The sequence below is a fragment of the Marivita sp. genome, assembly GCF_022763305.1.
In the GTDB taxonomy this organism is placed as follows: domain Bacteria; phylum Pseudomonadota; class Alphaproteobacteria; order Rhodobacterales; family Rhodobacteraceae; genus Marivita.
In genome coordinates this window covers 1-54,584 of record NZ_JALEGT010000035.1, presented here as the reverse complement: position 1 = coordinate 54,584, position 54,584 = coordinate 1, and the positions used below count along the sequence as shown (strand labels likewise).

Annotated in this window: 61 protein-coding genes and 1 tRNA gene (1 of these 62 running past the window's edge); 37 read left to right on the top strand and 25 right to left on the bottom strand. The window is 61.8% G+C overall.

The window, feature by feature from the left end; all coding sequences use genetic code 11:
• From dapD to MRY75_RS06265, 4 genes are all read right to left on the bottom strand, one after another.
• Positions 1–747, bottom strand: the 5' portion of a protein-coding gene (gene dapD / locus MRY75_RS06280; RefSeq protein WP_292306289.1) for a 2,3,4,5-tetrahydropyridine-2,6-dicarboxylate N-succinyltransferase. 81 nt of this gene lie to the left of the window's left edge; the window shows 747 of its 828 coding nt (coding positions 1–747); its start codon is at positions 745–747; the stop codon falls past the left edge of the window.
• Positions 748–824: 77 nt separating this feature from the next.
• Complete coding sequence (locus MRY75_RS06275; RefSeq protein ID WP_292306288.1) at positions 825–986, bottom strand: hypothetical protein; 162 nt, start codon at positions 984–986, stop codon at positions 825–827.
• Positions 987–1,037: 51 nt separating this feature from the next.
• Positions 1,038–1,244 carry a hypothetical protein gene (locus tag MRY75_RS06270; RefSeq protein WP_292306287.1) on the bottom strand — a complete coding sequence of 69 codons (207 nt, stop codon included), beginning with the start codon at positions 1,242–1,244 and terminating at the stop codon, positions 1,038–1,040.
• Positions 1,245–1,268: 24 nt separating this feature from the next.
• On the bottom strand, positions 1,269–2,198 hold the full coding sequence (locus MRY75_RS06265; protein WP_292306286.1) for a threonine/serine dehydratase: 930 nt from the start codon (positions 2,196–2,198) through the stop codon (positions 1,269–1,271).
• Positions 2,199–2,270: 72 nt separating this feature from the next.
• Between MRY75_RS06265 and MRY75_RS06260 the strand changes: the two genes are divergently transcribed.
• The 4 genes from MRY75_RS06260 (at position 2,271) to MRY75_RS06245 (ending at position 5,781) form a co-directional block, all read left to right on the top strand.
• Complete coding sequence (locus MRY75_RS06260; protein ID WP_292306285.1) at positions 2,271–3,113, top strand: TIGR00730 family Rossman fold protein; 843 nt, start codon at positions 2,271–2,273, stop codon at positions 3,111–3,113.
• A 140-nt stretch (positions 3,114–3,253) separates the two neighbouring features.
• On the top strand, positions 3,254–4,276 hold the full coding sequence (locus MRY75_RS06255; RefSeq protein WP_292306284.1) for an aspartate-semialdehyde dehydrogenase: 1,023 nt from the start codon (positions 3,254–3,256) through the stop codon (positions 4,274–4,276).
• 206 nt (positions 4,277–4,482) lie between these two features.
• Positions 4,483–5,247 carry a hypothetical protein gene (locus tag MRY75_RS06250; protein ID WP_292306283.1) on the top strand — a complete coding sequence of 255 codons (765 nt, stop codon included), beginning with the start codon at positions 4,483–4,485 and terminating at the stop codon, positions 5,245–5,247.
• Between the two features lie 252 nt (positions 5,248–5,499).
• On the top strand, positions 5,500–5,781 hold the full coding sequence (locus MRY75_RS06245) for a hypothetical protein (protein WP_292306282.1): 282 nt from the start codon (positions 5,500–5,502) through the stop codon (positions 5,779–5,781).
• Here the strand turns inward: MRY75_RS06245 and MRY75_RS06240 are convergent, their stop codons facing one another.
• Positions 5,782–6,432, bottom strand: coding sequence for a carbonic anhydrase (locus tag MRY75_RS06240; RefSeq protein ID WP_292306281.1), 651 nt, complete (start codon positions 6,430–6,432; stop codon positions 5,782–5,784).
• Between the two features lie 146 nt (positions 6,433–6,578).
• Between MRY75_RS06240 and MRY75_RS06235 the strand changes: the two genes are divergently transcribed.
• The 4 genes from MRY75_RS06235 to MRY75_RS06220 are packed head-to-tail and all read left to right on the top strand — an operon-like array spanning position 6,579 to position 10,553.
• Entirely contained in the window at positions 6,579–6,959 is a 381-nt protein-coding gene (locus MRY75_RS06235; RefSeq protein ID WP_292306280.1) for a hypothetical protein, read from the top strand.
• Between the two features lie 60 nt (positions 6,960–7,019).
• A complete protein-coding gene (locus MRY75_RS06230) occupies positions 7,020–8,405 on the top strand; it encodes a M17 family metallopeptidase (RefSeq protein ID WP_292306279.1) in 1,386 nt (461 codons plus the stop codon).
• The gene (locus MRY75_RS06225) at positions 8,402–9,280 is read left to right on the top strand and encodes an NlpC/P60 family protein (protein ID WP_292306278.1); all 879 of its coding nucleotides are present in this window, start codon (positions 8,402–8,404) and stop codon (positions 9,278–9,280) included. The genes MRY75_RS06230 and MRY75_RS06225 overlap by 4 nt, the downstream gene beginning before the upstream one ends.
• A gap of 28 nt (positions 9,281–9,308) precedes the next feature.
• Entirely contained in the window at positions 9,309–10,553 is a 1,245-nt protein-coding gene (locus MRY75_RS06220) for an MFS transporter (protein ID WP_292306277.1), read from the top strand.
• Positions 10,554–10,611: 58 nt separating this feature from the next.
• Here MRY75_RS06220 and MRY75_RS06215 read toward each other — a convergent pair whose 3' ends face one another.
• Genes MRY75_RS06215 through MRY75_RS06200 form a run of 4 tightly spaced genes read right to left on the bottom strand, consistent with a single transcriptional unit; the run spans position 10,612 to position 13,780 of the window.
• Positions 10,612–11,529: an ornithine cyclodeaminase gene (locus tag MRY75_RS06215; RefSeq protein WP_292306276.1), complete on the bottom strand. Its 918-nt coding sequence runs from the start codon at positions 11,527–11,529 to the stop codon at positions 10,612–10,614.
• A gap of 21 nt (positions 11,530–11,550) precedes the next feature.
• On the bottom strand, positions 11,551–12,012 hold the full coding sequence (locus MRY75_RS06210) for a YaiI/YqxD family protein (protein ID WP_292306275.1): 462 nt from the start codon (positions 12,010–12,012) through the stop codon (positions 11,551–11,553).
• A complete protein-coding gene (gene fghA / locus MRY75_RS06205) occupies positions 12,009–12,839 on the bottom strand; it encodes an S-formylglutathione hydrolase (RefSeq protein WP_292306274.1) in 831 nt (276 codons plus the stop codon). Before fghA ends, MRY75_RS06210 begins: the two co-directional genes overlap by 4 nt.
• Before the next feature lie 14 nt (positions 12,840–12,853).
• Complete coding sequence (locus MRY75_RS06200) at positions 12,854–13,780, bottom strand: AEC family transporter (protein WP_292306273.1); 927 nt, start codon at positions 13,778–13,780, stop codon at positions 12,854–12,856.
• A gap of 129 nt (positions 13,781–13,909) precedes the next feature.
• Between MRY75_RS06200 and MRY75_RS06195 the strand changes: the two genes are divergently transcribed.
• The 7 genes from MRY75_RS06195 (at position 13,910) to MRY75_RS06165 (ending at position 19,132) form a co-directional block, all read left to right on the top strand.
• Positions 13,910–14,071 (top strand): hypothetical protein, encoded by a 162-nt coding sequence (locus MRY75_RS06195; RefSeq protein ID WP_292306272.1) that lies wholly within the window; start codon positions 13,910–13,912, stop codon positions 14,069–14,071.
• A gap of 61 nt (positions 14,072–14,132) precedes the next feature.
• Positions 14,133–15,974, top strand: a complete 1,842-nt coding sequence (gene mutL, locus MRY75_RS06190; protein ID WP_292306271.1) for a DNA mismatch repair endonuclease MutL — start codon at positions 14,133–14,135, stop codon at positions 15,972–15,974.
• Positions 15,971–17,137, top strand: a complete 1,167-nt coding sequence (gene rmuC / locus MRY75_RS06185; protein ID WP_292306270.1) for a DNA recombination protein RmuC — start codon at positions 15,971–15,973, stop codon at positions 17,135–17,137. Before mutL ends, rmuC begins: the two co-directional genes overlap by 4 nt.
• Positions 17,138–17,316: 179 nt before the next feature.
• A complete protein-coding gene (locus tag MRY75_RS06180) occupies positions 17,317–17,781 on the top strand; it encodes an Lrp/AsnC family transcriptional regulator (protein ID WP_292306269.1) in 465 nt (154 codons plus the stop codon).
• A gap of 13 nt (positions 17,782–17,794) precedes the next feature.
• The gene (locus MRY75_RS06175; RefSeq protein WP_292306268.1) at positions 17,795–18,253 is read left to right on the top strand and encodes a DUF6173 family protein; all 459 of its coding nucleotides are present in this window, start codon (positions 17,795–17,797) and stop codon (positions 18,251–18,253) included.
• Between the two features lie 86 nt (positions 18,254–18,339).
• On the top strand, positions 18,340–18,474 hold the full coding sequence (locus MRY75_RS06170; RefSeq protein WP_292306267.1) for an aa3-type cytochrome c oxidase subunit IV: 135 nt from the start codon (positions 18,340–18,342) through the stop codon (positions 18,472–18,474).
• A 31-nt stretch (positions 18,475–18,505) separates the two neighbouring features.
• Positions 18,506–19,132 carry a hypothetical protein gene (locus tag MRY75_RS06165; protein WP_292306266.1) on the top strand — a complete coding sequence of 209 codons (627 nt, stop codon included), beginning with the start codon at positions 18,506–18,508 and terminating at the stop codon, positions 19,130–19,132.
• Between the two features lie 6 nt (positions 19,133–19,138).
• Here the strand turns inward: MRY75_RS06165 and MRY75_RS06160 are convergent, their stop codons facing one another.
• Both MRY75_RS06160 and MRY75_RS06155 read right to left on the bottom strand, forming a co-directional pair.
• Positions 19,139–19,462, bottom strand: coding sequence for an AzlD domain-containing protein (locus tag MRY75_RS06160; RefSeq protein ID WP_292306265.1), 324 nt, complete (start codon positions 19,460–19,462; stop codon positions 19,139–19,141).
• A complete protein-coding gene (locus MRY75_RS06155) occupies positions 19,459–20,148 on the bottom strand; it encodes an AzlC family ABC transporter permease (RefSeq protein ID WP_292306264.1) in 690 nt (229 codons plus the stop codon). The genes MRY75_RS06160 and MRY75_RS06155 overlap by 4 nt, the downstream gene beginning before the upstream one ends.
• Before the next feature lie 71 nt (positions 20,149–20,219).
• Here MRY75_RS06155 and MRY75_RS06150 point away from each other — a divergent pair, with 71 nt between their 5' ends.
• The 4 genes from MRY75_RS06150 to glp are packed head-to-tail and all read left to right on the top strand — an operon-like array spanning position 20,220 to position 24,341.
• Complete coding sequence (locus MRY75_RS06150; RefSeq protein ID WP_292306263.1) at positions 20,220–21,107, top strand: formate dehydrogenase accessory sulfurtransferase FdhD; 888 nt, start codon at positions 20,220–20,222, stop codon at positions 21,105–21,107.
• Entirely contained in the window at positions 21,104–21,736 is a 633-nt protein-coding gene (mobA, locus tag MRY75_RS06145; RefSeq protein WP_292306262.1) for a molybdenum cofactor guanylyltransferase MobA, read from the top strand. Before MRY75_RS06150 ends, mobA begins: the two co-directional genes overlap by 4 nt.
• The gene (mobB, locus tag MRY75_RS06140; protein WP_292306261.1) at positions 21,733–22,224 is read left to right on the top strand and encodes a molybdopterin-guanine dinucleotide biosynthesis protein B; all 492 of its coding nucleotides are present in this window, start codon (positions 21,733–21,735) and stop codon (positions 22,222–22,224) included. Before mobA ends, mobB begins: the two co-directional genes overlap by 4 nt.
• On the top strand, positions 22,221–24,341 hold the full coding sequence (gene glp, locus MRY75_RS06135) for a gephyrin-like molybdotransferase Glp (RefSeq protein WP_292306260.1): 2,121 nt from the start codon (positions 22,221–22,223) through the stop codon (positions 24,339–24,341). Before mobB ends, glp begins: the two co-directional genes overlap by 4 nt.
• A 91-nt stretch (positions 24,342–24,432) precedes the next feature.
• Here the strand turns inward: glp and MRY75_RS06130 are convergent, their stop codons facing one another.
• Together MRY75_RS06130 and greA are read right to left on the bottom strand one after the other, a co-directional pair.
• Positions 24,433–25,434, bottom strand: a complete 1,002-nt coding sequence (locus MRY75_RS06130) for a hypothetical protein (RefSeq protein ID WP_292306259.1) — start codon at positions 25,432–25,434, stop codon at positions 24,433–24,435.
• A gap of 17 nt (positions 25,435–25,451) precedes the next feature.
• Positions 25,452–25,922 carry a transcription elongation factor GreA gene (gene greA / locus MRY75_RS06125; protein ID WP_292306258.1) on the bottom strand — a complete coding sequence of 157 codons (471 nt, stop codon included), beginning with the start codon at positions 25,920–25,922 and terminating at the stop codon, positions 25,452–25,454.
• A 274-nt stretch (positions 25,923–26,196) separates the two neighbouring features.
• Between greA and MRY75_RS06120 the strand changes: the two genes are divergently transcribed.
• From MRY75_RS06120 to MRY75_RS06110, 3 genes are all read left to right on the top strand, one after another.
• Positions 26,197–27,846 (top strand): electron transfer flavoprotein-ubiquinone oxidoreductase, encoded by a 1,650-nt coding sequence (locus MRY75_RS06120; protein WP_292306257.1) that lies wholly within the window; start codon positions 26,197–26,199, stop codon positions 27,844–27,846.
• 100 nt (positions 27,847–27,946) lie between these two features.
• Positions 27,947–29,674, top strand: coding sequence for a tetratricopeptide repeat protein (locus MRY75_RS06115; protein WP_292306256.1), 1,728 nt, complete (start codon positions 27,947–27,949; stop codon positions 29,672–29,674).
• Complete coding sequence (locus MRY75_RS06110; protein ID WP_292306255.1) at positions 29,658–30,461, top strand: 4-(cytidine 5'-diphospho)-2-C-methyl-D-erythritol kinase; 804 nt, start codon at positions 29,658–29,660, stop codon at positions 30,459–30,461. The genes MRY75_RS06115 and MRY75_RS06110 overlap by 17 nt, the downstream gene beginning before the upstream one ends.
• Here the strand turns inward: MRY75_RS06110 and MRY75_RS06105 are convergent.
• Entirely contained in the window at positions 30,454–31,452 is a 999-nt protein-coding gene (locus MRY75_RS06105) for a polyprenyl synthetase family protein (protein WP_292306254.1), read from the bottom strand. The genes MRY75_RS06110 and MRY75_RS06105 overlap by 8 nt on opposite strands.
• A gap of 56 nt (positions 31,453–31,508) precedes the next feature.
• Between MRY75_RS06105 and MRY75_RS06100 the strand changes: the two genes are divergently transcribed.
• From MRY75_RS06100 to MRY75_RS06090, 3 genes are all read left to right on the top strand, one after another.
• Positions 31,509–31,724, top strand: coding sequence for a DUF2007 domain-containing protein (locus MRY75_RS06100; RefSeq protein ID WP_292306253.1), 216 nt, complete (start codon positions 31,509–31,511; stop codon positions 31,722–31,724).
• Positions 31,714–32,520 carry a methyltransferase gene (locus MRY75_RS06095; protein ID WP_292306252.1) on the top strand — a complete coding sequence of 269 codons (807 nt, stop codon included), beginning with the start codon at positions 31,714–31,716 and terminating at the stop codon, positions 32,518–32,520. Before MRY75_RS06100 ends, MRY75_RS06095 begins: the two co-directional genes overlap by 11 nt.
• Before the next feature lie 81 nt (positions 32,521–32,601).
• Positions 32,602–32,763 carry a DUF465 domain-containing protein gene (locus MRY75_RS06090; RefSeq protein ID WP_085630368.1) on the top strand — a complete coding sequence of 54 codons (162 nt, stop codon included), beginning with the start codon at positions 32,602–32,604 and terminating at the stop codon, positions 32,761–32,763.
• A 33-nt stretch (positions 32,764–32,796) separates the two neighbouring features.
• On the opposite strand, the gene MRY75_RS06085 is transcribed toward MRY75_RS06090, so the two are convergent.
• From MRY75_RS06085 to MRY75_RS06060, 6 genes are all read right to left on the bottom strand, one after another.
• The gene (locus MRY75_RS06085; protein ID WP_292306251.1) at positions 32,797–33,393 is read right to left on the bottom strand and encodes an alpha/beta hydrolase; all 597 of its coding nucleotides are present in this window, start codon (positions 33,391–33,393) and stop codon (positions 32,797–32,799) included.
• Positions 33,386–34,318, bottom strand: coding sequence for a VOC family protein (locus MRY75_RS06080; RefSeq protein WP_292306250.1), 933 nt, complete (start codon positions 34,316–34,318; stop codon positions 33,386–33,388). Before MRY75_RS06080 ends, MRY75_RS06085 begins: the two co-directional genes overlap by 8 nt.
• A gap of 103 nt (positions 34,319–34,421) precedes the next feature.
• Complete coding sequence (locus tag MRY75_RS06075) at positions 34,422–35,285, bottom strand: EamA family transporter (RefSeq protein ID WP_292306249.1); 864 nt, start codon at positions 35,283–35,285, stop codon at positions 34,422–34,424.
• Between the two features lie 78 nt (positions 35,286–35,363).
• Positions 35,364–36,086, bottom strand: a complete 723-nt coding sequence (gene phbB / locus MRY75_RS06070) for an acetoacetyl-CoA reductase (RefSeq protein ID WP_292268360.1) — start codon at positions 36,084–36,086, stop codon at positions 35,364–35,366.
• Positions 36,087–36,243: 157 nt separating this feature from the next.
• Entirely contained in the window at positions 36,244–37,419 is a 1,176-nt protein-coding gene (locus MRY75_RS06065; RefSeq protein WP_292306248.1) for an acetyl-CoA C-acetyltransferase, read from the bottom strand.
• 188 nt (positions 37,420–37,607) lie between these two features.
• Positions 37,608–38,435, bottom strand: a complete 828-nt coding sequence (locus tag MRY75_RS06060) for an EAL domain-containing protein (protein WP_292306247.1) — start codon at positions 38,433–38,435, stop codon at positions 37,608–37,610.
• Between the two features lie 228 nt (positions 38,436–38,663).
• Here MRY75_RS06060 and rpsD point away from each other — a divergent pair, with 228 nt between their 5' ends.
• The gene (gene rpsD, locus MRY75_RS06055; protein ID WP_292306246.1) at positions 38,664–39,284 is read left to right on the top strand and encodes a 30S ribosomal protein S4; all 621 of its coding nucleotides are present in this window, start codon (positions 38,664–38,666) and stop codon (positions 39,282–39,284) included.
• Between the two features lie 181 nt (positions 39,285–39,465).
• Here the strand turns inward: rpsD and MRY75_RS06050 are convergent, their stop codons facing one another.
• Entirely contained in the window at positions 39,466–39,681 is a 216-nt protein-coding gene (locus tag MRY75_RS06050) for a DUF1127 domain-containing protein (protein WP_292306245.1), read from the bottom strand.
• A 217-nt stretch (positions 39,682–39,898) separates the two neighbouring features.
• Here MRY75_RS06050 and MRY75_RS06045 point away from each other — a divergent pair, with 217 nt between their 5' ends.
• Both MRY75_RS06045 and preA read left to right on the top strand, forming a co-directional pair.
• Positions 39,899–41,224, top strand: coding sequence for an NAD(P)-dependent oxidoreductase (locus tag MRY75_RS06045; RefSeq protein WP_292306244.1), 1,326 nt, complete (start codon positions 39,899–39,901; stop codon positions 41,222–41,224).
• 16 nt (positions 41,225–41,240) lie between these two features.
• The gene (gene preA / locus MRY75_RS06040; RefSeq protein WP_292306243.1) at positions 41,241–42,548 is read left to right on the top strand and encodes an NAD-dependent dihydropyrimidine dehydrogenase subunit PreA; all 1,308 of its coding nucleotides are present in this window, start codon (positions 41,241–41,243) and stop codon (positions 42,546–42,548) included.
• A 187-nt stretch (positions 42,549–42,735) separates the two neighbouring features.
• Here the strand turns inward: preA and MRY75_RS06035 are convergent, their stop codons facing one another.
• Both MRY75_RS06035 and MRY75_RS06030 read right to left on the bottom strand, forming a co-directional pair.
• A complete protein-coding gene (locus MRY75_RS06035) occupies positions 42,736–42,978 on the bottom strand; it encodes a hypothetical protein (protein WP_292306242.1) in 243 nt (80 codons plus the stop codon).
• A 44-nt stretch (positions 42,979–43,022) separates the two neighbouring features.
• The gene (locus MRY75_RS06030; RefSeq protein ID WP_292306241.1) at positions 43,023–43,637 is read right to left on the bottom strand and encodes a TetR family transcriptional regulator C-terminal domain-containing protein; all 615 of its coding nucleotides are present in this window, start codon (positions 43,635–43,637) and stop codon (positions 43,023–43,025) included.
• Positions 43,638–43,823: 186 nt separating this feature from the next.
• Between MRY75_RS06030 and MRY75_RS06025 the strand changes: the two genes are divergently transcribed.
• From MRY75_RS06025 to MRY75_RS06000, 6 genes are all read left to right on the top strand, one after another.
• Entirely contained in the window at positions 43,824–45,074 is a 1,251-nt protein-coding gene (locus tag MRY75_RS06025; RefSeq protein ID WP_292306240.1) for a Zn-dependent hydrolase, read from the top strand.
• An 85-nt stretch (positions 45,075–45,159) separates the two neighbouring features.
• Entirely contained in the window at positions 45,160–46,614 is a 1,455-nt protein-coding gene (gene hydA / locus MRY75_RS06020; RefSeq protein ID WP_292306239.1) for a dihydropyrimidinase, read from the top strand.
• Positions 46,614–47,435, top strand: a complete 822-nt coding sequence (locus tag MRY75_RS06015) for an ABC transporter ATP-binding protein (protein WP_292306238.1) — start codon at positions 46,614–46,616, stop codon at positions 47,433–47,435. The genes hydA and MRY75_RS06015 overlap by 1 nt, the downstream gene beginning before the upstream one ends.
• Positions 47,436–47,441: 6 nt before the next feature.
• Entirely contained in the window at positions 47,442–48,374 is a 933-nt protein-coding gene (locus MRY75_RS06010) for an ABC transporter permease (RefSeq protein ID WP_292306237.1), read from the top strand.
• Complete coding sequence (locus MRY75_RS06005; RefSeq protein WP_292306236.1) at positions 48,371–49,219, top strand: ABC transporter permease; 849 nt, start codon at positions 48,371–48,373, stop codon at positions 49,217–49,219. Before MRY75_RS06010 ends, MRY75_RS06005 begins: the two co-directional genes overlap by 4 nt.
• A 29-nt stretch (positions 49,220–49,248) precedes the next feature.
• A complete protein-coding gene (locus MRY75_RS06000; RefSeq protein ID WP_292306235.1) occupies positions 49,249–50,235 on the top strand; it encodes an ABC transporter substrate-binding protein in 987 nt (328 codons plus the stop codon).
• 53 nt (positions 50,236–50,288) lie between these two features.
• Here the strand turns inward: MRY75_RS06000 and MRY75_RS05995 are convergent, their stop codons facing one another.
• Positions 50,289–51,311, bottom strand: coding sequence for a LacI family DNA-binding transcriptional regulator (locus MRY75_RS05995; protein ID WP_292306234.1), 1,023 nt, complete (start codon positions 51,309–51,311; stop codon positions 50,289–50,291).
• Between the two features lie 130 nt (positions 51,312–51,441).
• On the opposite strand from MRY75_RS05995, the gene MRY75_RS05990 reads away from it, so the two are divergent.
• A tRNA-Arg gene (locus tag MRY75_RS05990) sits at positions 51,442–51,518 on the top strand.
• An 80-nt stretch (positions 51,519–51,598) separates the two neighbouring features.
• On the opposite strand, the gene MRY75_RS05985 is transcribed toward MRY75_RS05990, so the two are convergent.
• Entirely contained in the window at positions 51,599–52,603 is a 1,005-nt protein-coding gene (locus MRY75_RS05985) for a tyrosine-type recombinase/integrase (RefSeq protein WP_292306233.1), read from the bottom strand.
• A gap of 693 nt (positions 52,604–53,296) precedes the next feature.
• Between MRY75_RS05985 and MRY75_RS05980 the strand changes: the two genes are divergently transcribed.
• Complete coding sequence (locus MRY75_RS05980) at positions 53,297–54,178, top strand: zincin-like metallopeptidase domain-containing protein (RefSeq protein WP_292306232.1); 882 nt, start codon at positions 53,297–53,299, stop codon at positions 54,176–54,178.
• Positions 54,179–54,191: 13 nt separating this feature from the next.
• Positions 54,192–54,458 (top strand): hypothetical protein, encoded by a 267-nt coding sequence (locus MRY75_RS05975; RefSeq protein ID WP_292306231.1) that lies wholly within the window; start codon positions 54,192–54,194, stop codon positions 54,456–54,458.
• Positions 54,459–54,584 lie beyond the last annotated feature (126 nt).

Sequence of the window (54,584 nt, the reverse complement as noted above, 5' to 3'; positions counted from 1 at the left end):
GTTGATGTTGTTCTTCGACGGCATCGACCCGGCCACCACCACCGAATAGGGCGGCACTTCGCCATACATCACTTCGCCGGTCTCGCGGTCGACGATCTTGGTCGATTTGCCGATGAACACGCCCATCCCCAGAACGGAACCTTCGCGCACGATGCAGCCCTCGACCACTTCCGAACGAGCACCGATGAAGCAGTTGTCCTCGATGATGGTCGGGCCCGCCTGCATCGGCTCCAGCACGCCGCCGATGCCCACGCCGCCCGACAGGTGCACGTTCTTGCCGATCTGCGCGCAGGACCCGACGGTGGCCCATGTGTCGACCATCGTGCCTTCGTCGACATAGGCACCCAGGTTCACGAAGGATGGCATCAACACCACGCCGGGCGCGATATAGGCCGATTTGCGCACCACACAGTTCGGCACCGCGCGAAAGCCTGCCGTGCGCCATTCGGTGTCGCCCCAGCCTTTGAACTTGCTGTCCACCTTGTCCCACCAGCCGCCGCCTTGCGGGCCACCGTCATGCTGTTCCATGTCCTTGATCCGGAACCCCAGCAGCACGGCCTTCTTGGCCCACTGGTTTACATGCCAGCTGCCATCAGCCTGCTTTTCAGCCACCCGCAGCGATCCGCTGTCCAGCGCGTTGAGCGTGGCCTCAATCGCCTCGCGGGTCTCGCCGCCGGTGGACGGCGTGACCGTGTCGCGCGCGTCCCACGCGGCTTCGATGGCGGCTTCAAGCTGTGCGTTTGACATGGATGCGCTCCTCACGTCGTTTTCCCCGAAATCGCTTTGCCTATAAGCTGCCCTGCGCCAAGGCGCAACGCATGCGCTCAGTCGTCCTTCGTGAAGAGATAGCGGTGGGAATGTCCGGGAAAGGGGGCGTTGACGCGGCGCATCAACCGACTGTAGCTGTATCCGAGATCCGACGCCTTGGCGACACGCAGGTTTTCCGGAAGCCGCACAAGCGCGAGGCCCGCCCCGGCCTCGCGCAAGGCGTAACCCTTGGCGCGCAGCCGCGATTGCAGGTCCGACCAGCTGACGGCTTAGGCGAAATCCTCCGCGAGAAGCGCCCGCAAGGGCGCGACGAGCCGCTCATCAGGCCTCACGGCCTTCTTTGCGCGGGTGCGGCGGAACAGATCGCGGCGGATTGCGTCACGGATCACCGAGGCGATATCGCTTTGCTCGTCATCCGCGATCTGGATCAGGGCTAGATATGTTTGGGAATCAAGGGGACAGATCACATCAGGCATGGATGTGACCTTCGCGTCCCCTGGTTAAGTACGGGTTAACTCGAACACCGGCTCCGGCGCGATGTTCCCGCCGCAGACCAGAACCGCCACGCGCTCGCCGTCCTCGGGTGTGTAGGCACCTGACAGCAGGGCGGCCAGTGCCGTCGCTCCGGCGGGTTCGACCAACTGTCGGTGCGCCTGCCACAGGGACTGCTGTGCTTCGACGATCGCGCTGTCCGAGACCAGAACGCTGTGCACCGCGCCGCCCTTGGCGAGGGCGAAACAGATGCGCCCGATGCGCCGGGCTCCCAAGGCATTGGCGGCGACACCGGAGACCGGCACATCCACCGGCGCGCCCTTGGCGAGCGCCTCATGCAGGGCACAGGATGTCATCGGCTCGACCGCCACCACCTTCACTCGTCCGCCAAGCCATGCCAGCGCCCCGCCGATCAGGCCGCCTCCGCCCACGGCGATCAGAACCGTGTCCGCGTCGAGGCCCTGTGCTTCCCACTCGAGCATCACCGTGCCCTGCCCGGCGACGGTGAGCGGCGCATCATAGGCATGGACCTGCATCGCCCCGCTTTCCGACGCCTCGCGTTCCGCAAGTTCAAGCGCGTTGGCGTATTCGCCGGGCACCACCGTCAATTCGGCCCTGGTCCGTTCGATCAGCTCGATCTTTGCCGGTCCTGCGATCTCGGGCACGAAGATCCGCGCCCGGTGTCCCAACTGCCGGGCGGCAAAGGCCACCGCCGCCCCGTGATTGCCGCCCGAGGCCGCCACAACTCCTGCCTCGGGCACCTCCGACGCGATCAAGGTGTTGAACGCGCCTCGGGTCTTGAAACTGCCGGTGTGTTGCATCTGTTCGAGCTTGAACGCGACGGTCGGCCCGAAGGCGTCGCTTTTGAAAACGGGCGTTTTCACGACCTGCCCGGTGATGCGATCCTGCGCCGCCCTGATCTCGTCCTGCCACTGCATGGCGTTGCCTCTCTGGTCACTTCGATCCGGACGCTATAGGTCTCGGAGCAGGCGAACAAGGAACCCGAGCCCATGAATGATCACCGCAACAGCCCGTTTCGCGATGCCGGTCTTGACCGCAGCACCGCCAGCCATGTGCCCGAGACGGCGCAAACGCGGTCTCCATCCTATCGACTGGCTTTTGCCGATGACGAATTCCTCTGCCGCGAGGAACTCCGCCCTGTGCGGCTTCAGCTTGAACTCCTCAAACCGCAACTCATGCTTGACGAGCATCAGATCGAAAGCACGATTGTGCTCTTTGGAGGCGCGCGTATCCCGCGCCCGTCCGACGCCGACAAGGCCCGCACCCAAACGCTGGCCGATCTCGCTCATTTCTACGACGAGGCCCGCAGCTTTGCCCGGCTGATGACGCGCAAGTCCAACAACAGCCAGGGCCGCGAATTCGTCGTGGTGACGGGCGGTGGTCCGGGTGTGATGGAAGCCGGCAATCGCGGGGCCGCCGACGAGGGCGGCAAATCCATCGGGCTGAACATCGTGCTCCCGCATGAACAGGCGCCGAACGAATACGTCACGCCCGAGCTGTGCTTCAACTTCCACTACTTCGCGATCCGCAAGATGCATTTCCTGATGCGCGCCCGCGCGATCTGCGTCTTTCCCGGCGGGTTCGGCACCCTGGACGAAATGTTCGAATCGCTGACCCTGATCCAGACCGGTCGCATGCAGCGCGTGCCGTTCCTGCTCTTTGGCCGCGCCTTCTGGGAAAAGATCATCAACTGGGACGCGCTGGCCGACGCAGGCACGATTAGCCCCGAGGACCTGGACCTGTTCCGCTTTGTCGAAACCGCCGAAGAGGCGGCGGGGATCATCGAGAACTGGGAACCGGCACCGCCGCGCAGCGACATTCCCGGTCGCTGACATCCTTTCGGCGGGCGATCCGTCACCCCACCGATCAGATCTCGGCTACACCCTTTCGCAGACGCAGCAACTCCTGTAAGAGCCACGCTCAGTCCAGCGCCGGACACGACACCGGGGCTGGCAAGTGAAAGGAGAGCCACATGGGCTACAGAGTCGTCGTTGCCGGTGCCACAGGGAATGTGGGCCGCGAAATGCTGAACATCCTGGCCGAGCGCCAGTTCCCCGTTGACGAGATCGCCGCGCTTGCGTCGCGCCGGTCGCTGGGTACGGAGGTCAGCTTTGGCGACAAGACGCTGAAGACGCAGGATCTCGATACGTTCGACTTCACGGGCTGGGATTTCGCGCTGTTCGCTGTGGGGTCGGAAGCGACCAAGACCTACGCGCCCATCGCCGCGAAGGCAGGCTGCGTGGTGATCGACAACTCGTCGCTCTACCGCTACGACCCCGACGTGCCGCTGATCGTTCCCGAAGTGAACGCACAGGCGATCCACGGCTATTCCAAGAAGAACATCATCGCCAACCCGAACTGCTCGACCGCTCAGATGGTTGTCGCGCTCAAGCCGCTGCACGACCGCGCCCGCATCAAGCGCGTTGTGGTCAGCACCTATCAGTCGGTGTCCGGGTCCGGCAAAGAGGCGATTGACGAGCTGTGGGATCAGACCAAGGCGGTCTACAACCCGACCGACAATTACGAGCGCAAGGTCTACCCCAAGGACATCGCGTTCAACGTGATCCCGCATATCGACGTTTTCCTCGAAGACGGTTCCACCAAGGAAGAGTGGAAGATGGTCGCCGAGACGAAAAAGATTGTCGATCCGTCGATCAAGGTCACGGCAACCTGCGTGCGTGTTCCGGTCTTCGTGGGGCACTCCGAAGCGATCAACATCGAATTCGAAGACCACCTCGATGAAGACGAAGCCCGCGACATCCTGCGCGAAGCGCCGGGTATCATGGTGATCGACAAGCGCGAACCCGGTGGCTACGTGACGCCGAAGGAATGTGTCGGCGATTACGCAACCTTCATCAGCCGCATCCGTCAGGACAGCACGATCGACAACGGCATCAACCTGTGGTGCGTGTCCGACAACCTGCGCAAGGGCGCGGCCCTGAACGCAGTGCAGATCGCCGAAGTGCTGGGTCGCGAAGTCCTCAAGAAGGGCTGAACGACGTCTGTCTCACTCAAGGGCGCCGCACGTCTGCGGCGCCTTTTTTGCATCTGACGACAGGCCGGATTCCGCAGCTTGAGACCGATGAGCGGTCGCCCCTGCTGCACGGAATTGTCTTTATTCTTCTTATTGCGGCCTAATTATCGGTGGATTCCACCCGTATCCAATCTTGATGACATCAGGAATGTGAACGGGTCGGACACATGACGCATGCTGAAATCCCGCTGCTGTTCGAAAAGGGTCCCTTGCGGATCAGATATCTCAAGGGCGAAGGCACGGACCTTGTCGTCAGCTTTTCCGGCGTCGGCACGCAGCGCCATTCCGAACCACCCCCCGAGTTTCCCGGAATCGCCTCGGCGCAGGGCCAGAACCACGTTCTTTTCGTAAGCGATCTGTCGCGCAGCTGGCTCAACGGCGAAGGCCTCGCATCGCAGATCCTGTGTTGTCTGAACGCCACGGCCAGCCATATCGGTGCCCAACGCGCCGTCGCCATCGGCAACTCGATGGGGGGAACGATGGCGCTGCACCTGTCGCGGCTGTTCGAGTTCGACCGGGTGATCGCCTTCACGCCGCAATATTCCGTTCTGCCGGGCGAAGTGCCGGAAGAAGACCGCTGGTTCTTTTTCCGCAAGCAGATCAAGTCCTTTCCGTTTCCACGGGTCGAACAGCTCAGCCCCAAGACCACGCGGTACTTCATCTTCCACGGCGATGAACACCGCGAACTGGCGCACGCGCTGCGGTTCCCGCACGCACCGGGCATCCTCCACTATATCATGCCGGGCACGGACCACCGGGTCGCCGCGCACCTGCGCGACCGGGGGCACTTGCGTCCCTTGATGGAAAGCCTTCTGAACGGACAGACCCGCCGGTTCCGGCGACAACTCGAGTCGCTCGGCGCGATTCCGATCCTCGATTATGATCAGGGACCATCCCGTCAGATGGACCAACGCCTTGTCGCGGTCGGCTGACCGAGTGCCTCTGTGCACCGGCGCTGCCCTGTTCGGGGCAATGCGCCATCGCCTGATTGTTTCTCACGACGCGACAAACCGCGGGGAACCCTCTGGGGTGTTGCGTGTTCTTCACACTATCGGAGCGGGCGTTGGCCTGCCCCATTCTTGCCGCAATTGGCTCGCACCCTTTCGGGATGTGCCGCAAAAACAGTAAAGGTCCCCAAGATGGCAGTCCAATCTGTCCCATTCTCCGCCCATGCAGAAAACGGCATGCCCATGCCTCTCGACAGTGAAACGGCGATGCTTCTGCGCACCGTGTTGCTGCCGCATTTCGAACGCGCGACAAGCTGGGGTGATCTATGCGCCCGCCTCGCGTCCAAAGGGTACGAGATCACCTTTCGCAACGGGCATCTTGTTCTTGCGGATGACACCGGCAAACCGGTCTGCACCGGTTCCATGATCGGCTCTCCTCTGGCGCGTCTGGCCGAACGCCTCGGACGTCCGAAGCTGCGGACCGATTGCTCGGGCGCCAGCGCGACGCTGCGGAACTGATCAGACCGGGTGGAACGACCGGCTCTTGGGTTCGAAATACTCCAACCCGCCTTCGCCGATATCCGTCCACAGACCGTGAAGCGTTAGAAGGTCCTGCTCGACCGCTTCGCGGATGAATGGAAACGTCATCAGGTTCTCGAGCGACACGATCACAGCTTCTTTCTCCAGAGCCCGCAATTGGCCCTCCGGCGCGTTTGACGCCGTAACACGCTCATAACCGGGGCGCAGAATATCCATCCAGCGCCCGACAAAGCTCGACTGTTCTTCCAGATGCGGCGCATTGCCGGAACACATGTCGAGACAGCCCTGAACACCTCCGCAATTGGAATGCCCCAGCACGATCAGATGCGCGACATTCAGCGCCGTCACCGCGTATTCCACAGCCGCTGACGTGCCGTGGTGGTCGCCGTCCGGCTCGTAGGGCGGCACAAGATTGGCGATATTGCGGTGAATGAAGAATTCGCCCTGATCCGCGCCGAAGATGGACGTCACATGCACCCGGCTGTCACAACAGGAAATCACCATTGCACGCGGACGCTGTCCTTCGGTCGCCAGACGTTTGTACCACGCCCGGTTGTCCGAATAGGTGGTGGCCTTCCAGCCTTGATATCGTTGGATGAGATATGCGGGCAGCGGCTTCGCGGCGTTCATGAAATCCTCCGCCTCCTCGGTCGTTTTCTGCGGGATACGTCGAATTTGATCGGAATTCGAGGGAAAAAACCGTCGCGGGCTTACCAATTTGAAAGGCAGCTCTGCGATACCGTCCGCCGGGTTGGGGTGAGAAAGGACATATCACGATGCAGACAATCTCGATTTTGCATCCGCGCGACATCGCGTCATTCGACATGGGCACCCTCGATGGTCTCAGCCGGGATCTTGGTCCGTCCGTGGCCGAAAACATCCTCTGCCGCGCGCTCGAAGACATCGCGATCCGCTTTGCCCAGATCCGCGAGGAATATGGGACCGGCAACCACCAGGCCCTGCGCAAGTCCGTACACGCGGTCATTCCTATCGCGGCCCAGATCGGCTTGCCCGGCCTGTCCCGCATCGGACGCGATGTTCTGACCTGTCTTGATCAGGCCGACCCGGTTGCGCTCTCTGCGACGCTGTGCCGGTTCCTGCGCTGGGGCGAAACCGCCATCGCCTGCGCGGACATGGGCACGGATCTATCGCTCTGATTCCGCTTGCAGCGCCTGCCCAAGGGCGTACCCTCTGCTCCACCATAAAAGGGGAGCTTCATGACCGTTTCACTCGCGCCTGCGGGCACCAAGGCTGTGCCGATATACGTTCTGGGGACCGAGGATGTTGCCCTCTGGGCGGGGCAGCAAAGCGACCGCATCCGCACATGGGTCGACGCAAGCGGTTTCAAGGGGGGCATCGGCGCGGTGCTCATGATCCCGGACGAGGCAGGTCATCCCGAGATGGCGCTGGTCGGCTATGGCACACCCGCCTCGCGCAGGCGCGATCGCTTCGCGCTGGCGGCAAGTCTGCCCAAACTGGCCCCCGGGACGTACCGCATCGAGAGCGGGATCGAGGCCGACCAGATCGAGCAGGAAACCTTGGGGTGGCTTCTGGCCTGCTACAGCTTCACCCGGTACCGCGACAGCGCGGCAGAGCATCCCACGCTTGTCACCCCGGAGGGTGTCGATCCGGCCCGCCTGTCCATTCTGGCCGAGGCGGAGTTCCTCACGCGAGACCTGATCAACACCCCGGCCTCTGACATGGGCCCGGAAGACCTTGAGGCTGCCGCGCGCGCTCTTGCGAAACAACACAAGGCCAAGATCACCGTGACCACGGGCGACGCGCTGCTCGCCGACAATTTCCCGATGATCCACACAGTCGGTCGCGCCTCGGATCGCGCACCCCGGCTCATCGACCTGACCTGGGGCAGTCGTGGCCCGAAGATCACGCTTGTCGGCAAGGGCGTCTGTTTCGACACCGGGGGTCTCAACATCAAGCCCGGCAGTTCCATGGGTCTCATGAAAAAAGACATGGGCGGTGCCGCGAATGTTCTGGGTCTCGCGCATATGATCATGGCGTCCGGTCTTGATGTGCGCCTGCGCGTGCTGATCCCGGCGGTCGAAAACGCGGTCAGCGGCAACAGCTTCCGCCCGCAGGACATCCTGACCTCGCGCAAGGGCCTCACGGTCGAGATCAACAACACCGATGCCGAAGGCCGCCTCGTGCTTGCCGACGCGCTGACCTACGGGTCCGAGGGTAAACCCGACCTGATCGTGTCGATGGCCACCCTGACCGGGGCCGCCCGCGTGGCAGTTGGTCCGGACCTTGCGCCGTATTACACAGATGACGACGTGGTCGCGACCTCGCTGGATCTGTCCGCACGCCGCATGGCCGATCCCGTCTGGCGCATGCCGTTCCATGACCCCTACGAGGCGATGATCGAACCGGGCATCGCCGATCTCGACAATGCGCCGAAGGGAGGCTTTGCAGGCTCCATCACCGCAGCCCTCTTCCTGCGCCGCTTTGTCAGCGAACACGACCGCTACATCCATTTCGACATCTATGGCTGGCAACCGTCCGCCGCGCCGGGCAGACCCAAAGGCGGCGCCCTGCAAGGGGCGCGCGCATTGTTCGAGTCACTGCCCGTCATCCTCGATCTATGACGGACAGACGCCGCTTCTGGTCCACGGTCTCACCGGAAGAGATCGCGCAGGTCTGCGCAGATCACGGCGCGCGGATCGTGCCTGCCCAGACCCGGCGCATGTCGCGCCCCGTCACCGATCTCTGTGCCGCCCCCGCAGGCGCAAGAGACCGGCAGATGTTGCGCGGTCAGGCTTTTGTCGTCCGCGCCATGACGGACACGGGCTGGGCCTTCGGCGAAACGGTGGTGGATGGCTATTCCGGCTGGATCGAAACGGCGGGGCTGGACACATATCCCGACGCGAAACCGTCGCACCGCGTCATGGTTCGCGCGACCTACGCCAAGACAACCGGCGGTCTGAAGACCCCCGGTGCCGTCACACCGCTGTCGATGGGCAGCGAAGTGCACATGCGCGATCAAACCGACGGGTGGTCGCGTATTGCGTGGACGGACGGGCCTCAGACAAGCGATCTTTTCGTCCCCTCCCTGCATCTTTGCCCCATCGACACAAAGGACTCCGACCCGGTTACCATCGCCGAACGCCTGCTCGGCACACCCTATCTCTGGGGTGGCAACTCCGCCTTTGGCATAGACTGTTCCGGCCTCGTTCAAATCGCCTGCCACGCCTGCGGCATCCCCTGTCCCGGTGACAGCGATCAGCAAATGGCGCAACTGGGGGAAACCCTTGATCCCGGCACGCCGCCAGAACGCGGAGATCTGCTGTTCTGGAAAGGCCATGTCGGCTGGATCGCAGACCCGGACACGCTACTGCATGCCAACGCCTATGCGATGTCTGTCACCCGCGAGCCGCTGCAAGCGGCCATCGCGCGGATTGCGGCGCAGGGCGATCCGGTCCTCCGCCACGCCCGCTTGACCCCCGGCAAAAAAGGCGTCTAATCGCGACATCTTTTCCGGAGCCTTCCCTATGCAAGCCCGCGCCTCGATCTTCACGCCGGTTCTGATCGGCGGGTGCATCATCATCCTCGTGTCCTTCGCCATCCGCGCCAGCTTTGGCGTGTTCCAGATCCCGATTGCCGAGGAATTCGGCTGGCTCCGCGCCGAGTTCTCTCTGGCCATCGCGATCCAGAACCTCGCCTGGGGCATCGGTCAGCCGCTTTTCGGGGCGCTGGCGGAAAAGATCGGGGATCGGAAGGCCATCATTCTTGGCGCGCTGACCTATGCCGCCGGTCTGGTGCTGTCCTCCTTCGCGGTCACACCCACGGCGCATCAGTTTTACGAGATCCTCGTGGGGTTCGGCGTTGCGGGCACCGGCTTTGGCGTCATCCTCGCCGTTGTCGGGCGGGCCAGTTCGGATGCGAACCGCTCCATGAGCCTTGCCATCGCCACTGCGGCGGGCAGCGCAGGTCAGGTGTTCGGCGCGCCCGTCGCGGAATGGATGCTGACGCTGATGAACTGGCAGATGGTGTTCCTCTGGTTCGCGGTCGCCATCCTTGCGGTGCTGATGGTGCTGCCTTTCATGCGCTCGCCCACACCCCCGGCCAGCCGGGCAGAGCTTGAGGAAAGCATGGGCACGATCCTGATCCGTGCCTTCCGCGATCCGTCCTATACGCTGATCTTTCTGGGCTTCTTCAGCTGCGGCTATCAGCTTGCCTTCGTCACCGCGCATTTCCCGGCCTTCGTGACCGAACTCTGCGGTCCGATCCAGCCGGGCGGAGTGCTGCACAGCATGGGCATCACCACCACTTCCGCGCTGGGCGCCGTGTCAATCTCGCTCATCGGGCTGATGAACATCGTGGGCACGCTCACCGCGGGATGGGCGGGCAACCGCTGGTCCAAGAAATACCTGCTCGCGGGCATCTACACCGGCCGCACGATCATTGCCGCGCTCTTCATCATGTTGCCGATCACCCCCACATCGGTGATCCTCTTTTCCGCCGCGATGGGGTCACTCTGGCTTGCCACGGTGCCGCTCACCTCGGGGCTGATCGCGCATATCTACGGGCTGCGCTACATGGGCACGCTTTATGGGATCGTGTTCTTCAGCCACCAATTGGGAAGCTTCATGGGCGTCTGGCTCGGTGGCCGCATGTACGACATTCACGGCGATTACACGCTGGTCTGGTGGATCGGTGTCGGCGTCGGAGCCTTCAGCGCACTTGTGCATCTGCCCATTCGCGAGAAACGCCAGCCCGTCCCGCTCGCCGCCTGACAGGGGCGCGTTTCGGTCAACCGACACGCGCGATGCGTCGACGCATCGTGTCCCGGCCCTACCGGCTGCGCCAACGGTCCAGAATGTAGCGGCTGACCATCAGGTCCAGATGCGCCCCGCCGCCATTCTTGAACACCGTGATCTCATGCTCGGACTGCCGCCCAAAGGCTCCTAGATCGTAGTAATCCGCAACGATGTCCGCCTCTCGGATCACTCCCCGCGCAATCGGGTCCTTGATCTCTCCGATATGCCCCACGGTTGTATCCAGAGAATCCACGAACAGCCGCCCGCGCGTCAGCACCGCATCATCCGCCTCGCGCATATCGGGACGGTAGGCACCGATCAGGTCCACATGCGTCCCCGGCCGCAGCCATGCGCCGTTCAGAACCGGTTCGGTCGACATGGTGGCGCAACTGACGATGTCCGCCTGTCCCACCGCCTCGGCCAAATCCCCAGCCGCCGTCACATGCGCAAACGCCTCCGCCAACTCCTGCGCCTTGGCCCCGGTCCGGTTCCAGATCAGAAACCGCGCCTCGGAGAACGCCGCCGAATAGGCCTCGACCAGCGACCGCGCCACCGTGCCAGCCCCGACAATCAGGATCACCGCACTGTCCGCCCGCGCCAGTCGCCGCGCCGCCAGAAGACTGTCGCCTGCGGTTTTCCACTTGGTCACAAGGTGAAAATCGACAATCGCTTCCAGCGTCCCGTCGACATCGGAATAGACCGACACCCCACCGTTCACCGCCGCTTTCCCAAGACCGGCATTGCCCGGAAAGATCGTCGCCGACTTCACCGCCAGCCCCAGCCCGTCGATCCACGCCGCCCGGTTCAAAAGCGTATCACCCCCGCGATAGAGGAAACTGTCCGCGATCTCGGCTTTCGGCAGGTCATGCCCCGCCGCCAACGCATCGGTCAGGCCGATCCAGTCAAGCTGCGCTTCACCATCCGCAAACGGAATGATCTCCGGTGTCGTCATCGCTGCCTCTCCCCTCAAATCCTAACGCGGCACATCCTGCGCCGCCGCCCGCATCTCGCGCTCCAGCGCATCCAGAAACCGCGACCGATCCGCCTTGGAAAACGGACGCCCGCCGCCCTGCCGGAACGGGTCCGCCGCACGCAGATCCGCCATGAGATCCCGCGTCGCCAGCACCTGCCCGATATTGCGCGCATCAAGACGCTCGCCATTGTGCTTGAGCACCCGTGCTCCGTTTTCCACGCAGCGTGCCGCCAGCGGAATGTCCCCGGTGATCACCACATCGCCGGGTCCCGCACGCTCCGCGATCCACATATCGGCCACATCCGGCCCGTCGGGCACCACGACCACCTCGACAAACGGGTTTTCCGACATCCGCAGCCCCCCGTTCGACACCAGATACATCTGCGCCTTGTGCCGGGTCGCAACCCGCTCTGCCTCGGCTTTAACCGGGCAGGCATCGGCATCGACGAAAAGCCGGGTCACAGCCCCAGCGCGCCAGCGTGGAACGCGATGTGATCGGGGATGAAGGTCGAGACAAAGAAATACGAGTGATCGTAGCCCTTCTGCATGCGGAACGTCCCCTCCTGACGCCGCGCGGCCATCGCGTGGCTCAGCGCTTCGGGTTTGAGCAGCTCGAGGAACTGATCCGACCCACCCTGATCCACCAGAACCGGCCCGTCGAACCCGACCTCCTGCATCTGCACTGTCGCGTCATGCCTCAACCATGTGGTCTCGTTGTCACCCAGATAGGCCGACAATTGCTTGCGGCCCCAGTCGCTTTGGCTCGGGTTTGCAATCGGCGCAAAGGCCGACACCGAGGCAAACCGCCCCGGATGCGCCATCGCAAGCGTCAGCGCGCCATGACCACCCATCGAATGCCCGGTGATCGCCTGCCGCTCCAGATCAACGGTGAATGCCCTGCCCAACAGTGCGGGCAATTCATCTGCCACGTAATCCCACATCCTGAAATGCGGCGCCCAGGGATCTTGCGTCGCGTTCACATAGAACCCGGCCCCTTTGCCAAGATCATAGGCGTCATCGTCCGCCACCGCATCGCCACGCGGGGACGTGTCGGGGAACACCACCGCCATTCCCGCCTCTGCGGCAAAGCCCTGCGCCGCCGCTTTGGTCATAGCGTTCTCATGCGTGCAGGTCAGCCCGGACAGGTACCACAGCACCGGCACCGGCCCGTCCGTGGCCTGCGGCGGCAGATAAAGCCCGAAGGTCATGTCACAGCCGCACGCGTCCGACGCATGTCGGTACACGCCCTGAACCCCATCAAAACATCTGTTCTCCGAAACGGTTTCCATGACGCTCCCTTTCCTTAAATCAGGACCTGGCTGATCACGAACGACACGGTCAGGATGCTGACGGCGGTCGAGATCAGAATGGCGGCGGACACCCGTTGTGGGGCCACCTTGTAATGCTGTGCGAGGATGAAGACATTGCCCGCCACCGGCAAGGACGCTGCCGCGACAACCACGCCCGCCTTGTACGGATCGGACGGAAACAGCATGTAAACACCCACCGCGACGGCGGCCGGGTGGATGATCAGTTTACAGAAACTCAACCAGCCCGCAATCGTCAGACGCTCTGCCGATTTGCTGGCCAGTGAGGCACCGATGGCAAACAGCGCCCCGGGTGTCGCAGCCGCTCCCAGGATCGACAGGAACTGGTTGACCGGTTCGGGAATGGGCGCACCGGTCGCCGAAACCATGAACCCGGCAACGATCGAAACGATCATCGGGTTCTTGAGCAACCCGATCCCCACCGTCTTGAAAATCCGCAGCGACATCCGCCCTTCGCGCGATCCCACCACAAGGATGACGATCAGCGACGAAAACACCACGAGGTCGATGGTCAGGACAAGAATGATCGGTCCTACAGCCTCCTGTCCCATCAGCAGCGCCAGCATCGGCACGCCCAGGAAACCGGTGTTCCCGATGGCCGCGACCTGCCCCTCGAACGCGGCGGTTTCGGTGTTCATGCCGCGCAGGAATCCCACCGCCATGCCGATCCCATAGACAAAGGCCGTGCCCCACAGATACCCCGCCGCGATCCGCCAGTCGAAGATCTCGGCAATCGACAGGTTCGCGGAAAACCGGAAGAGCATCGCCGACAGGGCAAAGTAAAACACGAACTTGGTCAGATAGGCGGTAGCTTCCTCGGTGAAGAACCCGGTCTTGCCTGCACCGTAACCCACGGCGATCAGGGCGAAAAACGGCAGGGTCTGAAGGAAGATGGCCAGCATGACAAACCTGTTACCACGGAGGGCAGCCGCGTCAATTGCACAACGGCCTTTGTTGGTCTGGTTAAGTCGACAGAAAGGAATTTAATCTCTATATTGTTGGCGGTGTGGAGGTTTGCACGGAACATGCCAATGACACATACAGAACAGGCCCTCGCAGACGACAAGATGCGCGCCGAGATTGCGAAGCTCGTCGCTGAAACGTCCGAGATCAATCAAAACATGAAATACCGGTTTTGGGTTCTCATGGCCGCATATGTCAGCGCGATGGGCATCCTGCTGAAATTCGTCTGACCGCATCAAACCCGTGATCCTCCCATAGAAGAATCGCAAAACCCATGCTACATCTCGTGGCATGAACTCCCACGCCCCCAAGATACGTGCCTCCATTCAACCGCTTGAGGAAAGCGCCATCAACCGCATCGCGGCGGGTGAGGTGGTCGAGCGTCCAGCCTCTGCCGTCAAGGAACTGGTCGAGAACGCCGTCGATGCCGGGGCCACGCGCGTTGACGTGGCCATCGCCGACGGTGGCAAGACATTGATCCGCGTCACCGACGATGGCTGCGGTATCCCGCCCGACGAACTGCCGCTGGCGATTGCGCGCCACGCCACCTCCAAGATAGACGGGTCTGACCTGCTCAACATCCACAGCTTCGGGTTTCGCGGCGAAGCGCTTGCCTCGCTGGGCGCGGTGGGGCGTCTGACCCTGACCAGCCGCGCCGAGGGGCACGATGCCGCTGAACTGTCGGTCACCGGCGGAAAGATCGACCCGGTCAAACCCGCCGCCCTTTCGCGCGGCACCGTGGTTACCCTGCGCAACCTCTTTTTCGCAACGCCCGCGCGCCTGAAGTTCCTCCGCTCCGACCGGGCCGAGATGCAGGCGATCACCGATGTGATCAAACGCCTTGCCATGGCCGAACCCTCGGTCAGCTTCACCCTGCGCGATGTGTCCGGCGGCGGTGAGGGCCGCGTGATCTTCCGCGCCGATGCGGTGACGGGTGATCTCTTCGATGCCTTGCGTGGACGGCTCACGCAGGTGATGGGTCGCGAGTTCACCGACAATGCCGTACCCATCGACGCCGACCGCGAAGGCATCCGCCTCACCGGTCTGGCCGGGTTGCCCACCTATTCACGCGGCGCTGCGGTGGCGCAGTTCCTCTTCGTCAACGGACGTCCTGTGCGTGACAAGCTGCTGATCGGCGCATTGCGCGGGGCCTATGCCGATTTCCTCAGCCGCGACCGCCATCCGGCGGTGGCGCTGTTCATCGATTGCGACCCGCACAAGGTGGATGTGAATGTGCATCCCGCGAAATCCGAAGTGCGCTTCCGCGATCCTGGTCTGGTGCGTGGGCTGATCGTATCCGCCCTCCGTCATGCCTTGGCCGAGGCGGGGCATCGTGCCTCCACCACCGTCGCAGGCGCGACGCTGGGTGCCATGCGCCCCGAACAGCCGCACCCGCCGCGCGTCTACCAGATGGACCGCCCGAGTTTCGCAGCGCGACAGACCGCGTACTCGATGCAATCCCCCGGTTTCGCCGACATGCAGACCACCTATTCCGGACGTATGGTCGAGGTCGAAGAGGTCTCGCAAGAGACCGATGAGACCCCCCGCGAATACCGACCGCTGGGCGCCGCGCGGGGGCAGGTGCACGAGAATTACATCATTGCCCAGACCGAGGATGGCATCGTCATCGTCGATCAGCACGCGGCGCATGAGCGGTTGGTGTATGAGAAACTCAAGACCCAGATGACGCAGAACGGCGTTCCCGCACAGGCGCTGCTGATCCCCGATGTGGTCGAGATGAGCGACAGCGACGCGGCCCGCTTGTTCGACCTTTCGGACGACCTCGCCAGAATGGGGCTGACCATCGAACCCTTCGGCAAAGGCGCGGTCGTAGTGCGCGAGACACCAGCGATCCTTGGCGAGGTCAATTCCCATGCCCTCCTGCGCGACATCCTTGACGAGTTGGACGACCAAGGCGAGGCGCGCGCGGTGCAGGACCGGATCGAAGCGATCCTGAGCCGGGTGGCTTGTCATGGCTCCATCCGCTCGGGCCGTCAGATGCGGGCGGAAGAGATGAACGCTCTGTTAAGGGAAATGGAAGCGACCCCGTATTCCGGTCAGTGCAACCATGGCCGGCCCACCTATGTCGAACTGAAACTCAGCGACATTGAACGCCTGTTTGGCCGCACATGATCCAGATCGGTGATCTTGTCCTCGACCTGAGCGATCCGGTCGTTCTGCTGGGCTTGGCTCTGGGGGCCTTGGTTCTGCTGCTGCTCATCATGTCGCTGTTGTCCGCGCGTCGCGCAGCGAAACTGAGCGAGCCTCTGGTCTACCAGCTCGCGCAGGTCGGGCAGCGGGTGCAGGCCCTGTCCGACGGACAGGAACGCCTGTCAGGCGGTCTTACCCACGTTTCCGAGGCGCAGGCACAAAGCCAGACCGCGATGCTGCAACTGATGGAGCGGCGGCTGGCGCAGGTGCAGGAGCAGATGAACGAGAACCTGCACGGATCGGCCCGCCGTACGGCGCAATCCCTTGGCGAGTTGCAGCAGCGGCTCCAGAGCATCGACAAGGCGCAGGAGAACATCACCAAGCTGTCAGGCGACGTGCTGTCGCTGCAGGACATCCTGTCGAACAAGCAGACGCGCGGCGCGTTCGGGGAGATCCAGTTGACCGACATCGTCGGCAAGGCGCTGCCCAAGGACAGCTACACGCTGCAGGCGACGTTGTCGAACGGGAAGCGGGCGGACTGTCTGATCCACCTGCCGAACCCGCCGGGACCGATTGCCATCGACAGCAAGTTCCCTTTGGAAGCCTACGAACAGCTTCGCCGCGCCGATACGCAGGAGCATCTCAACCGCGCGGCGCAGCAGCTTCGGCTTTCGCTGCGAAAGCACATCAGGGACATATCCGAACGGTACATCATCGAAGGCGAGACCGCCGATGGTGCGCTGATGTTCCTGCCCTCCGAGGCGGTCTATGCGGAACTGCACGCGAACTTTCCCGAGGTGGTGCGCGAAGGGTTCAATGCGCGGGTCTGGATCGTGTCTCCGACCACCTGCATGGCGACGCTGAACACGATGCGGGCGATTCTCAAGGATGCGCGGATGCGCGAACAGGCAGGGGCGATCCGCAAGGAACTGAGCCTGCTTTACGCGGATGTGGACCGTCTGGGCAGCCGGGTCGAGAACCTCGACCGACATTTCGGGCAGGCGGCCAAGGACATCGCCGACATCAAGATCAGCGCCGACAAGGCCGGGCGTCGGGCGCGGAGGCTGGACAATTTCGATTTCGAGGAACTGGCCAAGGACGATCCGACTCCGGTCGTGCGGCTGGCGAAACCGCCGGGGGAATAGGTCAGTACACGTGCCGCAATGTTTCGCGCGCGAAACAATGGGACCGCATCGGTCCTTTTAACCTTTTGTTAGCCATTTGCGCGGGCGATGCGTCGACGCATCGCGTGTTTCCGTTGACGGAAACACGTCCGGGAAGGCACATCTCTTGTCAAACTGCCCTTCGGTTGGGATAAATTCTCATGACCCCTGCGGAACTGGATCAATTCGACAAGGCAATCCTGCGCATCCTGCAACGCGATGCCAGCCTGAGTGTCGAGACCATCGCCGATCAGGTCGCGCTGTCGCGCAACGCTTGCTGGCGGCGGATCAAGGCGATGGAGCAGGCGGGGATCATCACGGGCCGGGTGGCGCTGACCGATCCGGCCAAGCTGGGCTGTCCGCTGGAGGTGATGGTGATGATCCGTGCCGGGCGACACGATGCGGACTGGCTCGACAGCTTTCACAAGGCGGTGCGCACCATGCCCGAGGTGGTGGGCGCCTACCGCATGACCGGAGATCTGGATTACCTGCTGCGCGTGCGGGTGGCCGATGTTCCGGCCTATGACGCCTTTTACAAGCGTGTGATCGCGCGGATTCCGCTCTCGGATATTTCGGCCAGTTTCGTTATGGAAGAGATCAAGGAAACCACGGCCCTGCCGATCTGAGAAGGGGAGAGCCATGAGCGACGAGATTCGCACCACGGCCGAAGCGGTCGAAGGCGCTGCTTTGCCACGCAAGGTGGAAAGCCATGCTGCAGGGTCGGGCGAGACCGGGCAGAAACGCCTGCCGCACGCCCTGACCCGGAAGCCCCTGAAGCAGAAAAGCGACGCTGAATGGGCCTATGAGCGGCTGATCCTCTACATCCAGAATTTCGAGGAACAGCTCGACAACGAACACGAGGTGGCGATGGGCTTTGCCGGGAATCAGACCGGCGTGCTGCGGATCGAGGGGCTGGGATATTTCGACCCCGACATCGTCACCTTCTACGGTACCGATGGCGACGGGGTGCGGATGCAGCTGATCCAGCATGTCTCACAGCTCAACGTGGCGCTTCGGGCGATGCCGATTCTGCGCGACCATGTCGAGCCGCGTCGGATAGGGTTTCAGCTTGCGGCAGAATTGGAACAGGACGCGTAAACCGCGACACACTGCGCGCTTGGCATGGGTGACAGTGTCGGGCAAATCGGGTACCGACACGAAAACATTTGTAAGGGATGTCTCAAATGGCGGAACACAAGCACGGTTCAATGGATATCACCACGCAGGAAAAGACCTTTGACGGGTTCATCCGCTGGTCCACGCGCGTTGCGATCTTTTCGATCGGGGTTCTGATCTTCCTCGCGATCTTCAATTCCTGAGATCGACACTCACACCTGACCAGAGGCTAACATGACCCTGATGTCTCGGATCCTTGCCGGACTGGCCATGTTGGCCTTGGTGGGCTGCGGCGCGGGCGCGGAATTGCGTCCCGATGCATCACCCGAGGTGATCAGCAGCGCCTCCTATCGTCACCCCGGGCCGCCGGCGTTGACGCTGTTCACCATGATCAACAATCGCTCAGGCGCAGGTGCCCATACCAGCCTGATGATCAATGGGTCTCAGAGGGTCATCTTCGATCCTGCCGGGTCCGTCCGGCTGAGCGCGGTCCCGCAGCGTGGGGATGTTCTTTACGGTATCACACCGGGTGTGGCCGATTTCTACGCGCGGGCCCATGCGCGGGAAACCTATCACGTGGTGATGCAGACCATCGAAGTCTCGCCCGAGGTGGCGGAACGTGCCCTGCGGCTTGCGATTGCCAACGGACCGGTTGCATCCGCGCAATGCGCGCTGAGCACGGCGGCGATTCTGCGTCAGCTGCCGGGGTTCGAGAGCGTCGGCTCCACTTGGTTCCCGAAACGCCTGATGGATGATTTCGCAGAGCTGCCTGGCGTGCGGACGCAGAAAATCTTCGAAAATGACAGCGACGACAAGTCGGTCGCGATTGCGCAGTACGAACAATCCCTGCGCGCCCAGTGACCCGGATCAGAACAGAAGGCTGAGCGACACCAGTACCGTCGCTCCGACCCCCATCGCAGCAAACACATTCTTCGTGAGATATCCGACGGCAAAGGTCGCCGCTGCGGCAGCCAGCCGCGTGGGGTCCGGTTCACCACCCGTGGCAGTTGGCCAGATCACCAGCGGCGCGACCAGCGCAGGGATCACCGCAACGGCGGTATAGCGCAGGTGGCGCAGCACCCATTCGGGCATCGCCCGGTCGCCCACAAGACCGAGAAAGGCAAAGCGCAGGCCAAAGCTGCCCAGCCCAAGCGCAATGATGATGATCCAGAGCTGCGTTGTGTCGGTCATGGTTTGATTCCCAAACGCGTTTCCGCCTGCGCACCGGCGATCATGCCGCCCAGACCGGCCACGAGCAGGCCCAGATTGTAGGGCACCCAAGCGAACGCGAGAGCCAGAACGACAGCGGCCAGCGCGGCGATCCGGTGCGCCGGGGTGCGCAGCATCGGGCCGACCATCGCCAGAAAGGCAATGGGCAGCGCGAAATCAAGCCCGAGGCTGGGCGGGATGCGTTCTCCCAGCGATGCGCCGAGGAAGGTGAACAGATACCAGGGCGGGCAGATCGGGGTCATCACTCCGAGGAAGTAGGCGAATTTCTCGGCCGCGGTCTGATCCGGGTTGCGTTCATAGTCGAGAACGGACTGCGCATAGGTCTGATCGACAAGGAAATAGGCGGCAATCGCGCGCTTCCAGAGTGGCAGCGGGCCCAGATGCGGGGTGATCGACGCCGAATACATCGCCATTCGCAGGTTGACGGCGAGAGCGGAGGCGATGACCACCAGTGTGGGGGCGCTTTCGTTGATCAGCTGCAGCGCGGTGAACTGCGCGGCACCGGCGATCACCACGACGGAAAAGCCCATGGTTTCGTGCAGGGCAAGGCCCGATTCCGTTGCCAGCACGCCGAACAGCATGGCAAAGGGGCCGACGACGGCAAGGAAGGGCAAGCCGTCGCGAAGGCCCCGCCAGTAGCTTGACATTGCGGTCCCTGCCGCCATCACTGTGCCTCGTCTGCTGTGTTCGGACCGGACGTAGCTTTGGACGAGGGGAGATGCAATCCATGCCGGATGATGTGCTGCGCGACTACCTCATCGCGCCCGAGCCGGGCGCGCCGCGGCTGACGCGCCGTGTAGTGGGCACCGACCACACCGGGGCCGAGACCGAGATCAGCGTCGTCGAGGAGCGGCCATTGACGATTTTCCTGAACAGTCAGGAAATCGTGACGGCGATGACGATCGGGGATTATCCCGAATACCTCGCGGTCGGGTTTCTGCGCAATCAGGGCATGCTGCGGGATGACGATGTGGTCACCAAGGTCGAGTATGACGACGACCTTGAAGTTGTCGTGGTGCGCACCGAGCGGCAGACGACATACGAGGAGAAGGTCAAGAAGAAGACCCGTACCAGCGGCTGTGCCGTGGGAACGGTGTTCGGCGACATGATGGAAGGGCTCGACAAGGTGGTGCTGCCACCGGTGGAGCTGCGGACATCTTGGCTCTATGCGCTTGCGCACAAGATCAACACGACGCCTTCGCTGTACCTAGAGGCGGGGGCCATTCACGGCACGGTCCTGTGTCAGGAGGACCGGCCGCTGGTCTATATGGAAGACGTGGGCCGTCACAACGCGGTGGACAAGATCGCGGGCTGGATGTTTCAGGAAGGGGTCGGGCCGGAGGACAAGATCCTCTACACCACCGGGCGGCTGACCTCGGAGATGGTGATCAAGACGGCGCTGATGGGCATCCCGGTGCTGGCCTCGCGCTCGGGCTTTACCGCCTGGGGGGTCGAAATCGCGCGGCAGGTGGGCCTGACCTGTATCGGGCGGATGCGCGGCAAGCGGTTTGTCTGTCTTTCGGGTGAGGAAAGGCTGGTGCGCGACATGGATCCCGAGAGCGTGCCCGAAGAAAGCCGCAAGAGCCGCAGGAAGAGTGCGGAATGAGCCTGCCTTTGGGAGTGATCCTTGCCGGGGGGCTGGCGACCCGCATGGGCGGCGGCGACAAGGCGCTGTTGCAGGTCGGGGGGCAGACGCTTCTTGCCCGTGTGATCGACCGGTTGGAGCCGCAGGTTACGGGCATGGCGCTCAATGCGAACGGGGATGCGGCACGGTTTCAAGGGTTTGGTCTGCCGGTCCTGCCCGACAGCATCGCCGGTTACCCCGGACCGCTGGCGGGTGTTCTGGCGGGTCTGGATTGGGCGGCGGGGCAGGGGGCCGAGGCGATTGTGACCGTGGCCGCCGACACGCCGTTCTTTCCCACCGATCTGGTCGCGGTGTTGCAGGACACCGCCCAAGGTATGGCCCACCCGCTGGTTCTTGCCGCCACGCCACGGGGGGAGGAAAAGACCAGGTCGATGAGCCGTTCCGGCCTCATCCGACACCCGACCTTTGGCCTTTGGCCGGTGGCCCTGCGCGACGATCTGCGCGCGGCGTTGGAGGAGGGGATCAAGAAAGTGGTGATCTGGACCGAAAAACACGGCGGGCGCGAGGCGGTGTTCGACACGGACAATAGCGATCCGTTCTTCAACGTGAACACACCCGAAGACCTTGAGGCAGCAGAGGCGATGGTATGAGGATTTACGGCGTTACAGGCTGGAAGAACGCCGGCAAGACCGGGTTGATGGAACGGCTGGTGACCGAGATCACCGGGCGTGGGATCACCGTGTCGACTGTCAAACATGCCCATCACACCTTTGACGTGGACCATCCCGGCAAGGACAGCCACCGGCACCGTGTTGCCGGGGCGACCGAGGTGCTTCTGGCGTCGCGCAACCGTTTTGCGCTGATGCACGAACTGCGGGAGGAGGCCGAACCGACGCTGGACGAGCTGCTGTCCAAGTTGACGCCGGTCGATCTGGTTCTGGTCGAAGGCTACAAGCGCGACCGCCATCCCAAGGTAGAGGCCTTCCGCGCCGAGACCGGAAATGACCTGATCGCGCAGGGTGATCCGACCATTCAGGCCGTGGCCAGCGACACGCCGATGGACCTTGACCGTCCGGTGTTTGACCTGAACGACACCACGGCGATTGCGGATTTCATCCTGTCAGAGGTGGGGCTTTGACAGGCTTCGACACGATTGCGATTGTCGACTGGTCGGCGGGCAAACGTAAGACTCCCAGCCCGAAGAAGGATGCGATCTGGATCGGGGTTGCGCGCGAGGGCGCAGAGCAGGAGCCGGTGTATTGCAGATCGCGGATCGAGGCCGAGGCATGGTTGACCGCGTTCCTCGATGCCGAGGCGCAGGCCGGGCGGCGCGTGCTGATCGGGTTCGATTTCCCGTTCGGCTACCCGCGCGGTTTCGTGCGTCATGTGACAGGATCAGATGATCCGCTGGTGTTCTGGGACTGGCTCGAGGCGCGGATCACGGACAATGAGGCGGGCGAGAACAACCGCTTTGATGTTGCGTCGCAGATCAACCGCCTGTTCGACGGACCGGGGCCGTTCTGGGGCAAGACGCATGCCACGAATTGGCCGTTCATTCCTTACAAGAAAGAGGCTGTTCGGTTCTACGGCTTCGCTGAACGACGAGCCTGCGATCTTGCTGCCAAGGCGGCGTCCTCATGCTTTCAACTGGCGTATCCAAATTCTGTGGGAAGTCAGGCCTTGATGGGTCTGCCCATGCTCGCGAGGTTGCGGCGGCGCGCGGGTGTCGCGGTCTGGCCTTTTGAAGACTGGGCCGAGGCGCAGGCCGTGCTGGTCGAGATCTGGCCGGGCCTGATCGAGCCTGCCGTGAAGGCGGTGCAGGGCGACGAGATCCGCGATGCGGCGCAGGTGCGTCTTCTGGCCCGGGCTCTGGCCGGGTTGTCGGCCGACCGATTGACGGCGCTGTTGGCCGATGCGGGGCCAGAGGCGAAGGAGGAGGCGTGGATCCTTGGTGCCGGACATGAGGCTGAGCTCATTGCTGCGGCGCGGGGTCAGGTGACGCTGCAGCCGCCACCTCTGCGCAACGACTGTTTCGCCTTGCCTGCGGGCGTGGATTGGACGCCGGTGGACGACGCGCTGGCACTGCTGCGTGACCGGATGACTCCGGTCGTGGGTGTCGAGACCGTGCCGCTGATGCAGGCTGCTGGGCGTGTGCTGGCGCAGGATCTTGTGGCGAAACGGTCGAATCCACCACATCCGAATACGGCTGTGGATGGCTATGGGTTTGCTGGGGCTGTCATTGGTGACGGCCCGCAGAACTTGCCGCTTGTCGAGGGGCGCGCGGCAGCCGGCGCGCCGTTTGCCGGTGTGGTGCCGGAGGGGCATGCGGTGCGTGTTCTGACCGGTGCGGACCTGCCCGCGGGGGTGGACACCGTGGTGCTCGACGAAGATGTGCGTGTCGGTGCAGGGCGGATCGCTTTTCATGGCCCGTTGAAGCGCGGCGCGAATACGCGCAAGGCCGGCGAGGATGTGGCGCAGGGGGACATGGCACTTCAAGCCGGTCGCGTTCTGACGCCCGCGGATCTCGCACTGGCCGCCGCGGTCGGCCATGGCGCGTTGGTCGTCCGCAAGCGGTTGCGCGTTGCGATTCTGTCGACCGGTGATGAAATTGTCGAACCGGGGGCCGACGCGGCGCCCGGGCAAATCTTCGATGCCAACCGCCCGATGCTCCTGAGCCTTTGCGCCGGGTTCGGGTTCGAGGTCGTGGATATGGGACGTGCGCCGGACGCGCGAGACGCCGTGCGCGCATCCCTTGACGCTGCAGCGGCCAAGGCTGACGTGATCCTGACGTCCGGTGGAGCCTCGGCAGGTGACGAGGATCACGTCTCGGCTCTTTTGAGAGAGACTGGCGCGATGCAGGAATGGCGGATCGCGCTGAAACCTGGCCGACCGCTTGCCCTCGGGCTTTGGGAAGAGGTCCCGGTCTTCGGGTTGCCTGGAAACCCCGTGGCAGCTCTGGTCTGTACGCTGGTCTTCGCGCGGCCGGCCATGGGCGCCCTGGCGGGCGCTGGCTGGAGCGAACCGCAGGGGTTCACGGTGCCGGCCGCGTTCGACAAGCGCAAGAAACCGGGTCGGCGGGAATATCTTCGCGCGCGCATCCGGGACGGGGCCGCCGAAGTGTTCAAGTCCGAAGGGTCCGGGCGGATCAGCGGGCTGAGTTGGGCGGAAGGTCTGGTCGAACTGCCCGACGGTGCTGCTCAGGTGCGTCCCGGCGATCCCGTGCGGTTTATCCCTTACGCTGCCTTCAACCTGTAGTTTTTCCGCGCGCCCGATTTTTCGGCGAAAAATCGGGGCCCGCGAAGAAAGTTACAGAAAACCGTTAAGGTTCTATGACCGCCAGCGGAGATCAGTCGAACGTGCCTGTCACACGTCCGAGGAGCATAAAGGCGCGGGCGGTGCGGGTGCCGGCCAAATCCGAAATCTCGGCATCGGTCGCGGTGCTTTCAAACCGCGCAAATCCCTTGTCGAACAGCCGCAGGAAATGGTGCGCCGCATCCCGGAAAATCGGATCCTGCTTCATGCGCCCCGCCGTCAGCGCCAGGGACGAACGGTCCCGCACGCCTCCAAGTGCGGCAATGGTGCGTCCGCGCTCGCCCTTGGCAAAGCGTCGCCACATTTCGGGGCGGGCCATGTCCGGGCGCAGATCGTCCATGTATATGCCGTCCTGGCTGAGCAGGGTCAGCACATCTTGCGCAGCCTGAACCAGTTGTGCGGATGGCCGGTCCCTCAGAGCGCGGCGCAGCGCGGCAAACCCTTCCTGATCGTCGGCGGTTTCCGGAAAATGCAGGGCGCGGATGAAGTCCGCGTTCGACAGGGGCGGGTTCAGGGCTTCTGCAGGTGTGCCAAGCGCGAGTGTCGGCTGGTCCCCGGTTTCCGGGTCAGGCGCAGCGGCCTGAACCGCGATCTGCGCGGCACGGGTCGACGTGAACATGGCCAGTGTCGTCTCGGCCTTCTTCTGCGCATCCGCGATCTCGTCGAGTTTCTTCAAGATGGAGGGATGCGGCGGCTGATCGCGGCCTCCGGCCTGGTTCTGGGTGATATAGGCGTGTCGGATGGCATCGATGGCTGTCTGCAGACGGGTGCTTTCTTCGCGCATGATCCGCGAGGACCGTGCGCCAAGGGCCGCCACCCAGATCATGCCGACGGGAAAGAAGATCACCATCAGCGTCAGCAGGAAGCGCAGGCCATCGGCGCCGTCATTTCCGGAGAAGAGGAAGAACGCTGCCGAAATGACGAGCCACACCACGCTAAGCGCGGCGGCCGTCAGTTCGATCCCGCTCAGGCCGCGGGTGGTCTCTCCGGGGCGGGGTGGGATCGGAACGGACTTGGCGTCTGTTTGCTGTGGCATGGCAGGGCCTCGACCCATCAGATGTATTCGATCTTCAGCACTTCGTAGGTCTTGTCGCCGCCGGGCGTACGCACCTCGACGCTGTCGCCTTCCTCCTTGCCGATCAGCGCCCGGGCGATGGGTGACTTGATGTTGAGCAGACCCTTTTCGATATTGGCCTCGTGCTCTCCGACGATCTGCCAGGTTTTCTCTTCGTCGGTGTCCTCGTCCACCAAGGTCACGGTCGCGCCGAACTTGATCGGACCAGAAAGCTTGGTCGGGTCAATCACCTCGACAAGGCTGAGCACGCCTTCAAGTTCCTTGATGCGGCCTTCGATGAAGCCCTGCTTTTCGCGGGCTGAATGATATTCCGCGTTCTCCTTGAGGTCGCCCAATTCGCGCGCTTCGGCGATCGCCTTGATCACGGCGGGCCGCTCTTCGGACTTGAGCTGTTTCAATTCGGATTCCAGCGCGGCGTGGCCCGCGCGGGTCATCGGTAGCTTTTCCATGGGACGGTTCCCTCTTGGTCGGCAGAGCGAAAACTCTGGCGCCTGTTCAACTCGGCGCGGTCTAAACATGTCACTTGCGTTGGCGCAACAGTGACCTGACCCGCAATCGAAAGGCAAGAGGGGTTGCACCTGCTCGGCATCGGGTGGCGCATGAAATTGCAGCATTTCCCGACCAAACCGGGTTGTAACGCCGTGTCGCAATTGACCGAGCCTGACCTGCAGGTTACGTGACCCAGCAGGTTTTCGACTGGTGACATTGAGGAAAGAGCCCGACATGAGCGAACACACGCGCGAAGCGATGGAATATGATGTTGTCATCGTTGGCGCAGGCCCTGCCGGCCTGTCCGCCGCGATCCGTCTGAAACAACTCGACGCGGACCTGAACGTGGTCGTTCTCGAAAAGGGGTCGGAAGTGGGCGCGCATATCCTGTCGGGTGCGGTTCTGGACCCCTGCGGTCTCGATGCGCTGATCCCCGATTGGAAGGCAAAGGGCGCACCGCTCAACGTGCCTGTGAAGGATGACAACTTCTATATGCTGGGCGAGGCGGGCCAGATCCGCATCCCCAACTGGCCGATGCCGCCGCTGATGAACAACCACGGCAATTACATCGTGTCGATGGGCAATGTCTGTCGCTGGATGGCCGAGCAGGCTGAGGAACTGGGCGTCGAGATTTTCCCGGGCATGGCCTGTTCCGAAATCGTCTACGGCGACAATGGCGAAGTCAAAGGCGTGGTCGCCGGTGAATTCGGCAAGAACGCCGACGGCACACCGGGGCCGGGCTATGAACCGGGAATGGAACTGCATGGCAAGTACGTCTTCCTGAGCGAAGGCGTGCGCGGCAGCCTCGCCAAGGAAGTGATCGCAAAGTACGACCTGTCCAAGGGCAAGGAGCCGCAGAAATTCGGCCTTGGCATGAAAGAGATCTGGGAGATCGACCCGGCCAAGCACAAGGAAGGCTCTGTCACCCACACGATGGGCTGGCCGCTGGGGTCGAACGCGGGTGGCGGGTCGTTCATCTACCACCTCGACAACAATCAGGTCTATGTCGGCTTCGTCGTTCACCTGAACTACGAAAACCCGCACCTTTACCCCTACATGGAGTTCCAGCGCTTCAAGCATCACCCTATGGTGGCCGAACTGCTCAAGGGCGGCAAGCGCGTGGCGTACGGCGCGCGCGCCATCTCGGAAGGTGGCTACCAGTCGATGCCCAAGATGGTGGCACCGGGCGTGGCGCTGCTGGGCTGTTCCGTGGGCATGGTCAACGTGCCGCGCATCAAGGGCAACCACAACGCGATGCTGTCGGGCAAGGCTGCGGCGGAAGCCGCCTACGCCGCCATCCTGGACGGGCGCGCGTCGGATGAGCTGGCCGCCTATGAAACCGAAGTGCGTGAGGGTGCAATCGGTCAGGACCTCATGAAGGTGCGCAATGTCAAACCGCTCTGGTCCAAGCGCGGACTTCTGGCCTCGCTCACCATGGGCGGGTTCGACATGTGGACCAACACGCTGGGCTTCTCGCTGCTTGGCACTCTGGGTCACGGCAAGTCCGACGCCGAAGCGACCGGCGAAGCCAAGAACTTCAAGCCGATCGACTATCCGAAGCCCGATGGCAAGCTGTCCTTCGATCGCCTGACCAACGTGTCCTTCGCCGCGACCAACCACGAGGAAAGCCAGCCTGCGCATCTCAAGCTCAAGGACCCGTCGATCCCGGTGTCGGTGAACCTGCCGAAATACGGCGGACCGTCGGCGCGGTATTGCCCGGCAGGGGTTTACGAGTTCGTGAAGGACGAAAAGGGCGACGACAAATTCGTCATCAACTTCCAGAACTGCGTCCACTGCAAGACCTGCGATATCAAGGACCCAAGCCAGAATATCAACTGGACGGTGCCGCAGGGCGGGGACGGTCCGAACTACCCGAATATGTAACGTGACAAGGCCGGGCAAACGCCCGGCCTTTTGCTTTGGTTGCGCGTGGTTCAAGGGCGCGCTACGCTTTCGAAAATTCGCCTTTTGCAAGGAGAAGATGATGGCGCATTCGAGCATGAAGCGGCTTCTGGGATCGGCGGCGCTTGCGCTCTGTCTGATGGCCCCCGGCGGTGCCTTTGCCAGTGGTCTGGCCGGCGATTACCTTGCCGGACGGCAGGCGAGTTTCGCAGGCGACATCCAGGCGGCTGCCACATATTACGGGCGCGCGGTGATGTATGATCCGCAGAACCCGGTGCTGCTTGAGCGGGCAGCTTTGGCCGAGATTTCGCTGGGCGATGTCGAGCGCGCCGCGGCGTTGGCCACGAAGCTGGCCAATGACGGGCACCGCAGCCAAGTTGCGCAGATGGCGCTTGTGGCCGAGGTGGCCGCAGCCGAAGATTACGATGCGCTGATCGCTCAGGTGAATGACGACCGGGGCGTCGGCCCGCTGGTCGACGGGTTGTTGCTGGCGTGGTCACAGCTTGGTCTGGGGGACATGTCGGCTGCACTGGTGCAGTTCGATGAGCTGGCAAACCAACAGGGCATGCGCAATTTTGCCATGTATCACAAGGCGTTGGCACTAGCGTCGGTCGGCGATTTCGAAAGCTCTGCCGCCATTCTCGAAGATGCGGGCACCGGTGGGATGCAGCTGACGCGTCGGGGGATCATGGCCCATGTCGAAGTGCTCAGCCAGCTGGATCGCAATGAGGATGCGCTGACCCTGATCGAAACCGCTTTCGGGGCCGAGCTGGACCCCGGTCTGAGCCAGATGCGCGCTGCACTTGAAACGGGTGAGGCGATCCCGTTCACACATATCCGGGGCGCGCGGGATGGTCTGGCCGAGGTGTTCTACACATTGGCAGCCGCGCTTGCGAACGAAGCGAATGACGAATTCACTCTGCTTTACACACGGATCGCGGAACATCTCCGCCCGGGGCATATCGACGCCATCCTTCTGACCGCGAGCCTGCTGGACGACATGGGTCAGTCCGAGCTTGCCGTCAAAGCCTATGCCGAGGTGCCCGAGGATCATCCCGCCTATCACGCCGCCGAACTGGGCCGTGCCGCTGCTCTGCGAGACAGCGACAAGGTGGATGCGGCGGTCGAGGTGTTGCAGCGCCTGTCAAAGACACATGGCGATCAGCCCGTCGTGCATTCGACGCTGGGCGACACGATGCGCCAGCTGGAACGGTACGAGGAAGCGATCGACGCCTATACCAAGGCGCTGAGCCTGTTTGAGGAAGAAACCCAGAACCAGTGGTTCCTGCACTACGCACGTGCGATCTCCTACGAGCGACTTGACCGCTGGGACGAGGCCGAAGCCGATTTCCGTGCGGCATTGGCGCTCAATCCCGAACAACCGCAGGTGTTGAATTACCTTGGTTATTCGCTGGTCGAGAAAAAGATCAAGCTAGACGAGGCGCTCGACATGATCGAACGCGCCGCAGCAGCACGGCCGGACAGCGGCTACATCATCGACAGTCTCGGCTGGGTGCTCTACCGGCTGGGGCGTTACGAGGAAGCCGTGGTTCTCATGGAGCGGGCCGCAGAGTTGATGCCGGTCGATCCCGTGGTGAATGACCATCTGGGTGATGTGTACTGGGCAGTAGGCCGCAAGACCGAGGCGCGGTTCCAGTGGCGGCGGGCGCTGTCCTTTACCGTCTATGGCACCACGGCGGAAGAGGTCGATTCCGACCGGATCCGTGCCAAGCTGGATGTCGGTCTGGATCAGGTCCTTGCGGATGAAGGCGCGCCGCCGCTGCAGGTGGCGAATGACAGCAGCGACTGAATTCGCGCCCGCCAAGATCAACCTTGCCCTGCATGTGACCGGCCAGCAGGCCAATGGCTATCACCTGCTTGATTCACTGGTGGTCTTTGCCGATGTCGGCGACGTTCTGTCGGTTCTTCCAGCAGAACGGATGTCTTTGACCGTTGATGGACCGTTCTCCTCGGGTGTGCCCGAAGATGCACGCAACCTTGTCTGGAAAGCGCTGGATCGTGCGGGAGTGACCGCCGAGGTGTCCTTGACCAAGAACCTTCCGCACGGGGCCGGGATCGGGGGCGGATCATCGGACGCGGCGGCGATCCTGCGGGCGATTGGACGGCCAGACCTGGCGCCGGGCCTAGGAGCGGATGTGCCGGTCTGTCTGGGACAGGGCCCGCAGCGCATGCAGGGGATCGGTGATGTGCTGACCGACATTCCCACATGCCCCCGCTTTTGGCTGGTGCTGGTCAATCCCGGCGCGCATGTTCCGACTGTGGATGTCTTTGGCGCATTGATCCGTAAGGACAATCCGCCGATGGACTCGCTGCCCACGAAAGGTGACTGGCTCGCTTGGCTGGCCGCCCAACGCAACGATCTGCAAGACCCGGCAATCGCCTATGCACCCGTCATATCCGAGGCGCTTGCCGCGCTGGAGGATGCACAGCTTGCGCGCATGTCCGGTTCGGGGTCGACCTGCTTCGGCATCTACCCGGATAAGGATGCAGCAAGCGCTGCACAGACACGCATATCCGCGTCGCGTCCCGACTGGTGGGTGGTCGCAACGCAAACTTTTGGCGCAGAGATCAGTTGACCCGCGCCACCACGTAATCGGCCAGATCGTCGAGCATATCGCGGATCGGATGCGCGGGCAGGCTGGCCAGAGCCGTACGCGCCTTGGCGATCCAGTCATTCGCTTCCGCCCGTGTCGCCTCGAGCGTTCCGTGCTTGGTCAAGAGCTCAATGGCGTGTTCGAGATCGCCGTCTTCCTGACGGCCCTTTTCGATGGTCCGCTTCCAGAACGCACGCTCTTCGTCGTCGCCCAGGGCCACCGCCTTGATCACCGGCAACGTCAGCTTGCGCTCGCGGAAATCGTCGCCCACGTTTTTGCCCGTCGCATCGGACCCCCAGTAATCCAGAAGGTCATCGACGATCTGGAACGCGATCCCCAACGCATCGCCGTAGTCGAACAGCGCCTTCACCTGCGCGTCGTCCATATCGGCAATCACGCCGCCCACTTCGGTCGCCGCCGAAAACAGCGCTGCCGTCTTGCCGCGCACGACTTGGAGGTAAATCGCCTCGGTCGTGCGCAGATCCTGCGCCGCCGTCATCTGCAAGACCTCGCCTTCCGCAATGGTGGCCGCCGCATCGGACAGGATGCGCAGCACGCGGATATTGTTGGTCTCGGTCATCAACTGGAAGGACCGCGCGAACAGGTAGTCGCCGACCAGAACGCTGGATTTGTTGTCCCACAGCAGGTTCGCCGTGGGCCGTCCCCGTCGCTTTTCGCTCTCGTCCACCACGTCGTCATGCAACAGCGTCGCTGTGTGGATGAACTCAACCGTTGCGGCAAGTTTCACATGGTTGTCGCCCTCGTAGCCGCACATGCGCGCAGCGGCCAGGGTCAGCATCGGACGCAGACGCTTGCCGCCCGCCTCGACCAGATGCGCGGTGACTTCCGGAATGCGCGGCGCATGTTCCGAGGCCATACGCGTTCGGATCAGAGCGTTCACATGCGCCATATCATCCGCCAACGCCTCTGCCAGACGATCATGCGGTTTCTGACTTGGTTTATCCAACATCATCACCATTCCTTCAGGAAGGCTCGACAAAGCGGGCCCGGTGTTCCTACATCATGGTCATGGAAGAGCTTTTGCGCACCAATGACATCACACTGATACCGCTCGCCCGAGCCGTGCTTGAGGACGAGGGTATAGACAGCTTTGAATTGGACGTAAACATGAGCGTCCTCGAAGGGTCTATCGGCATCTTGCCGCGCCGCCTGATGGTGCGCAGCGACGAGATTGATGACGCAAGACGTGTCTTGCGCGAGTACGGTGTCAAGTTTGAGGACTGAACCCTTCGCGGGGGAGGAACTGTCCCGCGACGATTTTCTGGGTGGCGCGGTGCGTCTGTGGCAACCGAAAGATGGGTATCGCGCCGGGGTTGATCCGGTGCTTCTGGCCGCATCCATCCCGGCAAAAGCCGGGGAGACGGTGCTGGAACTTGGATGTGGGGGCGGTGCCGCGCTGGCCTGCCTTGCGACGCGGGTGCCCGGTCTCAACTGCACCGGCATTGAAATGCAACCTGCCTACGCCGCGCTGGCGCAGCGCAATCTGGATGACAACCGTTTGGCCGGGTCCGTGTACTGTGCCGATCTGTCCAACCTTCCCGCAGACGTGAAATCCCAGCGCTTCGATCATGTGATCGCCAACCCGCCCTATTTCGAGAATTTCCGCGCGGTGGCGCCCCGATCCCACGAACGTGCCGTGTCCCGCGCTGGCGCACTGCCGCTCGAGACATGGGTGAGCGTTGCGTCGAAGCGGCTCAAGCCGGGTGGGGCGGCGACCTTCATCCAGCGGGCAGACCGATTGCCCGAACTGATGAGCGCGTTCTTCGGCTGTCTGGGTGCGCTTGAGCTTTGGCCGATCCACCCGCGCAGTTTGCGTCCGGCGCGGCTTGTCCTCTTGCGGGGACGCAAGGAACGCAGGGCGGCCTTCGTCGCACACCCCCCGCTGGTTCTGCATCGGGGTGACAACCACGAGCGCGATGCCGATTCGTATACCGAGACCGTGTCAAAAGTCTTGAGGTCGCCCCAATCGTTGCCGTTTCCCGACCTAAAGAGCCATCAGATGCGGCGCAATCGGCTATAATTTACCAACCGTGCGGGTGCAGCGTGACAGATTTGTAAAACTGTGATCGACTGAAGATCCAATCAGTCACAGGAGGACTTCATGAGCTTGACTTCACATCTTCAGGAACTGAAGCGGAAGCACCAAACCCTGTCTGAAGAGGTCGAACAGGCCCAACGCGCACCAGGAACGGATGACCTGATGATCGCGTCGCTGAAAAAGCAGAAACTCCGACTCAAAGAAGAAATCGAACGCCTCTCGTAAATGGTGACAGCCCGGGTCTCCCCCCGGGCTTTTTCATATCTGAAAATCCTGAATCGCCTGAACCTCGGAGTGCACCAATTCGTGTCCTCCGGGGTGCCAGTGTTCGGTTACATCAGCCCCTTGCGCACGAAGGTACTCGGTCAGGGACCGTGTCAGCGGTGCAGGGCAGATCGTGTCGCGTTCGCCTGCCGTGATCAGCCAGCGTGTTGCCGCCAGGCCCGGTTGCGGGGCAGGGGTCCACGGGATCAGCGGGTGCATGGCGATCACATCGGTGAACAGATCAGGGTCTACAAAGGCCACCGCCGCCGCGATATTCGCGCCGTTGGAATAGCCAAGCGCGATCACGCGCGTCGCCCCGGTCTCGGAAATCCTGGACCGGATGAATCCGGCCATCGCCGCGCGCCGCTTGGCCAGATCGTCCATGTCATAGACACCTTCGCCTGTGCGTCGGAAATACCGGTTCATCCCGTGTTCCGACACGTCACCGCGCGGCGACACCACATGCGCCCCCGGCCAAAGCTGTTCGGCGAGGCCGTGAAACTGTGTTTCGTCGCCCCCTGTTCCGTGGAAGGTAAACACCAGGGGCGCGCCGGACGTGCCCTTGGTTTCGCGTATGATGTAGTCAGTCAACGATCGGCTCCAGATACTTTTCTTCCAGAACCTGACGCAGATGTTCATGCTGCGTCGGCAGCTTGAGCGCTTCGCCCAGATGGGCCGTATCCTCGTCCCTGTCAAAGCCCGGCTCGTTGGTGGCGACTTCGAACAGCACCCCGCCGGGCGTGCGGAAATAGATCGCGTAGAAGTAATCGCGGTCGATCACAGGCGTCACCTGATAGCCCGTGTCCATCAGAGCCTTGCGCACCTCAAGCTGCTTTTCCCGATTATCGACGGAAAACGCGATGTGGTGCACCGATCCGGCTCCCTGATCCGCACCGGGCGCATTGACCTGCGTGATGTCGATCACGTTGGCCTCATTGCCGCCGGGCACGTGAAAGCGGGTAACGTTGTCCTGTCGATCCAGTTCTTCGTAGCCCATGTATTTCAGCAGTTCGGCACTGGCCGCTGCATCGCGCAGGCGCATGTCGGCGCTGTGGAAGCCCCGGATGGCCGCATCGGCGGGCACACCGTTGTTGGTCCACGGGTCGCGGGCATCGTCCTCGGTTTCCACCAGAACAAACCCGTCACCGTCCGGCCCGTCAAAGCGCAAGCGGTTTTCGCCGAACGTGGTTTCGGTCTGCATGTTTTTGACGTCGAACGTCGCCAGCCGCTCCTGCCAGTAGGGCAGGCTGCCCTTGGGCACCGCAAAGCCGGTGATCCCCACTTCGCCCGTGCCGGGGCGGCCGCGCCGTGCGTTGGGGAAGGGGAAATAGGTCATCACGGTGCCGGGCGTGCCCGCCTCATCGCCGTAATAGAGGTGATACACTTCGGGCGCGTCGAAATTGACCGTCTTCTTGATCCGGCGCAGGCCCAGCGTCTTGGTAAAGAAATCGTTGTTCGATTGTGCCCCGCTGGCGATTGAGGTCACGTGATGAAGTCCGTTGATCTGGGTGATCATGTCGGGTCTCCCGTTTGTCCGCGTTTCTGTTCGGATCCGTATCTAGCTGCAACTCAGCGCACATAAATACCCGTCAGCGCGCCAATTTTGTGCAAATCCGCACTTAAACCCGGCGCGATGCCAGCGCTGCGATCCCGGCACCGACAGTGATCAGCACCGCGGCCGCCACCAGTTGCCAAGACGAGACCGCAAACCCCGCCACGATCAGAACCAGCGTCGACAGCAAGGGCGCGGCATAGCTTGCGACCCCCAGAACCTGAATGTCACCCTTTTTGACGCCGATGTCCCAGACGTAGAACGCCAACCCCACCGGACCAAGGCCCAACGCCACCACCGACACCCAGCCGAACGCACTGCTCGGCCAGACGGTTGTTTCAAAGATCAGATGTGGGGGAACAGACAGGATCGCCGTCAGCACGCAGAACACCGCGACGGCTTCGGTCGGTGTGGTGCCAAGGCGGCGCGAAAGGACGGAATAGCTGCTCCATGTCAGCGCGCAGAACCCGGCAAGGATCAGGCCGGGTGTGGCCGATGCCTCAAAGCTGAACCCGTTGCGTAAGACAATAAGCGCGGCTCCAGCGAAAGACACCAGCGCGCCCACGATATGTCCCATGCGCAACCGCTCCCCCGGCAACAGCCCGGAAAACAGCACGATGAACAAGGGCCAGAGATACGCGATCAACCCCGCTTCGGCGGGCGGAGCAAGGCGCAGCGCCGAATAGTAAAGCGCGTGATAGCCGAACAAGCCCGCCGTTCCGAAGGCGTAGACGGTCCACGGCACCATGCGCAGCACCGCCATCCGCCCCCGCGCGACCACCCAGACCACGCCCACCGCGCCGCCAATGGCAAAGGTCAACGCGTTGAGCAGAAAGGGCGGAACCGGGGCCGATCCGGCGGTGAACAGCGCCAGAAGCGCCCAAAGCAGGACGGCGACAAATCCGATGGCTGTGGCGGTGGCGCGGGTCATGTCTTCCGCTAATCCGCGCCGCAGAAAAAGAAAAGGCCCGCGCAGCAGGCGGGCCTTTCCGAAAACCGAAAGCGTGGCTCAGACGAAGAACTGCGCCCCGTTGGCCGAAATGGTCGAGCCGTTGATGAAGCCCGACTGCTCGGACGCAAGGAACACGACGCAGCGCGCGATTTCCTCGGGTTCGCCCAGACGGCCCGCCGGGATGCCCGCGACGATCTTCTGGCGCACCTCTTCGGGGATCGCCATGACCATTTCCGTGGCGATATAGCCCGGGCAGATCGCGTTCGCGGTGATACCGGCGCGCGCGCCTTCCTGTGCCAGCGACTTGACGATGCCCAGATCGCCCGCCTTGGTCGCGGCATAGTTCACCTGACCGAACTGGCCCTTCTGACCGTTGATCGAGGAAATGACGATTACGCGGCCGAACTTGCGCTCGCGCATGCCGGGCCAGACGGGGTGCACGGTGTTGAACACGCCGGTCAGGTTGGTGTCGATCACCTCTTTCCACGCCTCGGGGGTCATCTTGTGGAATGGCGCGTCACGGGTGATGCCCGCGTTGGCGACCACGATGTCGATTGGGCCCAGATCGGCCTCCACTTGCGCGATGCCGGCCTTGGACGACTCGTAATCGGCCACGTTCCATTTGTAGGTCTTGATGCCGGTCTCCGCTGTAAAGGCGGCGGCCTTTTCATCGTTGCCGGCATAGGTGGCTGCGACGTCATAGCCTTCGGCCTTGAGTGCTTTGGAAATGGCTTCGCCGATGCCGCGGCTGCCGCCGGTGACGAGTGCTACACGTGCCATGGAAATCTCCTCTCGGGTGGTCTGTTCAAGTAAGGTTGTTATATATCCGCGCATGGATGCGCAACATTATTGCGCAATGCATGCGGGTCATTTTGTAGCGGGCCAGAAAAAAGGGGCGCACAACGGCGCCCCTGATGTGGTGGTCCAGCGTGCCGGATCAGCCCCGCTCGACGCAGAGGGCAACGCCCATGCCGCCACCGATGCACAGGGTCGCCAGACCCTTCTTGGCATCGCGGCGCTGCATTTCGAACAGCAGCGTGTTCAGAACGCGGGCGCCGGATGCGCCGATCGGGTGGCCGATGGCAATCGCGCCGCCGTTGACGTTCACGATGGCCGGATCCCAGCCCATGTCCTTGTTCACGGCACAGGCCTGCGCCGCGAAGGCTTCGTTGGCTTCGACCAGGTCCAGATCGCCAACCGACCAACCGGCTTTCTCGAGCGCCTTGCGCGAGGCATGGATCGGGCCGACGCCCATGATTGCCGGGTCAAGACCGGCGGTCGCGTAAGATGCGATGCGGGCCATCGGTGTGATGCCGCGCTTGGCCGCGTTTTCTTCGCTCATCAGAAGAACGCCTGCTGCACCGTCATTCAGGCCCGAGGCGTTGGCGGCTGTGACCGAACCGTCCTTGGTGAAGGCGGGGCGCAGTTTCTGCATTGCTTCGATGGTTGCGCCGTGGCGGATGTATTCATCCTTGTCGACCACGATGTCGCCCTTGCGGGTCTTGATGGTGAAGGCGATCACCTCGTCGTCGAACTTGCCCGCTTTCTGCGCGGCTTCGGCCTTGTTCTGCGACGCGACAGCGAACTCGTCCTGCTGTTCGCGGCTGATCTGCCATTTCTCGGCGACGTTTTCGGCGGTCTGGCCCATGTGGTAGCCGTTGAACGCGTCCCAAAGACCGTCACGGATCATCGTGTCGATGTAGCTGACATCACCCATCTTGTGACCGGCGCGCAGATGCGCGGCATGGGGCGACAGCGTCATGTTTTCCTGACCACCGGCGCAGACCACGTCCGCATCGCCCAGCATGATGTGCTGCGCGCCCAGTGCAACGGCCCGCAGGCCCGATCCGCAGACCTGGTTGATGCCCCAGGCCGCGCTTTCCTGCGGCAGACCGGCATTGATATGCGCCTGACGCGCCGGGTTCTGACCCTGCGCCGCAGTAAGAACCTGACCGAGGATCGTCTCGGAAACAGCTTCCTTCTCGATGCCCGCGCGTTCGATCAGCGCGTTCAGCACGGCTGCGCCCAGATCATGTGCCGGTGTGTTTGCAAAAGAACCGCCGAACGAGCCAACGGCTGTCCGAGCGGCGGATGCGATAACGACGTTGGTCATGTGTCCCTCCACCAAAGTCATGGTCCAGATGTGATTCCATGGCGATTATCGCGGATTTGCGTCCATGGCCCCAGACCCCTTCTCGCGCCCTCCTATCGGAATGGTGGACTGTCGCATACCGGACAGGGTGTCTCAGGCCGTTTGCGCATGGCGGAGTTGACGTAGGGTCATGGCGCCGGTTGGTGGGATCAGTGCATGACGCGGCGTGCCTCGACCGGGCGCCAGGGGGGATCGACTGTGGGTGCCCCGAAATAGTAGCCCTGAAGCAGATCGACACCCAACTGGCCAAGCATGTGCGCATCCGACTCGGATTCGACGAATTCGGCAACGGTGAACATGTCGAATTGCTGTGCAATGGCGAGAATGGCCCGGGTCAGCACCTGATTGTCGGTGTCCGTTGCGATGCCGCGTATGAATTGACCGTCTATCTTGAGAATGTCGAACTGGAATTCCCGCAGGTAGCGCAGCGCGGTATAGCCCGCCCCGAAATCATCAAGCGCGAAACTGATGCCCAGACGCTGCAGATCACGCATCGCCTGCACCACAAGTTCCGGCACCAGCATGGCCGAGGCTTCAGTGATTTCGAGGATCAGGCGCTCTGCAGCGGAGGGATCACGCGCCATCCCGCGCTCCAGCACCTTGCGCCATTTGGGATAGCCGATCGACCGCGCCGACAGGTTGATCGCCAGACGCAGGCCCGGACTTTTCCCGAGCATCCGCAGCCCATGCTCGAGCGCAAGGCAATCCAGAAGACGCCCGCTTTCGCGTTCTTCGATCGCCTCAATAAACTGCCCGGCGGGTATGATGCGCCCGGTCGGATCAACGACCCGGATCAGCCCTTCGTAAAACGCGACCTGATCCTGTTGCCGGGCCTGGACCACGGGCTGATACGCCAGCCGCACCTCGCGGTGCCGGATCGCCTCTTCGACAATGCCGAGGATGTTCAGATCCCGCGTCTGTGCCGCCGCATCCAGCGGCGATGGACCAAGTGTCTTGCGAACGGCACGGTGCGGCATGAAACCCTCATTTCCAGTATCGAGGGCAGTGTCGGACATCCGTCTTAAACAAGCCTTAATGCGGGTGCGGAATTCGTCTGTTGACTCTGTCATGAGCCGCCGTATAAGCGCGGCTTCATTGGTGTTGGTGGCCCCCGCAAGGGGATGCCTGTCATGGGTATCGCACCCAAAAGGACAACGCCCTTCATAGTCGCCCCCCGGGGCGTCGACCCAAGAAGGAGATCAGCCGTGACAAAACGCACGTCTGCCAAGTACAAAATCGACCGCCGGATGGGCGAAAACATCTGGGGCCGTCCGAAATCCCCCGTCAACCGCCGCGAATACGGCCCCGGCCAGCACGGCCAGCGCCGCAAGGGCAAGATGTCCGACTTCGGCCTGCAGCTCCGCGCCAAGCAGAAGCTGAAGGGCTATTACGGCGACCTGACAGAAAAGCAGTTCCGCCGCATCTTCGCCGAAGCCGAACGTCTGCGCGGCGACACCGGTGAGCAACTGATCGGCCTGCTCGAGCGCCGTCTGGACGCCGTCGTCTACCGCGCGAAATTCGTGCCGACGATCTTTGCCGCCCGTCAGTTCGTGAACCACGGCCACGTGACCGTCAACGGCCAGCGCGTGAACATCCCGTCCTACCGCGTCAAGGAAGGCGACGTGATCGAGGTCCGCGACAAGTCCAAACAGATCGCGGTTGTTCTCGAAGCAACCCAGTTGCCCGAGCGTGATGTGCCCGATTACATCGAAGCCGATCACTCCAAGATGAAGGCGACCTTCGTCCGCACGCCGGGTCTTAGCGATGTGCCGTACCCGGTGATGATGGAACCGAACCTCGTCATCGAATACTACGCTCAGAACTGATCCGGGCAGGCGTACGGTTCATCCGTACGCCTCGGTCCTTCGGTCCGTACGTTTCAAAGCCGTCCCTTGGGGGCGGCTTTTTCGTTTGGTGGATTGGCAGGCGTCAGTGCCCAAGGCAAAAGAAAAAGGCCGCGCAATCAGCGCAGCCTTTTTTCCAATCGGTCCCAAAAGGGCGTGCCGATTACAGCCAGTAGAGATCCCGGAAGACGTGGCGCACGATGTCGTCACGACGGATGCCCTTGGCAGCCAGTGCTTCGTCCGACAGCGCCTGAAGACGCTCGACTTCGCGGATCCGCGAGTTTGCCTCTGCGACCTGGCTCAAACCGCGAGTCAGGCCATCAAGCAGGCTGGAGAAGAAACCAGGCTTCTGGCCTTGGTATGTCTGTGTCAGTGCCATGATATGCCTCTGAATTGCTCAAAAATTACACATCATGATCTAAGTGGTTGAAATCGCGCTGAGTAGCTCTGGTTTGGAATACCCGCCACGCTGAAAATGCATAACGCCGCAGCGCAGCATTCTCAAAAACAGGCCGAGCAAAAATTTTACCAGTTGATAAAATTTTCGACCCGTGAGACCGTTTCGGCAACGGACAACCTGATTTCGGAGTGTGACGATGGACGCCAGAGCATTGAAAGAAGGCATAGTTTCGGGCCGTTTGGACCCTGACGCGCTCAGTGCCGGATTTGCCGACCTGCACGCCCCCCTGAGTGATCACGAAGCCCTGGTGGCGGCAGACCGCTGCTACTTTTGCCACGATGCGCCCTGCATCACCGCCTGCCCCACCGACATCGACATCCCGCTCTTCATCCGCCAGATCGCCACTGGAACCCCCGAAGCGTCGGCCAAGACGATCCTGACGCAGAATATCATGGGCGGCATGTGCGCGCGTGTCTGCCCAACCGAAACCCTGTGCGAACAGGCCTGTGTGCGCGAAGCCGCCGAAGGAGAGCCGGTCCAGATCGGCCGCCTGCAGCGTTACGCGACCGACACGCTGATGGAGCAAGGGGTGCATCCTTTCTCCCGGGCGGCCTCGACCGGCAAGCGTATTGCCGTTGTCGGGGCCGGTCCGGCAGGGTTGGCTTGTGCGCACCGTCTGGCGATGCACGGGCATGACGTGGTGGTCTTTGACGCGCGGCCCAAGGCTGGTGGTCTCAATGAATACGGCATTGCCGCGTACAAGAGCACCGAGGATTTTGCAGCGCGCGAAGTCGACTGGCTCCTGCAGATCGGCGGAATTGAAATCCGCAACAACATGGCGCTGGGCCGTGATGTGACGATGGCTGACCTTCAGTCGGATTATGACGCGGTGTTCCTTGGCATGGGTCTGGGGGGCGTCAACGCGCTGACGGCACCGGGGGCCGACAAGGAGGGCGTGCTGGATGCAGTGGGCTTCATCGCTGATCTGCGGCAATGCGCGGACCTCAGCACTCTGCCCGTGGGCCGTGACGTTGTCGTGATCGGCGGTGGCATGACGGCCGTGGATGCGGCGGTTCAGTCGAAACTTCTGGGCGCGTTGAACGTGACGATCGTCTATCGCCGGGGTCGCGACCGGATGAATGCGAGCGTGTGGGAACAGGATCTGGCTGCTGCAAAGGGCGTGCGGATCATCACCAATGCCTCGCCCATCGCGGTGCATGGCAACGGGGCCGTGCGCGAGATCGAGTTCGAATTCACCGATGATGACCTGACCCCCACCGGCCAGACCTTCCGGCTTGCCGCCGATCAGGTGTTCAAGGCGATCGGTCAGACGCTGACCGGCGATGACCTGCCTGATCTCGACGGGCGCAAGATTGCCGTGACCGGTCCGGGCCGCACCTCGGTCAAAGGTGTCTGGGCCGGCGGCGATTGCGCCGCTGGTGGGGAAGACCTGACGGTGACTGCCGTTGCTGAAGGGCGGGACGCCGCCGAAGACATCCACGCCGCGCTGATGCGCGCCTGATCCGGGAGGATTGAGAATGGCTGACCTGACAACCGACTTCGTGGGCATCAAGAGCCCAAACCCGTTCTGGCTCGCCTCGGCGCCGCCGACGGACAAGGAATACAACGTCCGCCGCGCCTTTGAGGCGGGGTGGGGCGGCGTCGTCTGGAAAACGCTGGGCGAGGCGGGGCCACCCATCGTGAACGTCAACGGGCCGCGTTACGGCGCGATCTGGGGGGCGGACCGGCGGCTCTTGGGCCTCAACAATATCGAGCTGATCACCGACCGGCCCCTGGAGGTGAACCTGCGCGAGATCAAGGCGGTCAAGCGGGACTACCCCGACCGCGCGATGGTCGTGTCACTCATGGTGCCTTGCGTCGAGGAGGCGTGGAAGGCGATCCTGCCGCTGGTCGAGGAAACCGGCGCGGATGGGGCTGAGCTGAATTTCGGCTGCCCACATGGCATGTCGGAACGCGGCATGGGCAGCGCGGTGGGGCAGGTGCCCGAATATATCGAGATGGTGACGCGCTGGGTGAAGCAGAACACCCGCATGCCCTGTATCGTGAAGCTGACGCCGAACATCACCGACATCCGGAAACCCGCGATGGCCGCCCACGCAGGTGGCGCGGACGCGGTGAGCCTGATCAACACGATCAACTCCATCACCTCGGTCGATCTGGATCTGTTCGCTCCGGAGCCGACAATTGACGGCAAAGGTGCGCATGGCGGCTATTGTGGGCCTGCGGTCAAGCCGATTGCGCTCAACATGGTGGCCGAGATTGCGCGCACGCCCGAGATGCGGGGCCTGCCGATTTCGGGGATCGGAGGCGTGACCACGTGGAAGGACGCGGCCGAGTTCATGGCGCTGGGCGCGGGGAATGTTCAGGTCTGCACCGCTGCAATGACCTATGGGTTCAAGATCGTACAGGAGATGATTTCCGGTCTGTCCCAGTATCTGGATGACAAGGGGCTTCAATCGACTTCGGATCTGATCGGCCGCGCCGTGCCGAATGTCAGCGACTGGCAGCATCTGAACCTGAACTACATCGCCAAGGCCCGGATCAATCAGGACCTGTGCATCTCCTGTGGGCGCTGCTTTGCGGCCTGTGAAGACACGTCGCATCAGGCGATTGCCATGTCCGAGGATCGGGTGTTCACCGTGAAGGATGACGAATGCGTGGCCTGCAACCTGTGCGTCAATGTCTGCCCGGTCGAGGACTGCATCACAATGGAACGGCTGGACGTCGGTGTTGTGGACGAGCGGACCGGTCGGCCCGTTGCGGCGGAGCATGGGGATTGGACAACGCATCCGAACAATCCGGCAGTGCGTCAGGCGGCTGAGTAGAGCGCGAGCCGTTTTCTGCACGCGCTTAATAGAATATTATGGGGTGGCCTGAGAATCTTCGTACGAAGATTCTCAAACGCCGCCATAAAATTCTGGACGTGTGGGCAATCGGCAAGCCGACTGGCAGTCGGCCGACCAGGTCGCGCCATGATCATAGACGACTGAGTGTTGACCGACCGATCCGTCGTCAGCCGATGCGTGTGATTGGTTGAGAGTGGCACACGATCAGATAATCCGTGCCGACATCGAAAAGCTGAAACCCGCGCGCCTGCACTTCGGCGCGAAGAAGGCTTAACCCGACCTCCCTGTGGATCGCACCTTTCTTGCGGCGCACAACACCTTTGCGCCGCACCGCATCGGCGCTGAACAATTGGTCTCTCCATGCCGGGTTGTAGGCTGTGGGTGACTCGAAGGGCGTGTTCATCAACATGCCGTCAGTGTCGGCCAGGTATGTTTAACGCGCGGTAAACGCCACTACGGCGTGAGCACTTTCCGGAACATCATCTCGACAAACTGGTCCGCGCCCCGTGCGCGTTTGTCGTCTCCCGGCAACAGGACCGAAATCTGGGCTTCGAAATCCGCGTAATGCTGGGTGACGGCCCAGATCGAAAAAATGAGATGCGCCGGGTGCATCTCTGCGATCTTGCCGTCCTTCATCCATTTCGCAAGGATCCCGCATTGCCTGTCGAACAGCGGTTTCAGCGTGCGTTCCAGATGCGGAAGCATCCGAGGCGCCCCCTGCACGATCTCGTTGGCGAACAGACGGGACTCGCGGGGATAGAGGCGGCTCATTTCCATCTTGCGCCGGATGTAGCCGAGGATTTCCTCCAAAGGATCCCCATCCGGGTTCATCGCGTCGAGCGGGCTCAGCCATTCTTCCATCAAGGTATTGAGAAGGTCGATATGGATCGCCTCCTTGTTCTCGTAATAGTAGATGAGGTTCGGCTTGTGCATGCCGCAGGCTTCGGCGATCTGGTCGAGCGTGGTGCCCCGGAACCCATGTGTCGAAAACAACCCGAGAGCTGCATCACGGATCCGCTTGCGGTTCTCGGTCTGGATACGACTGGGTTTTCTCGCGGTGCTCGTCACGGGCGATCCTTCTCATGCTGCATTTGCAGGCACGGAGTCGCTGTGACGGCCTGCGCTGAACTTTTCCTTCAAGAACATACCTTGACAGCTTGGGGGTGCGTTGCAATCGTAACTTTACCAAATGGTAAAAAACTTGCGCGGCTGTTGTGCCGTCACGCAAGACAGCCAGCGGCGAGGGGAACGAACATGGCAGCACCCGGAGAAAACCTGCGGATCAATGGCGACCGCCTGTGGGACAGTCTCATGGAGATGGCGAAGATCGGGCCGGGCATCGCGGGCGGCAACAACCGCCAGACGCTTACGGATGAAGATGCCGAAGGCCGCGCCTTGTTTCAGAAATGGTGCGAGGCTGCGGGCTGCACCATGGGTGTGGACGAGATCGGCAACATGTTCGCGCGCCGCGAGGGCGCGGACCCCGACGCGCTGCCGGTCTATGTGGGGTCGCATCTCGATACCCAGCCAACTGGGGGCAAATATGACGGGGTCCTGGGTGTGCTGGGCGGGCTCGAGGTGATCCGCTCGCTCAATGATCTGGGGATCAAGACCAAGCATCCCATCGTTGTCACCAACTGGACCAATGAGGAAGGCACCCGCTTTGCGCCCGCCATGCTGGCCTCCGGGGTTTTCGCGGGCAAGCATGACCTGCAATGGGCCTATGACCGCGTCGATGCCAAGGGCAAATCCTTCGGCGACGAGTTGGAGCGGATCGGCTGGAAAGGCCCCGAAAAGGTCGGGGACCGCAAGATGCACGCCTTCTTCGAGCTTCATATCGAACAGGGCCCGATCCTCGAAGCCGAGGGCAAGGATATCGGCGTTGTCACCCACGGGCAGGGCCTGCGCTGGATCGAATGCACGGTGACCGGCAAGGAAAGCCATACCGGCTCGACGCCGATGCACATGCGCAAGAACGCGGGGCGGGGCCTCGCGCTGATCACCGAGCTGGTGCACGAGATCGCCATGAAGAACCAGCCCAATGCGGTGGGGGCCATCGGGCATATCGACGTCTACCCCAACAGCCGGAATATCATTCCGGGCAAGGTGGTTTTCACCGTCGACATGCGCACGCATCTTCTCGACAAGCTGAACGCCATGGTCGATGAATTCATGGAGCGTGCGCCAAAGCTCTGTGAAGAGATCGGCGTGGAATTCGACTGCCACATCGTCGGCCAATTCGATCCGCCCGCATTCGATCCCGCCTGCGTCAGTGCCATCCGGGATGCGGCGGAGCGTTTGGGTTATTCACACATGGATATCGTTTCCGGCGCGGGGCATGATGCCTGCTGGATCAACGATGTCGCACCCACGGCGATGGTGATGTGCCCGTGCGTTGACGGGCTGTCGCACAACGAGGCGGAAGAGATTTCCAAGGACTGGGCGACGGCGGGGACCGATGTTCTTTTCCATGCTGTCGTCGAGACGGCGGAGATCGTCAGCTAGATCGGGGGCGCTGCCCCAGTCGCGCGATGCGCGACTCCCCCGAAGTATTTTTGAACCAGAGAAGATCAGGACCACGGAGTAAACCATGACCACAGTCATCAAGAACGGAACGGTTGTCACAGCGGACCTGACCTATGAGGCGGATGTCCTGATCGAGAACGGGATCATCACCCAGATCGGGCCGAACCTGAAGGGCGACGCGGAACTGGACGCCACAGGGTGTTATGTCATGCCCGGCGGGATCGACCCTCATACGCATCTCGAGATGCCGTTCATGGGCACCTATTCCTCGGACGATTTCGAAAGTGGCACGCGGGCCGCGCTGGCGGGGGGCACCACCATGGTGGTTGATTTCGCGCTGCCGGCCCCCGGTCAGGGCCTCTTTGATGCGCTGCAGATGTGGGACAACAAATCGACCCGCGCGAACTGCGATTACTCGTTTCACATGGCGGTCACCTGGTGGGGTGAGCAGGTGTTCAACGAGATGAAACCTGTCATCGAAGAACGCGGGATCAACACGTTCAAACACTTCATGGCCTACAAGGGCGCGCTCATGGTCAATGACGATGAGTTGTATGCCTCGTTCAACCGTCTGGCCGAGTTGGGCGGGATTGCGATGGTCCACGCCGAGAACGGCGATGTGGTGGCGGAACTGACGGCAAAGCTGCTGGCCGAAGGCAATACCGGGCCGGAGGGGCATGCCTATTCCCGGCCGTCTCAGGTGGAGGGCGAAGCCACGAACCGCGCCATCATGATTGCGGATATGGCGGGCGTGCCGCTTTATGTGGTGCACACGTCCTGCGAAGAGGCACATGAGGCGATCCGGCGGGCCAAGATGCAGGGCAAGCGGGTCTGGGGTGAGCCGCTGATCCAGCATCTGACGCTGGATGAAAGCGAGTATTTCAATCAGGACTGGGACCACGCCGCGCGCCGCGTGATGTCGCCACCGTTCCGCAACAAGCAGCATCAGGACAGCCTCTGGGCCGGTCTGCAATCGGGGACTCTGTCGGTCGTGGCGACGGACCATTGTGCCTTCACGACCGAGCAGAAGCGGTTTGGCGTTGGCGATTTCTCGAAAATCCCCAACGGCACGGGCGGGCTTGAGGACCGGATGCCGATGCTCTGGACACATGGTGTGGCAACCGGGCGGCTGACGCCGAACGAGTTTGTTGCGGTGACCTCGACCAATATCGCGAAGATCCTGAACTGCTACCCAAAGAAAGGTGCGGTTCTGGTGGGTGCGGATGCCGATCTGGTGGTCTGGGATCCTGAAAAGGAAAAGACGATTTCCGCCAGTTCGCAGCAATCGGCCATCGACTACAACGTGTTCGAGGGACAGCACGTCAAAGGCCTGCCGCGGTTCACGCTAACGCGTGGTCATGTTGCGGTGCATGATGGCGAGATGCGCACGCAGGAGGGGCATGGCAAGTTCGTGAAACGTCCGGGCAACGGGACGGTAAACCGGGCGCTGTCGACGTGGAAGGAACTGACCGCGCCGCGTCCGGTGGAGCGAACCGGTATTCCGGCGACGGGGGTTTGATGCAAACGATCCATGCCGCTCCGGTCAATGATCAGAGTGCAGCCACTTCGGTGATTTCCGCCAAATCGCTGGACCTCACCTTCCAGACCAATGACGGGCCGGTCCATGCGCTCTCGGGTGTCGATCTGGACATCGGCAAAGGCGAGTTCGTCAGTTTCATCGGGCCGTCGGGTTGCGGAAAGACCACCTTCCTGCGGTGCATTGCGGCGCTTGAGACACCGACGGGTGGGACGTTGACAGTGAACGGCATGTCGCCGGATGAGGCGCGGCGGGCGCGGGCCTATGGCTATGTGTTCCAGGCGGCGGGGCTGTATCCGTGGCGTACCATCGAGAAGAACATCGCGTTGCCGCTCGAGATCATGGGGTATTCCAAATCCGAGCAGGACGAGCGGATCGCGCGGGTGCTGGACCTCGTGGAGCTGTCGAATTTCGGGAAGAAATATCCCTGGCAACTCTCGGGTGGGATGCAGCAGCGGGCGTCGATTGCGCGGGCGCTGGCCTTTGATGCGGATATCCTGCTGATGGACGAGCCGTTCGGGGCGCTGGACGAGATTGTGCGCGACCACCTGAACGAGCAATTGCTCGACCTCTGGGCGCGGACCGAGAAGACCATCGGGTTTGTCACGCACTCGATCCCCGAAGCGGTGTATCTGTCGACCAAGATCGTTGTCATGTCGCCGCGCCCGGGTCGGATCACCGATGTGATTGAGAGCTCGCTGCCCAAGGAGCGGCCGCTCGACATCCGCGATACGCCGGAATTCCTCGCCATTGCGCACCGCGTGCGCGAAGGGCTGCGGGCGGGGCATGCCTATGACGACTGAGGCGGTATGAGAAGCCTTGTTCCCATCCTGACCGTGCTCGCGGCGTTGGCAGCGCTCTGGTATGCGGCTGTGGCGCCAATGAACATACGCGGAGCGCTGGATGTGGCCGAACGCGCAGGGGCCGAGGTGATGCCTGCGGAAGCGCGCGCGCGGTTCGAGGTGTCGGTCTGGCGACTGATGCTCGACAATCCCGAACAGATCGCGCTGGGCTACAGCCTCGAGCGTCCTCGGCTGCCGACGCCGGTGCAGGTGGGGTCGGAGCTTTGGAAAACAACGGGTGAGATGGCGCTTAACGGGCGGCCCATGTCGAAACGGTCATTGATCTATCACGGCTGGATCACCCTGCAATCCACCCTCTGGGGCTTTGCACTGGGCACGGTTCTGGGCATGGCCGGGGCGATTGCCATCGTCTACAGCCGCGTCGTGGACATGAGCCTGATGCCCTGGGCGATCATCAGCCAGACCATCCCCATCGTGGCGTTGGCCCCCATGATCATCGTGCTGTCCAGTCAGGTCGGCATCGAGGGGCGGGGCGTGCCGAAGGCGATCATTTCGGCCTATCTGTGTTACTTCCCGGTGCTTGTCGGCATGGTCAAGGGATTGAGATCGCCCGGAGCGGCACAGCTTGATCTGCTCAAGACCTATTCCGCGTCCGGAGTGCAGGCCTTCCTGAAACTGCGTCTGCCTGCGTCGATGCCCTATCTTTTCACCTCGCTCAAGATCGGGATCGCTGCGGCACTGGTGGGCACGATTGTAGGCGAGTTGCCGACGGGGGCGATCTCGGGTCTGGGGGCGCGCATCCTGATCGGGGATCAGTTCGGCACACCTCTGGCGATCTGGGCGGCGCTTTTTGCTGCCGCGATCCTGGCCGGAGTTCTGGTCACGTTGCTGGATTTGGTCCAGCGGGTCACGCTGAAGCGCATGGGGATGCAGGCATGAGCTGGCTGGTCTTTGCCCTTGTGTTCTGGATCGGAGCCTGGGGGCTCAATACGTGGCTCGCCAATTCGCGCTGGCGCGGAACGATGGCTGTGCGCGTGCTGATCCCGGTTCTGTTCGGCGTCACGCTGATCGTTCTTTGGGAAGGGATCGTGCGCGGGGTCGGCGTGTCGCCGGTCATCCTGCCTGCGCCGTCTGCAGTTGCCCAGACCTTTGCAGCCTCCACCGACATTCTTTGGGAGGACTTCCGCCAGACGGTTCTCAAGGGGGCACTGTCAGGCTTTGCGATTGGCGTACTGGCGGCGTTTGCCACGGCGATCCTGATCGACCGGTCGGCTTTTCTGACCCGTGGTCTTCTGCCCATCGGCAATTTCGTGGCCGCCCTGCCCATCGTCGGTATCGCGCCGATCCTCGTCAGTTGGTTTGGCTTTGACTGGCAGTCCAAGGCGGCGGTGGTCGTCGTGATGGTCTTTTTCCCGATCCTCGTGAACACGGTGCAGGGGCTGCGCGAAACCGATGCGATGCAGCGCGACCTCATGCGCACCTATGCTGCGAGTTATTTCGACACGCTGCTCAAACTTCGCCTGCCCGCTGCGCTGCCTTTCGTGTTCAACGGGCTCAAGATCGCGACAACCCTTGCCCTGATCGGAGCGATCGTGGCTGAATATTTCGGATCCCCCACGCGCGGGATGGGGTTCCGGATTTCGACGGGTGTGGGAAGCCTGTCGATCGATCTGGTCTGGGCCGAAATCGCCGTTGCCGCCTTGGCGGGCACCGCGTTCTACGGACTCGTGGCCTGGATCGAAAAGCGGGTGACGTTCTGGCACCCGTCACACCGCAAGACCTGAAAAACGACAATGACAACATGGAGGTTACTATGAAGACGAAACTGATTGGGGCACTTGCCGCTGTCGGCCTGGCCGCCCCCGCCTGGGCTGCAGACGATGTCACCCTGCAACTGAAATGGGTCACGCAAGCCCAGTTCGCAGGCTATTACGTCGCTCTTGAAAACGGCTATTACGAGGAAGCCGATCTCAACGTGACCATCAAACCGGGTGGTCCTGATATTGCGCCCACGCAGGTGATCGCGGGCGGTGGTGCCGACGTGACGGTCGAATGGATGCCCGCAGCTTTGGCCGCGCGGGAAAAGGGCCTTCCGCTGGTCAACATCGCCCAGCCCTTCAAGAGCTCGGGCATGATGCTCACCTGCTGGAAGGATGCCGGGATAGAAAGCCCCGATGATCTGGCCAACCGGACGTTGGGTGTCTGGTTCTTCGGCAACGAATTCCCCTTCATGTCGTGGATGAGCCAGCTTGGCATTTCAACCGACGGCAAGAGCGAAACCGGGGTCGAAGTTCTCAAGCAGGGCTTCAACGTGGACCCGCTTCTGCAGCGTCAGGCCGATTGCATTTCGACCATGACCTATAACGAATATTGGCAGGTCATCGATGCCGGTGTCAGCCCGGATGACCTCGTGACGTTCAAGTACGAGGATCAGGGGGTCGCGACGCTGGAAGACGGGCTTTACGTGCTCGAGGACTGGCTGGACGATCCCGCCTTCGTCGACAAGATGCAGCGGTTCGTCGCCGCGTCGATGAAAGGCTGGAAATGGGCCGAGGAAAACCCGGATGAGGCCGCGATGATCGTGCTCGAATACGACGAGACCGGTGCGCAGACCGAAACGCATCAGAAGCGTATGATGGGCGAAGTCGCCAAACTGACAGCAGGTTCGAACGGCGCGCTGGATCCGGCGGATTTCGAGCGCACGGTTCAGACGCTGCTGGCCGGCGGCTCGGATCCGGTCATCACGGCCGATCCGGGCGATGGTGCGTGGACCCATGCGGTGTCCGACGCGCTGAACTGAGATCGCCGATCTGAACGCAAGGAGAAGGGCCAAAAGCGGCCCTTCTTTTTTGCCTATCGGCGCAGCGTGTCGCCGTAGGTGATCTTCGGGGTCAACTCCACGACTTTCGGGGTGTCCGCTTCGGGTGAATTGACCCGGTTCGAGATGATTTCAGCCGCCTTGCGCCCGATCTCTGTGCGGCATGCGTCCATCGTGGCCAGCTGGCGCGGCAGCCCTTCGAGCAGCTCGACCCCATTGAACCCCGCCAGCCCAATCTGGTGGGGGATGTCGATGCCCTTTTCGAGCAGGGACAAAAGCCCGCCAGCTGCGATCATGTCGTTGGAGTAATACAGAAAATCAAGCTCTGGATCCCGCGCAAGCAGGGTTTCCGTCATCTCCCGCCCCTTGGCGAGCGCCGAGCCGCCGGAATAGAACTCCTGGTCCGCAACCTCCACGCCGCTCTTGGCAAGCGCGCCGGTGAACCCTTCGAAGCGTTTGCGCGCACGATGGTCGAGCGGCATTTTCGTGCCAAGAAACCCGATGCGCTGGTAGCCGGCCTTCAGAATGGCCTCGGCCATTTTGCGCCCGGCGCGCCGATGGGAAATGCCTACCATCGCATCAATCTGCGTTCCATCGACATCCATGATTTCGACCACCGGAATCCCGCTTGCCATAAGCATCGCGCGCGACGCATCCGTATGCTCGAGCCCCGCGATGATCACTCCGGAGGGCCGCCACGACAGCATCTCGTAGAGCACACGCTCTTCCTTTTCGGGAAGGTAGTCCGTGACACCGACCACAGGTTGCAGTTCGGTCTCTTCGAGAACGGCGCTGATGCCCGACATGACTTCGGGGAACACCATGTTGCGCAGGCTGGGAATGATCACCGCAACAAGATTCACACGCTGACTGGCCAGCGCACCGGCAATCTTGTTCGGCACGTAGCCCAGAGACTTTGCCGCCGACAGGACCCGTTCCCGCGTGGCGGCCGACACATCGCCACGATTGCGCAGAACGCGGCTGACGGTCATTTCAGAAACGCCGGACGCTTCCGAAACGTCGCGCAGCGTGAGAGGGCGGGTGTCTTCACTGGCCAAGGGCGTCATCCTGTATTGTCATTTTGATGTTATCGCAAACTCTTATCCGCCAGCAAGCGATTGCGACCCCTGTGAAAAAATGCAGCAAGTGATGACAAGCCGCGTTTCGACCAGTAAGGCTGTAACGCGTGGTCCCGTGGCTCAACTGGATAGAGCAGCCCCCTCCTAAGGGGCAGGTTGCAGGTTCGAATCCTGCCGGGATCGCCACTTTCCAATTTTCGTGATTTTTATTGTTTGATTACAAGTGGTTGTGAAAACGTGTCCCGCTCCAGAATTTGCGTGTCCCATTATGCGGCACCTGCAATAAGCTGAATGATACGCTTACGGTCCGCCGCTTGAGTGTATCGCTGCACTTCGGACAGGCTCAGGTGGCCGGACATAGCCATGATCTCGTGAGCCGTCTTGCCATCCTCAGCCCAATACACGCAGAACGCTTTCCGCAGGCCATGAAGACGGGACTTGATCCCAGCAGCCACCGCTGCATCCCGGTAGAGATTGCCGAGGCTTTCAGCCGTGAACGGCTTGCCATATTTGTTGAGAATGAATGCAGGAGCAATGTCCGGAGTTCGGTTGATCACAGCCCGCAAGTCCCCAGTAATTGGCACATGAGTTACGACCGTTGACTTGTTCCGATTGAAAGTCAAAAGATTGCCTTGGATGTTGTGCCGACCGATTTTGCAAAGGTCCACCCGCGCGGCTCCGGTACGCAAGCCGAGATCAAAGACCAGCCGCTCGACAGTCCCGATTTCCCAGCGTTCGATAAATGCTTCGATTTCATCCGCGTCGGTCGTTGGGAAACCGATAATCGCTGGCGTATCCAGTTCGACACCCGCCGCCGGGTTCTTGGGAATAATCCGCAGTTTCCGCAGATGATGGAAAACAGGCTTTAGCGCTTTCAGTTCGTTTGCCGCACCGTGCCCGCCTTTCGCGTACAGCGCCGCCTCAATGTCGCCAGATGTGATACTTGAAAGCGGGCGATGGCCTTGTGCCTTGCGATACCTGTTCAGGATAGCAAGACGCGATTTCTTAGTGCCTTCGGCATAGTCGGCCCAGCTTCTGCTTCCCGACAAGTACATATCTAAGCCCCACGCAAACGTCCCAGCCTTCGGCGTTGCGGTACCTGGTGGCATGTCCTGCCAACGCGCGTGTTCCGCCCAATATGCAGCTTTGACCTTCGGGTCGGAAGGTTCCAAGCCATGAACGCCCAGCGACTTTTCCACGCCGTTGCGCCGGTAGTAATGAAACCACCGGCCCCGGCGCTTGCGGGAGCGAAGATAATCTTCTTTCGTCATACGTCACACGAAAATGGCTTATCATGCCACTTCGATTTAGACGTTGTGTTATCCGGATAATCAAAAGTCACTCCGTCCGGACCGATACATTTGATGCGCACATCGGGACAGATGGCGCTGGCAGCGGCATAAGCTTCATCAATCTGACGCTTGGTAGGCATTGAAGGAGATGGACGAGACGGCATCTGTGATTACTCCGCGTTTTCCAAATTCACATCTGATGAATTCTTCAAAACAACCGTACCATCTTTGCGCAATTCAACGACTGGCGGCTGTTTGTAAACTGCAATCCACGCAGCCAAATGACGCGAAAACTGTGCTTTAGTCATAAAATACCCTTTCTGACATTTTTCACTATAGAGGACTTTCGGGATGCATATTCAAGAAAATCGCTGATTTTTTTCAAAACCTCATTATTTTCATGTGGATAACCATCCTTGGTTTGCCGCTTGCGCGGCGTTTAGGGGACCGCCGGTCCCCCACCTCAACAAGAAAATACTGCGCTTACTGCGGGACCGTGCCTCGCTGCGCTGCGGCCGCACCACTCCCTTGTGTGCTTGATTTTCCAATTGCGGCGGTTCCCCCCCTGCTCTCGGCGAGGGCCAGTCCGGCAAGAGAGACACGCGCGATGCGCGGCTCACTTGCCAGCCCGTCCAATTCTGGAAGGTAGCAAGAGACTTAGGGGGGCCACAAATGGCTAAAGAAAAGTTCGACATCCAGCAGCATGTGACAAATGCAATCATCAAAGCGATTGAAGATGGCGCGGCACCGTGGCGGCAGCCTTGGACAGGCGGCGGCGCGGTTTTCCCACTACGTGCCAATGGTGAACAGTACCGAGGTATAAACACACTCATGCTCTGGTTGACGGCGCAACAAAAGGGCTTTGAAGCCGCGCATTGGTTCACGTTCAAACAAGCTAAGGAGAAGGGCGGCACAGTGCGGAAGGGCGAAAAATCCACACTCGTTGTTTTCTACAACACGCACGAAACAGAAGACAGAGTTACGGGCGAAGAGATCAAAGTGCCTTACTTGCGTGGATACCGGGTTTTCAACGCAGATCAAATCGACGGTCTGCCAGACGAATTCTACCAGACGGCGGCGACGGAAGCCCGCGACTTAGGAACCTTGTCTAATCCCATCCTCGAAGCTTTCTTCGCAGAAACAGGAGCGCAGATCGAGACAACCGCCGAGCCTAAAGCGTTCTACCACCATTCACGAGATGTTATTCATATGCCGCCCGTTTCGACGTTCTTTGACGCTGACAGCTACTACGCGACTTTAGCACACGAAACGATCCATTGGACTGGCCACAAGAGCCGACTTGACCGGTTGGGCAATGGACGCGACCGCGAGGAATACGCGAAGGAAGAACTTGTTGCGGAAATCGGAGCTTGTATCTTATGCGCAACGATCGGACTAACGCCAGATTTTGAACAAAGCGGCGCATATGTTGACGGATGGTTAAATGCCTTGCGCAATGACAAGCGATATATATTCAGAGCGGCAAGCGCAGCGCAGAAAGCTGTTGATTTTATCACGGTTGCACAAGATACAATCCAACAAATAGCAGCATAAAGAGGCAGGGAAAATGCAGGATTACGTAAGCCCTTTTGCACCGCTCACACGTGACGAAGTGCGCGAGGATTATTGCCATGAAGCAGTATATGCGTTGCATTGTTTGCTCACAGATCGTCACGTTGACACAGACAAAATAGATGAAACGTTGCAAAGGTATTTCTTTGAAGAAACGGAAGAGCTTGAAGCAAACGGCAGAGATATTCTTGATGTTGCACTTGCAAATTTCAGTGCAGTTATGAATTCTGGATTGCGACCAAAGCTCAAGCTCGTGAAGTGAATCTGCGAGGGGCTTCCAAATTTTGGGAGCCTTTTCTTTTTACGTATCCCTCATTTCGTTTCACATTTTTGAGCGCCCAGTTTCAGCAATGTGAAACGGAAAAGAAGTAACAGAACCTTTAACATT

Excerpts from the sequence above, each read along its gene's own strand:
- MRY75_RS06270 (WP_292306287.1), bottom strand. The coding sequence starts at position 1,244 with ATGCCTGATGTGATCTGTCCCCTTGATTCCCAAACATATCTAGCCCTG.
- MRY75_RS06265 (WP_292306286.1), bottom strand. The coding sequence starts at position 2,198 with ATGCAGTGGCAGGACGAGATCAGGGCGGCGCAGGATCGCATCACCGGG.
- MRY75_RS06260 (WP_292306285.1), top strand. The coding sequence starts at position 2,271 with ATGAATGATCACCGCAACAGCCCGTTTCGCGATGCCGGTCTTGACCGC.
- MRY75_RS06255 (WP_292306284.1), top strand. The coding sequence starts at position 3,254 with ATGGGCTACAGAGTCGTCGTTGCCGGTGCCACAGGGAATGTGGGCCGC.
- MRY75_RS06250 (WP_292306283.1), top strand. The coding sequence starts at position 4,483 with ATGACGCATGCTGAAATCCCGCTGCTGTTCGAAAAGGGTCCCTTGCGG.
- MRY75_RS06245 (WP_292306282.1), top strand. The coding sequence starts at position 5,500 with ATGCCCATGCCTCTCGACAGTGAAACGGCGATGCTTCTGCGCACCGTG.
- MRY75_RS06240 (WP_292306281.1), bottom strand. The coding sequence starts at position 6,432 with ATGAACGCCGCGAAGCCGCTGCCCGCATATCTCATCCAACGATATCAA.
- MRY75_RS06235 (WP_292306280.1), top strand. The coding sequence starts at position 6,579 with ATGCAGACAATCTCGATTTTGCATCCGCGCGACATCGCGTCATTCGAC.
- MRY75_RS06230 (WP_292306279.1), top strand. The coding sequence starts at position 7,020 with ATGACCGTTTCACTCGCGCCTGCGGGCACCAAGGCTGTGCCGATATAC.
- MRY75_RS06225 (WP_292306278.1), top strand. The coding sequence starts at position 8,402 with ATGACGGACAGACGCCGCTTCTGGTCCACGGTCTCACCGGAAGAGATC.
- MRY75_RS06220 (WP_292306277.1), top strand. The coding sequence starts at position 9,309 with ATGCAAGCCCGCGCCTCGATCTTCACGCCGGTTCTGATCGGCGGGTGC.
- MRY75_RS06215 (WP_292306276.1), bottom strand. The coding sequence starts at position 11,529 with ATGACGACACCGGAGATCATTCCGTTTGCGGATGGTGAAGCGCAGCTT.
- fghA (WP_292306274.1), bottom strand. The coding sequence starts at position 12,839 with ATGGAAACCGTTTCGGAGAACAGATGTTTTGATGGGGTTCAGGGCGTG.
- MRY75_RS06200 (WP_292306273.1), bottom strand. The coding sequence starts at position 13,780 with ATGCTGGCCATCTTCCTTCAGACCCTGCCGTTTTTCGCCCTGATCGCC.
- MRY75_RS06195 (WP_292306272.1), top strand. The coding sequence starts at position 13,910 with ATGACACATACAGAACAGGCCCTCGCAGACGACAAGATGCGCGCCGAG.
- mutL (WP_292306271.1), top strand. The coding sequence starts at position 14,133 with ATGAACTCCCACGCCCCCAAGATACGTGCCTCCATTCAACCGCTTGAG.
- rmuC (WP_292306270.1), top strand. The coding sequence starts at position 15,971 with ATGATCCAGATCGGTGATCTTGTCCTCGACCTGAGCGATCCGGTCGTT.
- MRY75_RS06180 (WP_292306269.1), top strand. The coding sequence starts at position 17,317 with ATGACCCCTGCGGAACTGGATCAATTCGACAAGGCAATCCTGCGCATC.
- MRY75_RS06175 (WP_292306268.1), top strand. The coding sequence starts at position 17,795 with ATGAGCGACGAGATTCGCACCACGGCCGAAGCGGTCGAAGGCGCTGCT.
- MRY75_RS06170 (WP_292306267.1), top strand. The coding sequence starts at position 18,340 with ATGGCGGAACACAAGCACGGTTCAATGGATATCACCACGCAGGAAAAG.
- MRY75_RS06165 (WP_292306266.1), top strand. The coding sequence starts at position 18,506 with ATGACCCTGATGTCTCGGATCCTTGCCGGACTGGCCATGTTGGCCTTG.
- MRY75_RS06160 (WP_292306265.1), bottom strand. The coding sequence starts at position 19,462 with ATGACCGACACAACGCAGCTCTGGATCATCATCATTGCGCTTGGGCTG.
- MRY75_RS06155 (WP_292306264.1), bottom strand. The coding sequence starts at position 20,148 with ATGTCAAGCTACTGGCGGGGCCTTCGCGACGGCTTGCCCTTCCTTGCC.
- MRY75_RS06150 (WP_292306263.1), top strand. The coding sequence starts at position 20,220 with ATGCAATCCATGCCGGATGATGTGCTGCGCGACTACCTCATCGCGCCC.
- mobA (WP_292306262.1), top strand. The coding sequence starts at position 21,104 with ATGAGCCTGCCTTTGGGAGTGATCCTTGCCGGGGGGCTGGCGACCCGC.
- mobB (WP_292306261.1), top strand. The coding sequence starts at position 21,733 with ATGAGGATTTACGGCGTTACAGGCTGGAAGAACGCCGGCAAGACCGGG.
- MRY75_RS06130 (WP_292306259.1), bottom strand. The coding sequence starts at position 25,434 with ATGCCACAGCAAACAGACGCCAAGTCCGTTCCGATCCCACCCCGCCCC.
- greA (WP_292306258.1), bottom strand. The coding sequence starts at position 25,922 with ATGGAAAAGCTACCGATGACCCGCGCGGGCCACGCCGCGCTGGAATCC.
- MRY75_RS06120 (WP_292306257.1), top strand. The coding sequence starts at position 26,197 with ATGAGCGAACACACGCGCGAAGCGATGGAATATGATGTTGTCATCGTT.
- MRY75_RS06115 (WP_292306256.1), top strand. The coding sequence starts at position 27,947 with ATGGCGCATTCGAGCATGAAGCGGCTTCTGGGATCGGCGGCGCTTGCG.
- MRY75_RS06110 (WP_292306255.1), top strand. The coding sequence starts at position 29,658 with ATGACAGCAGCGACTGAATTCGCGCCCGCCAAGATCAACCTTGCCCTG.
- MRY75_RS06105 (WP_292306254.1), bottom strand. The coding sequence starts at position 31,452 with ATGATGTTGGATAAACCAAGTCAGAAACCGCATGATCGTCTGGCAGAG.
- MRY75_RS06100 (WP_292306253.1), top strand. The coding sequence starts at position 31,509 with ATGGAAGAGCTTTTGCGCACCAATGACATCACACTGATACCGCTCGCC.
- MRY75_RS06090 (WP_085630368.1), top strand. The coding sequence starts at position 32,602 with ATGAGCTTGACTTCACATCTTCAGGAACTGAAGCGGAAGCACCAAACC.
- MRY75_RS06080 (WP_292306250.1), bottom strand. The coding sequence starts at position 34,318 with ATGATCACCCAGATCAACGGACTTCATCACGTGACCTCAATCGCCAGC.
- MRY75_RS06075 (WP_292306249.1), bottom strand. The coding sequence starts at position 35,285 with ATGACCCGCGCCACCGCCACAGCCATCGGATTTGTCGCCGTCCTGCTT.
- phbB (WP_292268360.1), bottom strand. The coding sequence starts at position 36,086 with ATGGCACGTGTAGCACTCGTCACCGGCGGCAGCCGCGGCATCGGCGAA.
- MRY75_RS06065 (WP_292306248.1), bottom strand. The coding sequence starts at position 37,419 with ATGACCAACGTCGTTATCGCATCCGCCGCTCGGACAGCCGTTGGCTCG.
- MRY75_RS06060 (WP_292306247.1), bottom strand. The coding sequence starts at position 38,435 with ATGCCGCACCGTGCCGTTCGCAAGACACTTGGTCCATCGCCGCTGGAT.
- MRY75_RS06050 (WP_292306245.1), bottom strand. The coding sequence starts at position 39,681 with ATGGCACTGACACAGACATACCAAGGCCAGAAGCCTGGTTTCTTCTCC.
- MRY75_RS06045 (WP_292306244.1), top strand. The coding sequence starts at position 39,899 with ATGGACGCCAGAGCATTGAAAGAAGGCATAGTTTCGGGCCGTTTGGAC.
- preA (WP_292306243.1), top strand. The coding sequence starts at position 41,241 with ATGGCTGACCTGACAACCGACTTCGTGGGCATCAAGAGCCCAAACCCG.
- MRY75_RS06035 (WP_292306242.1), bottom strand. The coding sequence starts at position 42,978 with ATGTTGATGAACACGCCCTTCGAGTCACCCACAGCCTACAACCCGGCA.
- MRY75_RS06025 (WP_292306240.1), top strand. The coding sequence starts at position 43,824 with ATGGCAGCACCCGGAGAAAACCTGCGGATCAATGGCGACCGCCTGTGG.
- hydA (WP_292306239.1), top strand. The coding sequence starts at position 45,160 with ATGACCACAGTCATCAAGAACGGAACGGTTGTCACAGCGGACCTGACC.
- MRY75_RS06015 (WP_292306238.1), top strand. The coding sequence starts at position 46,614 with ATGCAAACGATCCATGCCGCTCCGGTCAATGATCAGAGTGCAGCCACT.
- MRY75_RS06010 (WP_292306237.1), top strand. The coding sequence starts at position 47,442 with ATGAGAAGCCTTGTTCCCATCCTGACCGTGCTCGCGGCGTTGGCAGCG.
- MRY75_RS06005 (WP_292306236.1), top strand. The coding sequence starts at position 48,371 with ATGAGCTGGCTGGTCTTTGCCCTTGTGTTCTGGATCGGAGCCTGGGGG.
- MRY75_RS06000 (WP_292306235.1), top strand. The coding sequence starts at position 49,249 with ATGAAGACGAAACTGATTGGGGCACTTGCCGCTGTCGGCCTGGCCGCC.
- MRY75_RS05985 (WP_292306233.1), bottom strand. The coding sequence starts at position 52,603 with ATGACGAAAGAAGATTATCTTCGCTCCCGCAAGCGCCGGGGCCGGTGG.
- MRY75_RS05980 (WP_292306232.1), top strand. The coding sequence starts at position 53,297 with ATGGCTAAAGAAAAGTTCGACATCCAGCAGCATGTGACAAATGCAATC.
- MRY75_RS05975 (WP_292306231.1), top strand. The coding sequence starts at position 54,192 with ATGCAGGATTACGTAAGCCCTTTTGCACCGCTCACACGTGACGAAGTG.